Here is a 56,588-nt window from a genome sequence, read left to right as displayed (position 1 = left end):
CCCAGATATGGTCGGTCATGACGTTGAAGTTTTTCTGTATAAAGTCCTGGACCTTGGGATCCAGCTTGTTCCAGTAGGCCAGATTGGCGGCGTGAATCTGCTCGTTCCAGTTGATGGGAAGCGCATACAGATGTGTGCTGACTTCGTACCATTTGGCCGAGTAGCCCGACATGGAGCCTGTGATGGCGCAGTCGACGACACCGTTCTGCAGAGCGGGCACAACGTCGCCAAAGGCCATGGTTACACTGGTTCCGCCCAGGGCCTGCACGAACTCGGCGGTAGTGCGGCTGCTGGTGCGCACCTTTTTACCTTTCAGATCGGCCAGGCTCGAGATGTTTGCATTGCAAAACAAAACCTGTGCGGGATAGGTGGAAAATCCCAGTACCTTGATATTGTTTTTCTCGTAGTACTTCTTGTAAACGGGGGCGAATGCGTCGGTCACTTCGCGCGCCACTTTGGCGCTGGGCGCGAGGCCCGCCAGGTCTATGGCTTCATTGATCGGGTTGTCGCTGGCAAAGTAAGCCAGGGTGGCCGTGCCTATGGGTATGACGCCCTGGCCAATCAAACGCAGTATTTCCGGGCCCTTCAGGCCCATTTCGTTGAAGCCCTTGATGGTTGCCGTGACCTTGCCTTCGGACAGGTCCGGTACCGTTTTGGTCCAGAAAGGCTGTTCGAAATTCTGATAGGCAGTCAGGTTGCTCAAGCCGCCGACGACTTGCAGATGTGTTTTGGGCAGGTTGGGGACTTTTTCCTGTGCGAGCGCGGCGGTGCCGAAAAGCAGGCTGCCGATGGCAAGGGTCGAAAGAAATAGACGTTTCATGGGGGCATCTCCTGGATGATAATCCGACGATATGATTTCTGTGCTTTGCGCGTCGGACCGCGTGTGGGTGCATTGCAACCGAACCTGGCGCTACCGTCCAATTATTAATTCGTATCCGCTGTGATAAGAATTTGTTATGAGCGCTTGGCAGCTATGTCTTGCGCCAATTGTGCGACCCGGTGCGCGGTATGACTGTCCGGAGACTCTACCCAGCAGGCATAGAAACGGATGTCGGGCAATACCCCATCGACATCCAGCAGACACAATTCACCCTGCGAAATTTCATTGACTATGACTGCCGGGGCAATGACGCTGGGGCCCATGCCGCTGCGCGTCATGTGAACGATGGTGCTTAAAGAGGCGCTGCCGTATATTCGCGGCGTCTTGACGCCGGATTCCGCGATCAGCGCCTTGACCGCCTGATAGGGCAGGCTGAGTGAAGGGTAGGTGATGATTGGGTAGGTTGCGGCCAGTTCGGCTACCGACACACGCCGTCCGTGCAGCTTGAGGCTGGGGCTGGCCACCCAGGCGAGGGAATAGTCGCACAGATGCAGATGATGCTCTTTCGGATTCTGGGATGTTCCCACCAGCAGGGCCAGGTCGATCTGGTGCGAGTTGAGCTGGGTGCGCAAGACATGGCTGGTGTCTACATGAATTTCAACGACCAGCGCCGGGTATCGATCGTGCAACTGTTCGATCAGGCGATGCAGCCAGGTTTGAACCAGCGTTTCCGCGACACCCAGCCGCAGCGTGCCGCGCATGGCATTTTGTTCTTTGGCCACGCTTAGCATTTCATTACGCATGTCGAGCATGCGCTGTGCATGCGAGAGCAGCTCCTGGCCTTTTTCCGTAAGCTTGATGCCGCGCGCGCCGCGCTCGAACAGGCGCACGGCCATGATCGATTCCATGGCGGCAATGCGCTGGGAAATAGCGGGCTGCGTGGTGTGCAGCTTTTCGGCGGCGGCGCGAAACCCTCCAAGTTCGGCCACCCAGACAAAGGTTTCGATTTGCTTGAAATCGATCATGAGGCTTACTTTTTGACGCCGAAGCAGTTTTCCAGGCCGGGGAAGGAGCCATCGCGCACGCCATTGGCGTACTGTTCGACCGCGCCGCGTATTACCGCGCCGACGTCGGCGAATTGCCGGGCGAATTTGGGTATGCGCGGGCCGCTCAGTCCCAGGATGTCTTCGGTGACCAGTATCTGGCCGTCGCAGTCGGGCGAGGCGCCTATGCCTATGGTTGGAATTTTCAGCGCTTCGGTGATGCGCCGCCCCAGGGCTTCGGCTACGCCTTCCAGGACGACGCCGAAGGCGCCGGCCTGTTCGTGCGCCCGCGCATCCTGCAAAATGCGCTCGGCCGACTCATCGTTCATGCCCTGCGCTTTGAAACCGCCCATGGTGTGCACATACTGCGGCATAAGGCCCACGTGCGCCAGCACCGGCACGCCGCGATCAACCAGGAAACGCGTCGTCTCGGCCATGACCGCGCCGCCCTCCATTTTGATGCCGTCGGCTCCGCTGATCGAAAGAATCCTGGCGGCGTTGGCGAAGGCCTGTGCCGGGGATTCCTGGTAGCTGCCGAAAGGCATGTCGACGATGACGCAAACCCGCTCTGTCGAGCGGACTACCGCTGCCGCATGCGCGGCCATTTGATCCACAGTGATCGACAGCGTATTGGGCAGGTTGTAGCCGACCATGGCGGTCGAGTCGCCAATGAGAATCATGTCGAGGTAATCGTCGAGCATACGCGCAAAGGGCGCCGTATAGGCGGTAAGCGCGGCGATTTTCTGCCGGCCTTTGCAGGCCATCAGCTGCGGCACGCTGATGCGTTTTATGTCGGTATGTACACTCACCATAGTCTCCTGAAATATCACTGGCCGAAAAGTCGCGGACCGGCCCCAATCCTGTTTGTAACATACGTATAATCAATGTATTGTTTTACGGAGATTCATCATGTCCAACACACAGAATATCGTCAAGTTTCACGACGGCAACAGCGCTCCGCAACTGGGCTTGGGAGTCTGGCAGATCAATACCGAGATTACCGCTTCCGTCGTGGACACCGCTATCAAGGAAGGCTATCGCCTGATCGATACCGCCGCCATCTACGGCAACGAGGCTGGAGTTGGCCAGGGTATTGCAAATTCGGGTGTAGCCCGTGATGAATTGTTCATTACCACCAAATTGTGGAACGAGCATCACGATTACGATAGCGCAATGTCGGCCTTCGACGAAAGCATGAAGCGGCTTGGCCTCGATTACGTCGATTTGTATCTGATTCACTGGCCTGTTCCTGAAACCAATTTGTATGTGAAAGCCTGGGAAGCCATGATTCAGCTGCACGACGAGGGCCGGATCAAATCGATCGGCGTATCGAATTTCAATATTGAACATCTGCAGCGCCTGCTTGATAAAACCGGTGTCTTGCCCGTCGTCAACCAGATTGAACTGCATCCGCGTTTTCAGCAAGCGGAATTGCGCGATTTCCATGCCGATCACGATATCGTTACCGAAGCCTGGAGCCCCCTGGGGCGCGGCGCATTGTGGGAAGACCCCACCCTGACCGGGATAGCCCTGAGGCACGGGCGTTCTGTGGCGCAAGTGATGATTCGCTGGCATATCCAACTGGGCAATATGGTCATCCCCAAATCCATTACCCCCAGCCGCATCCGGGAAAACTTCCACGTCTACGACTTCATGCTCGACGATGCGGACATGGCGGCCATTGCCGGGCTGGATAGCCCCGATGGGCGCAGCGGCCCCAATCCTGCGACGTTTCGTTCGATTAAATAGGCTGCGCCATGAACACCCCTCAGCGCCAAATCAGGATTCCCGCTCTTTATATGCGTGGAGGCACCAGCAAGGGCGTATTCTTTCTGCCTGAAGACTTGCCCGCCGATCCGGCCAGGCGCGATGCGGTGTTGCTGCGCATCATGGGTAGCCCCGACCCCTATGAAAAGCAGCTCGACGGCATGGGGGGCGCCACCTCCAGTACCAGCAAAATCGTCATTGTCAGCAAAAGCCGGCAGCCGGGTTGCGATGTGGATTACTTGTTTGGGCAGGTCAGCATCGACCGGGCGCTGGTGGACTGGAGCGGCAATTGCGGCAATCTGACTTCGGCCGTGGGCCCGTTCGCCATACATCGGGGCCTGATCGATGCGCCGCGCGATGGTGTGGCCGCTATCACCATCTGGCAGGCGAACATCCAGAAGAAAATTGTCGCGCATGTGCCGATGCGCGATGGCGAGGTGCAGGAACTGGGCGATTTCGAACTGGATGGCGTGACCTTTCCCGCAGCCGAGATTCGCCTGGAATTTCTCGATCCCGGCGCCGATGGCGGTGAAGACGATGCCGGAGGCGCCATGTTTCCAACCGGGAACCCAGTCGATGTGCTTTCGGTGCCCGGCGTGGGAGACGTGGAGGTCACTCTTATCAATGCCGGAAATCCGGCCGTGTTCATCGAAGCGGTAACGCTGGGCCTGAGCGGCGCCGAGCTGCCGGACGACATCAATAAAGATGCGGCGCTATTGGCCCGTTTCGAGGCCATTCGGGCTCACGGCGCCGTTGCGATGGGTCTGGCGGAAAGTGTGGAATACGCCAGCAGCAAACGGCAGCATACGCCCAAGATTGCGTTTTTCGGCAAGCCCGCCGCGTATGTGGCCAGTAGCGGCAAGCATGTCCAGGCGGAAGATATCGATGTGCTGGCTCGTATAGTGTCCATGGGCAAGGCACATCACGCCATGACAGGCACAGGCGCCGTGGCCATTGCCGCGGCCGCCGCCATCCCGGGCACGGTTGTCAGCAGGGTGCTGGGCGGCGTGAAAACCGGCGTGCGCTTTGGCCATCCGTCCGGCACGCTGGGCGTGGGGGCCGAGGCGCAGCAGAGCGCGGGCGGCTGGGTGGTTACCAAGGCCACCATGAGCCGCAGCGCCCGGCGTTTGATGGAAGGCAGTGTGTTGATTCCTGAGTTGTAGTGGTTTTATCCAAGGGGACTGGTGGGAGAGCAACTCATTAGCGGCGGCAACGGCTCAGGCGGGACGGGCTCACCTCGCCCAGTCCTGGCTGCGCCAGGACTGCCCGCGCCCAGAGTCCGGTTCGGGGCGGTCGCGAAACTTGCGGGGCGATCAGTCCCCCGGACTGATCGCAAGCGTCCCGCTTCAAACAGTCGCTCCCTTTTTCCCCCGCCCCGGGCTCTGATCGTGGTGGGCTCAATGTTCGCCCGTCCCGCCTGAGCCGTTGCCGCCGCGCCTAGAGAATTCGTACTCGGTCCTGGGTAGGTCACAAATCGCAGCCGCTCCATGCATCCCGGTTGTTGTCAAAAAGGCTTGCCAAAATCATTCATTAATTGCATAATTAAATCGATTAAATGTTAATAAAGCATATTTCAGCATGGAAATCCGCCAGCTCGAGGCCTTTGCCGCGGTATTGTCTACTGGCAGCGTCACGGCCGCGGGGCGTCTGCTGGATCGCTCGCAACCTGTCATCAGCCGGCAAGTGCAAGACCTGGAACAAGAACTGGGTTTTACCCTGTTCGAACGCACTCGCCCCTCTGTAACGCTCACGGAGCAAGGCCGGCAGTTCTACGAAGAAATGCAGCATGTGCTGGCCGGTTTGCAGCAGTTGGACGTGCGCTCCAGGGAAATCGCGCAAGGCCAGGCGCGCCCGCTCAAGATCGTGGCCACCTATGCCTTGTCGACAGGCTTGCTGCCGGGTGTCTTGGGTGAACTGAATGCGATGCATTCCAAGGGGCACCCCGGCTCCATTCTTAAAGACCAGAAAATCTACATTGACAGCCTTGCGCCCGAACGGGTCGCCAAGACCGTCGCCACAGGGCAGGCCACGCTGGGCTTGACCAGCCTGCCCATCGATCTGAAGCAATGCCGTTTGCACTGGTCGGGCGAAGCGCCGTGCGTGCTGGCCATGTCCAGTACACACGCCCTGGCGCAGGAAACCACCATTGCCCTTGCGCAACTGCGCGACACCCCCATCATTACCATGTCCAGCCGCAATCGCCTGCGCCATCGCTTGTCCACGGCGTTATTGCATGATCGCGGCACGCGTGCGCCGCGCCATATCGAAACCAATTCGACGCTCAATGCACTGGCGCTGGTGCGGGCAAACCTTGGCGTGGCGATCGTCGAACCGTTTACAGGTGTTGGAATGCCGCCGGATGGCGTTGTGTTCCGTCCCATCGATACCGCCATTCCATTTCAGATGGGCGCCATCACGCATCGCGAGCAGGCTCTGGCCGACGATGTACTGTGTCTGATCGATATGCTCAAGCGCTACGCGCAACAGCATATTCCAGGCTTCAAATTGAATAGCGAAAGCCGCAATCGCGCCTTGCTTAATTCGCTTTACGAATCTCCCGCCGTCGAGGATATCGCCATACTATGACCCTAGCAACAATACCCCGTTCGGGCCTGGGCCATCTTGAACAACGCCTGGCGCAAGACATGGCCTGGCTTGATTTGCCGGCCACCCCATGGGTGCCGCAGGCCGAGTTCAACGGCAGTGAAGCGCTGGATGTGGCGATTATCGGGGGCGGCATGGCGGGCCTGGCAGCGGCTGTATCGCTTAAAAACCTGGGTGTGCGGGTTCGGATTTTCGACGAGGCCAAAGAAGGTTTCGAAGGCCCCTGGGCGACCACGGCGCGCATGGAAACTTTGCGCTCGCCCAAGCAATTGACGGGTCCGGCGCTCGGCTTGCCGGCGCTGACCTTCCGGGCCTGGTTCGAGGCGCAGTTCGGCGCCGCGGCCTGGGAGGCGCTCGACAAGATACCCCGCCTGCAATGGATGGACTATCTGCGCTGGTACCGGCGCGTCATGGATGTGGACATACGCAATGAACATCAGGTCCGCAATATCGTGCCTCGCGCCGATCATGTCGAACTGCAAGTAATTGGGCCTGGCGGGCCGGAGCTTGTGTATGCCAGGCGTGTGGTGCTGGCCACGGGGCGGGCGGGCCTGGGGGGCGCCTATGTGCCGGATTTCATGCAGCCCATCGCCCGCGAGCGCTGGGCGCATTCCTCGGACGACATGGATTATGCGCAACTGCGCGGCCTGCGGGTAGGGGTGGTCGGTGCGGGGGCTTCGGCCATGGACAGTGCGGCGACTGCGCTGGAAAATGGCGCGGCACGCGTTGATCTGCTGATCCGCCGCACCGATATTCCGCGCGTCAATAAGGGCAAGGGCGCCGGCAATCCGGGATTTACCCACGGCTACCTGCAACTGCCCGATGAATGGAAATGGCGCATACGCCATTACATCAACCAGCAGCAGGTTCCGCCGCCGCGCGGCAGCACCTTGCGCGTATCGCGCCATGCCAATGCCTATTTCAACCTGGGATGCCCGGTTGAAGCGGTGCATGAACGCCCGGGGCATCTGGAAGTACAGACGCCCAGGAAAACGTTCGAGCTGGATTTCCTGATTCTTTCAACCGGCTTTCTGGTCGACTGGAGTGCTCGTTCCGAGTACGCCACGATCGCGCCGCATATTCGTGTCTGGAGCGATCGCTACCAGCCCGGCGAAGGTGCCGATGACCAGGAACTCGCGAATTCGCCCGATGTGGGACCCAGCTTTGAATTCCAGGCCAAGGAAGGAAGCAACCTGCCGGGTTTGTCGCGCGTGCATTGCTTTTGCTATCCGGCAACCTTGACTCATGGCCAGGTCTCGGGCGATATCCCCGCCATCAGCGACGGGGCGCAACGCCTGGCCAAAGGCATCGTCAGCTTGCTGTACCGTGAAAACATCGAACAGCATTACGCGGCCATGCAGGCGTTCAGCGAACCTGAAGTGTATGGCGACGAATGGGTCGATGCGGGCGCGAAATAAACTCGTGCGCCGGCTTGTTCGGTTTACGGTGCGCGAGCTTCTATTGAATACTTTCGATCTCACTTGAAGAAAGGATGGTTATGGTGACTACAGATGAATCCCCGGCAAGCGCCGATCTGATCGACCAGGCCGTCGGCCTGGCCGAAGGCGATGCCCTGCATGCCACGCGCCACGCGCGCGCCAAGGTGGCCGTGGCCACGCAAAAAAGTTATGAACTTTTTTTTAGTCCCGATCTGGGCGGCCTGTCGCTGCGGGATCGCCTGCTGGTGGCCTACTACGCTTGCGTGCTTTCCAGGGCCGATGCTCTGGCCGCGCATTACCGCCAGGCCCTGACAGAGCAGGGAGTCGCGGCTCCGCTGCTTGAGGCCGTGGGCGCAGGCCGCATCGATGATCTCGAATCGGCCAATCTATCGGCCATGCTGAAGTTCACGCAGAAGCTCATCGAAAAGCCGGTAGAGGGTGACGAAGCCGCCCTCAAGGCCTTGCGGGCCGCGGGGATCGCCACGCCCGATATCGTCACGCTGGCGCAACTGGTGGCCTTCCTGTCATACCAGCTTCGATTGACCGCTGGCCTGCGGGCCATGAAAGCTCTGGAGAAAAGCGCATGAGCAGCACTATAAAAAGCCACGGCTTCACCAACGAAACGCTGGGCTGGAAAGCCTGGCTGGACGTGGTCGATCTGGATCGCGCCACGCCTGCACAGATTGACGTGCTGGAAATGAGCCATCCCAAGGCCAAGGAGTCGGACTACTACCTGTTCCTGGCTCACCAGCCCGAGATCCTCAAACAGCGCTCCGAAGCCTACAACGCCATCATGTATGCGCCGGGCGGCCTGGCGCGCGCCGATCGCGAACTGGGCGCGCTGACCGTATCGCGCATCAATGGCTGCGTGTATTGCGCCTCGGTGCATGCTCAGCGTTTCGAACAATTGGCCAAGCGTAATGATTCCGTGCAGCAGGTCTTCGACGAGCCGCGCACGGCCGGGGCCAACGAGCGCGAGAAGGCGATTGCGCAATTTGCCATTTTGTTGACCGAAGCGCCGGAATCCGTAGGGGCAGACGCTATCCAGGCGCTGAAGAATGTCGGCCTGAACGAAGGCGAAATACTCGACCTGATCCATGCCGCGTCGATTTTCGGCTGGGCCAATCGGCTGATGTTGAATCTGGGCGAACCGGTATTCCCGGGGGATTGAATGGAAGGAGTCTCGGCGTCAATGCAAGGCGCCGGGATCGGATTTACTGGAGTTCGGGCTCGAAAACCTTATAACAACATATAGTGCAGTCTAAAATAAATAGGGTTCAATCTCTTTATAGTTTTCAATCACGATTTGTTGCGCTTCGGGCTTGACCTCTTGTTTGCGAGGATCAATATTGAAAGCCTGGAGGGTATAGGCCACCAGCGCAGCGCGGGTGTGCAGTTCTAGCAGCCCGTCTGTCATGGCGTAATCCTGAGCGATGATGTCTCGCTGCGCAGATGACAATCGTGAGTCAGGGCGTAGCCTGATGTCAATCTCGGTGTTCCATATCACATCATCTTCTTCCGGGTTGTCCGAGTCGCCGATGATTTCTGGTTCGCCACGGAATCTGCTTAGAACAAAGTCCCGATAGGTACGGTTCTTCTCGCAGTAGGCCCTTACATGCCAGCGCAATGGAGTGCAAACCAATGTGTGTGGCGCAATCACGCGCGATTCTGCAACAGGTGTGCTCAACGATATGTAGCCTATCTCGACACGTTTCTGTTCACGTGCGGCTTGAACCAAGGGGCGCAGAATGGCGGGTTTTATACTACGCATAGGTGCTTGCAGAATGTCGGTGTTAGTGAAACCGAGATCCAGTCTCTCAAAGGTGTGGCCGATGTCTTTGTTACGGCTCAATACATGCAAATACTCATCGGCAATGCCTGTAGTGACTCGTGGCGAAAAATGTGCGGCTGGCTTGTAGCCTTTGAGGTGCCGATCGTATTCAAGGTTGCCTGGTGCAATCTCCTTCAGATAACTGTTTATGTCCTTGGATGCTTGTTGTCGGCCTATGCCCAGGCTGTTGCACAAGTGATTGGTTGTCAGGCGTCCCTCCCATTGCGCGATGATTTCGATCAGACGGTAGCGCAGCAACAAATCCCAGCGCAAAGGCCAGGGGGCGTTTTGTTTTTTCATGGAAAACCTGTGTGAAAATTCGACATATATATGTATACAGTATAGATATGTCGCTCGTGAATACATATGATATATCCAATGCACCGATGATGTGCCGAGGAGGGTGGGGCCGTGTCTCGTCTCGGCAGGCCATAATATGCTTTAAAACAGGATGCCCATGACACAAACAATTTCCGTCCTTACCGCAGCCTTGCTGGCCTTGTTGGGCCTGCTGCTGGGGTTTGCCATCGCGGCGCTGCAATGGCGGCGCCGACTGGCGGCCGAGCACGAGCAATTGCTGTTAAGCCAGGCCAGCTCCGCGCAGCGCGACGAACTTCTGGCCGCGCAACGTGCCGAACTGGATCAGGCCAGGAATTTGTATGCGGAGCTCAGCGCCGAGAAAAACCAGATCGAGCAGCAGCTTGCACGCTTGGGGTCCGATGCGGAAAGCCTGCGCGAACGCCTGACGGAAGCCAGGGAAAGCCTGACGGCAAAAGAACAGCTGGCGCACACCGCCAGCGAACGTCTGGCCGCCGTCGACAAGGAACTGACCGAACTGCGCGTTACACACACCGAGAAACTCGCCAGCTTCGAGGAAATAAAGCAGTCGTTCGAGCAGTCCAGGCAACAGCTTAAAACCGAATTCCAGAACCTGGCCAACCAGATCCTGGAAGAAAAAGGCAAAACCTTCGCTGAAAACAGCCAGCACTCGCTCGATGTGTTGCTCAAGCCCTTTCGTGAACAGATCAGCGGCTTTCAGCAGCGGGTCAACCAGGTGCACGATGAAGCGGTCAAAGGTAATGCATCGCTGGGCGCCCAGATCAGGCATGTGCTGGATATCGGCGTCAAGATGAGTGCGGAAGCCAGCACCCTGGCCAAGGCATTGAAAGGCGACAAGAAAACCACCGGCAACTGGGGCGAGATCCAGCTCGAAAACGCCTTGCAGCAGGCCGGCCTGATCGAGGGCGAACATTACGAAGCCCAGCCGCGTTTCAAAGACGAACAGGGCCAGGCGCGCCAGCCCGACTTCGTCGTCAAGCTGCCCGATCAAAAACACATGGTGCTGGACAGCAAGGTATCGCTGGTCGACTACGACCGCGCCATCTCGGCCGAAACGGAAGTCGAAATGCAGGCGGCCCTGGATGCGCACGTCAAGGCCGTCAGGAACCATATCGACGACCTAAGCGGCAAAGACTACAGCAACTTGATCGGCATGCGCAGCCCCAGCTTTGTGCTGATGTTCATGCCCATCGAGCCCGCCTACATCGAAGCCATGAAGCACAACAAGGACTTATTCAATTACGGCTACCAGAGAAACGTGATCATGGTTTCGCACACCACGCTCATGCCCATACTTAAAACGGTGGCCAACCTGTGGATGGTGGCGCGCAGCAATGAACAGGCCCAGGAACTCAGCGGCCGCGCCGGCGACATCTACAACCAGGTCGTGATCGTTGCCGAGCGCTTGAAAAGGCTGGGGGATACTTTGGGTACCGCGAGCAGGCACTACAACGATACTGTCACCGCCGTGGCCGGCCAGCAGGGCTTGTATGGCAAAACGTCAAGATTCAATGAGTTATCGACCAAGGCAAATAAGACCATGCCAAGCCTGGAGCCCATGCATAGGGATTTTGAGGTGGAGAAACTAGGGCTGGTGGTGGGGGATGGGAGCGTTGAGAAGGATGGTGAACAGCCGGAAGGACTTAGTACTAAATCGATGTAATCGTCAGTGATTAAATAAAACTGTATAAGAATCTACTGAGGGAAAATCCGTGCTTGAGCAAGGTCTGCATTACAACTATTGGGGTAAGGCCAAACCATCCGGCGAAGGTCTGGCACCGTTTCATTTATTGCCGTTTCATTGTTTGGATGTAGCGGCGGTGGGAGCAGTATGGTGGAAACAAAGTGCTTCGTTGCGGCGTCAGCTTGCAAGCCAAGTGCAGCTTGCGCCAGAGTCTCCGGTATTAAGGGCATGGGTGCTCTTTTTTATTGCTCTGCATGATCTAGGTAAATTGGATATACGGTTTCAGATGAAGGCGCCCGGCGCACTGCATTGTCTCCAGAAAATGAATGATCCAGATGATTTGCCTCGTGCAACTGATTCGAAAAAATATTTTCATGGAGAGGCTGGTTATAACTGGTTTTTAAAAGAGGGGTATCTTTATCTAGGTTTAGAAAAAACCTCAGAGTATGACGATTTGCGTGATGCGTGGCGACCGTGGCTTGGTGCAGTCGCTGGTCATCATGGCAATATCGTTAGGCAAGACAGTGGCATGCATCTGCCGGATGCTGAGAATTGGCTAGTTGAGCAAGATCGCTTTGCACGAAAGGCCTGGGTGGAAGCATTGGGGACATTGTTTCTACTGCCCGCAGGCTTGTCTCTGCACGAACTGCCTCCCGCGTTAAGCAGCGAGGATATGCCTTATTTGGCGGGTTTTTGTGCAGTGTGTGATTGGTTGGGTTCCAACGAAACATGGTTTCCATACACAAGCGACAAGAGTGTAGAGCTTAAAGATTATTTTGATGAACGTTGCCGCCATACAGAAGAGAAAAACCTGATCGAACAGTGTGGTTTGGTGCATCAAGTTGCGCCTTATGGCGGCATTGCCCCGCTCCTAAACACGAATGAATCACCTCGTCAGCTTCAAACCGTAGTTAACATGCTGCCGCTGCAAACAGGCCTCACATTAATAGAGGCCCCTACCGGCTCGGGGAAAACGGAAACTGCTCTTGCTTACGCCTGGAAGTTACTCGATGCGGGCCTCGCGGACAGCATTGTTTTTGCCCTCCCTACACAAGCTACAGCCAATGCCATGTGGGACAGGCTCAAGCAATTTTCTAATGTCCTGTTTGGTGTAAATACCAATCTGGTGCTCGCGCACGGTCGAGCAAATTGGCATGCTGGCCATACACAACTCAAACAAGCGGCATCCCAGCTTAGTGTCCAGGGCGAAAATGATATTCGAGTGCAATGTGGAGAGTGGATAGCTGAAAGCCGCAAGCGGGTTTTCCTCGGGCAGATCGGTGTTTGTACTGTTGATCAGGTGTTGCTGTCAGTATTGCCGGTACGCCATAAATTTGTGCGTGGATTTGGCGTGATGAAGTCAGTATTGATTGTCGATGAAGTCCACGCCTATGACCATTATATGTATGGTTTACTGCATAGCGTGTTGAGCCAGCAACGTCGGGCAGGTGGGAGTGTGCTTTTGCTATCAGCAACGCTTCCCGCTGGTCACCGCAATCAATTGGCTGTGGCTTGGGGTAGTGCAAGCACTTTCCCCGCCGATGTGCCTTACCCGTTGTTGACGCATATCGCCACTAATGGAGCAATTACTTCAGTACAAATAATCGAGCCCACGCAATTTCCCCCTGACCGAGTGGTTGCGATCGAATGTATCCAGCAGCCCAATCTTTGGCCAAACGATGATTTGCTTGAGCGCGTTATCCGCGCCGCAGAAGCAGGTGCCCGCGTTGTTGTCATTTGTAATTTGGTGGACAATGCCCAGCAATTGGCCCGGCACCTTAATCAGAAAGCCACTGTGCCAGTTGATTTGTTCCATGCACGATATCGTTTCGCAGACCGACAAGCGAAGGAGGAAATGGTACTTGCACAATATGGGCGATACGCTGACCGTAGATGTGGACGCATTCTGGTCGCCACGCAAGTAGTGGAACAAAGTCTGGATTTGGATTTTGATTGGCTTATTACGCAGCTATGCCCGGTAGATTTGTTGTTCCAGCGTTTAGGGCGGCTGCATCGTCATCAACGTGATAACCGCCCTGTGGGATTTGAACAGCCAACTTGCACTGTGTTGATTGCGCCGGATGAAAATTACGGGTTGCACAAACTTATCTACGGTAATACCCGGGTACTTTGGCGTACACAGAAATTGCTCGAAGCACACTCGTTAATTCATTTTCCAACAGCATATCGGGATTGGATAGAACGGGTGTATGAACGTTATGACTGGCACGATGAGCCTGAGTCCATTTCCTTGGAGTATGAAACGTTCCACGTTGTACAGAAGGCCAAACAAGATCAAGCGAAAATGCTCTCCAACGACACCATGAACCCGTTTTCCGATAGTAACGACAATGTGCGTGCATTAACACGTGACGGCGAAATGTCTCTCTCCGTTGTCTTGCTTGATACCGATGGCAAGCTGCTCTACGATCACCGTCCTTTGCCCAGGCCGGATGACTGGGATCGAGCCGAAAATCTTTCTCTAGGTTCAATTAGCGTGCCGAATAGCTGGCAAGGAAAGCTAAAGAGTGTGCCGATGGATGAGCAAGGGAATTTTCTATTGACAATGACTCGACACGATAATCAAAGCTGGACGAGCCAAGTGAATGGTGTGACATTACGTTATAGCCAAATAGTTGGATTAGAGAAAATAGAAAGTGAGGGAACATGAATTTATATCGTGATGCATGGATTCCAGTGTGTGACATCGATGCAAAGTTTCAGTTAATCAGCCTAAAGCAGCTGCTTTGTCAGAATGGTGCTTGGCAAATTTCCATATCCCGCGATGACATGGAGTTGGCTTGTTTGCAATTACTGGTTTCGTTGGTTCAAGTAGCCTTTACACCAGATGATGAAAAAGAATGGCGACACAAAATACACGCATTGCTGGATGAATCTACTTTTAATGCGGGTGTTACGCCTTTGCTGGGTTGGTTCGATTTGGATCATCCGGTACATCCTTTTATGCAAATGCGTGGCGTCAAGTCGGCCGAGGCTACACCGATCCAAAAGCTGCTGGTTGGCCTGCCCGAAGGGAATAACCACACTTTCTTTAATGCGCCCGGCGAAGTTAGCCACTTGGGTGAGCCAATGGCAGCGATTGCCCTTTTTAATCAGGCATCCAATACTCCCAGCTTCGGTGGGGGGTTTAAAGGCGGATTGCGTGGTACGCCAGTGACTACGTTGATAGCCGGTGATGACTTGCGGCAGATCATATGGCGCAATGTGTTACATGCAGATATGCTGCTACGAGCCATACCTTGGTATGCAGCCACTAAAAACCAGCCACCTAGTTGGGTCGAGCGGATTAAATCAGGTGACAAGATACAAATCAATCAAATTGGACTGTTACGCGGTCTGTTTTGGCAGCCTAACTTAGTTGAGCTAATTCCGGCGAACACGGAGCGAAGCTGCGATGTATTGCAGGGTGAAGTACATCGTGGGTATAGCGGATTCAACAAAGAGAAATTTGTTTTTGAAGTCAGCCAATTATGGCCACATCCGCATAGTCCACGTGAATTTGAAGTCAAAAAAGAAGGGCGAATAGAGCGATTCTTAGGCTTTACTACAACCGCACCAGCATGGACGCGGTGCAACCATTTTTTATTTGACCAATTGGGAACTAGCCAAGCGAAGGAAGGGAGCAACGCGGCGGCTGTCGTAACGCAGTGGCGAGAATCTGGAACAGGTAATCTGTATTTGATTGTCGGTGGTTATCGTAATAAGCAAGCCTCTATTTTGCAACGCCGCCATGAGTCACTGAGCATTGGTGAGGGTTGGCAGAATGAAAAAGGTCAGCAGGCCATTGAGTGGGCGATCAGGCAAGCGCTAGCTGTCAAAAAGCTCTTGCGCGGGAGATTATACGGTGTCGTGAAGGGCAATCGGGACAAAGGCCTAAAAGCGCTGGGCGCTGATATTCATGAATTGGGCGAAATATTTTTCTACCAACGAACGGAAAACTTGATTCTAACTTGGTTAAAGGAAATGACGCGTACGGAAAGAAGAGAGGAAAAAGCGCAGTTCATAGTGGACCTTAGCCAAATCTGCCGGAAGATATTTGAAGAAGTCACCGATCCCTATTGCCAAAACCTCGCTTTGATTCGTACCGTGGCATTAGCCAAGCGAGGCCTGAATTTTGATTTGGAAAAATTGAAGGAATCCACAGCACGATGAATATCGCTCAATCTTCTTCAAAGAAATTACTGCCCGATTTTGTGGCTCTTTATCAACGCTATAAAACACTGAGTGTGCATGGCGATTTTCGCTCGCAACTCGGTAAACGGATTGGGGCGCCGGACGAACTGCGTGATCGACCCGCCTTTTATCGCCTATTTCCAGGTGAGTCGCCACCTGCGTGGGGCGAAAAAATAGCGTTTTTCATGCCTTTTTGCAGCCATCAGGCAGGTGCCTCTTCGTTAGGGCAGAAACTCGCGGAGGCCAAGATCTCAGAAGCGCGCCTTTTACAAGTGATCCGTGCCGATTATCCGAATGATCTGATTCAGTTACGTCGCCTGGTGCAGCTCGTTGAGCCATCTGTCGACTGGTTCGCGCTGGGCAAAACTCTATATTTCTGGAACGCGAAAGCCAAACGCGATTTACTGGAAGACTTTTTCATCCACCAACCAATGAAGACAAACAAATAACGGAGTACATCTGTATGAACAAAAATTTTGTCAATTTTCACGTTCTCATTTCGCATAGCCCGTCTTGCTTGAATCGCGATGATATGAATATGCAAAAAACGGCAACTTTCGGGGGTGCACGGCGTGTTCGAATTTCCAGCCAAAGCCTGAAGAGGTCATTCCGTACTAGCGATTATTACTGGCAGCATTTGGGTGGACGTTCTATTCGGACGCGGGAATTGGGACGTTTGTCAGCAGCGCTCATTGATGCACTGGTTGGAAAATATCCGGACAACATTGTTCAAAAAACCTTAGGATTGATATCTGGCAAAGAAGGGTTTTCTGTAGATACCAAGGCGGATGCTGTTGCGCCTTGGTCGGCGGCCGAATTTGCCAAGCTGTGCGATCTGGTGCAACAGGCTGAAATCGATGGTTTAGATACTAAAAAATTAGAGAAAAAAATTGCTGATGAATCAATTTCCCTCAAACAGGCAATGGCGGAGAACGTTGATATCGCTCTTTCTGGCCGTATGGCCACTAGTGGTTTGATGAGCAGTATCGACGGTGCATTAGCCGTCGCGCATTCCATTACCACCCATGCTTCAGAAACCGATATTGACTGGTTTACTGCCGTCGATGATTTGATAAGCGACGCTGGCGAGGTGGGTGCAGGGCATTTGGACACGCAAGAATTTTCCTCTGGCGTGTTTTATCGCTACGCTAGCCTGAATTTGAAACAATTACAGGTGAATTTGGGCTTGTTGGCCAATATGAAAGTAGCCGAAACAGAAGATTCACGCAGCCGTGCGCTAGACATCGCAGCACATGGGTTGCATTTATTGGCAACAGTAGTGCCGGATGCAAAGCAACAGTCCTTCGCCGCGCACAATATGGCTGACTTTGCACTTGTGAGCCTTGCTGATCAACCGATTTCTTTGGCCAACGCTTTTGAAAAACCAGTGACTGGCAAAGGGGGGCTATTGCAACCATCCATTGATGCTATGGTCGATTACTGGCATCGTATTCATAGTGGATATGGATTGAATGAGCAGCCAGGCGCATTCTCCTTGTCTGTGCAGGAAAGTGTAGGAGGTTTGCATATTCATCCTACCTTACCGGATTTGGAAAAGTGGTTGCGTGCTGGTGGCCAAAGCTAAAGGGCCGCCATGCATTCATTTCTCATCTTAAAGCTGGACGGCGTGATGCAGGCGTGGGGTGACCACACTTACGAGGATTATCGCCCAACGGTAAATTTTCCCACACGCTCTGGTTTACTTGGATTGCTTGCTGCCTGCATGGGAATTGAGCGGTCGGATGTCGGAGGAATGGCCGAGCTGGATAGGAGCCTTTACTTCAGTGTTCGTGCTGATTCAGAGAAAGTGGATAAGTTGACGGACTTTCATACAGTGATGAAAGCACGCAAAGTCGACATTCGAAAATCAGGCGAATACCCAATCGTATCGCGTCGTGAATATCTATGTGACGCTAAGTTCACCGTGGCGATTGAATTGAGCGAACATGCTTGCGTCACCTTTGACGTTATTGAGATTGCCTTGCAGCAGCCGATTTATACGCCCGTGCTTGGTCGTCGATCTTGCCCGATTTCGCGTCCGTTACTAGCTCATAAAGTGGAAGCAACAGACGCACTGGCTGCGCTGGCGCAGATTGAGCCTAATCTTAGAATGGTCTATACCGACTCACCCGCGTTGCGTAATGATAGACAGATTCGGCTGCGTGACGTACCGCGCCATGTACGTGTGCGTCAATTTTCAACCCGCTTGGTGTCTGTCTATCCTAAAGGGATCTCTCATGTATCTGAGTAAAGTGCAGCTTGGCTGGGGTGCGGCGCGTAACCCTTATGAATGGCACCGAGCATTATGGCAACTGTTTCCTGATCGTCCTGACGATGCGCGAGATTTTTTATTTCGCATTGAAAATCTGCAGCTAGGAAAGGGGGCGATGTTACTGATGCAGTCGGCAGCACGCCCATTGGAGTCCGTTGCGTATACCTCTTTAATTTTGCCTGCCAAAACACTTGATTTAAGCCAGTTGTTTGTAGGCCAGGCATTGCGATTCCGACTGACGGCCAATGTCATAAAAACTATTCGCGACCATAAAAATCCTGAAAAAAAGGTGCGTGTGCCCTTGGTGCGGGAAGATGAGCAGCAAGCATGGCTAGCGCGCAAATTGGGAGATGCGGCAATGCTTGATGAAGTTGTGCTGAGAAAGAATGCTCCATTGTTTTTTCACCGTCAAGGTAACGCCGGAAAATTGGTGACGGTGACGTTTGATGGTGTATTGCTAGTTACTAACCTAGAGGCCTTCCGCAACTTGGTTTTCAACGGCATCGGCGCAGCAAAAAGCTTTGGTTGTGGCTTGCTTACTTTGGCCAGGGCATAACTTATGCTGCCGCCCCTGAAACCTATCCCTATCAAAGAACGTCTATCTGTTCTTTTCGTTGAAAAGTGTCAGCTCGATGTTTTGGATGGCGCGTTTGTAGCGGTTGATATGCATGGTGTGCGTATGCATATTCCGATTGGTGGAGTTGCCTGTTTGATGTTGGAGCCCGGAGTACGGGTATCGCATGCGGCTTGCGCCCTTGCTGCTCGAGTAGGAACTTTGCTTGTGTGGGTTGGAGAGGGTGGTGTTCGAGTGTACTCATCCGGGCAACCTGGTGGAGCGAGAGCAGATCGTTTGTTGTATCAGGCAAAATTGGCGCTGGATGATGATGCTCGTTTGAAAGTAGTGCGTGCGATGTACAAACTTCGTTTTGGTGAAGAATCGCCGCAGCGACGCAGCGTAGAACAACTACGCGGCATTGAAGGCGCAAGAGTGCGAGCGTTATATCAACAGCTCGCTCAGCAATATGGAGTCAACTGGAGGGCCCGGAATTATGACCGGCAGGATTGGGATGCGGCAGATATTCCGAATCGTTGTTTGTCCGCCGCGACTTCGTGTTTGTATGGAGTAACTGAAGCTGCGATTCTTGCTGCGGGCTATGCGCCTGCAGTTGGCTTCATACATAGCGGAAAGCCTCTGTCATTTGTGTATGACATTGCCGATTTATATAAATTTGACACGGTTGTGCCGATCGCCTTTAGTACGGCGGCCAAACCCTGCCACAATATCGAGCGGGAAGTTCGGATTCGTTGCCGTGATGCTTTTAGGCAAAGCAAATTGCTGGAACGGATTATCCCGGATATTGAAGCGTTGCTTTCAGAAGGTGGGTTGAAGCCTCCGGAACCGTCGGAAGAATCGATCCCACCTGCCATTCCTAACGCTGAAGGTATTGGTGATGCTGGTCATCGTTCTTGAAAATGCGCCGCCACGCTTGCGTGGGCGCCTTGCCATCTGGTTGCTGGAGGTGCGTGCTGGTGTGTATGTTGGCAATTATTCGCGCCGCTTGCGCGAGCATATATGGGCTCAGGTTGAGCAAGGCATCGAAGACGGCAACGCCGTCTTGGCTTGGCGCGCCAATAATGAGGCTGGATTCGATTTTCTGACATTGGGAGAAAATCGGAGAATACCTATAGAAATGGATGGTGCAAAGCTGGTTTCGTTCTTGCCTGTGATTGACTGTAACGGTGAATAGCTGGGCGCCTGGAATCCTTTGTTCTTTAAAAATATAAATTGATATAAAAATTCGGTAGAAAATTTGGGGTTAATATAAACATTAATAATCAATGATTTACATTTGGTGTGTTCCCCACGCGAGTGGGGATGAACCGATGCATGACAAAAAAGGGGCCCTCGATAGTATGTGTTCCCCACGCGAGTGGGGATGAACCGCCGTCCGCGCCGAGCCTATGAGTGCCCTCTACGTGTTCCCCACGCGAGTGGGGATGAACCGGGTTTGTCCTTGTGGAAATTGGAGGGTGATATGTGTTCCCCACGCGAGTGGGGATGAACCGCATGGGGTCTGGACATATGGGGTCGAATTGTCGTGTTCCCCACGCGAGTGGGGATGAACCGGTACGCAGCGTCGCGTCGTCCATGCCGCCGAAGTGTTCCCCACGCGAGTGGGGATGAACCGGAACGGCATGCCACACGACGATATCTCGGCACGTGTTCCCCACGCGAGTGGGGATGAACCGGCGTAACCACCATTCTGCGCAGCGAGCAGGTTGTGTTCCCCACGCGAGTGGGGATGAACCGCCGGCTGCATGACCATGCGTCGGCGCGTAACAGTGTTCCCCACGCGAGTGGGGATGAACCGTCGATCAGCTTGTTCAGTTGCGCACGGCACTCGTGTTCCCCACGCGAGTGGGGATGAACCGTCATTCGATGGCCTGGGCGCTTTGCCAGCGTGGGTGTTCCCCACGCGAGTGGGGATGAACCCTGAAACCAAATTTTTAGAAAAATGGCAGCCGCGTGTTCCCCACGCGAGTGGGGATGAACCGGTACCGACAATAACAAGCAGGCCACAAATGATGTGTTCCCCACGCGAGTGGGGATGAACCGGCGGCCACAGAGCGCGCAATTGCCGATGCCGCGTGTTCCCCACGCGAGTGGGGATGAACCGGTATTCGGATGCTTGCTATAGTCGGTAAATAAGTGTTCCCCACGCGAGTGGGGATGAACCGATGCGTGAGGTTTGGGCGAGAGAGTTTGCGGAGTGTTCCCCACGCGAGTGGGGATGAACCGATGCCCCGGATCGGCAAAATCGCGGTTGATGTGTGTTCCCCACGCGAGTGGGGATGAACCGCGCTCGCGGCTGCGCCTGCCGGCGATTGCTCGGTGTTCCCCACGCGAGTGGGGATGAACCGACGATAGTTTCTTCGCCTTCATCTGCGGGTTGGTGTTCCCCACGCGAGTGGGGATGAACCGTGCTTGTTTTGAATGCGGCCCAAGCGCATGGCGTGTTCCCCACGCGAGTGGGGATGAACCGCGCCGTGCCCCAAAGAAACGACCGGGCCATAAGTGTTCCCCACGCGAGTGGGGATGAACCGTTACCTCACCCCAAACACGAGCTGGAGAACACGTGTTCCCCACGCGAGTGGGGATGAACCGCATGTGCCAGTAATTGGCGACTCGCTCAAACGCGTGTTCCCCACGCGAGTGGGGATGAACCGCCTATATGGGTGTATCGCCGCCGAGCTCTGTGGTGTTCCCCACGCGAGTGGGGATGAACCTCTACAGTGAAAATTCCCCAATGGCAATAACGCGTGTTCCCCACGCGAGTGGGGATGAACCGCAATGCAAGTTTGGTGGCCGAGCCTATTTGAGGTGTTCCCCACGCGAGTGGGGATGAACCGTTGAACGGGCGTTGTGTAGGGCGACACGCCGTGTGTTCCCCACGCGAGTGGGGATGAACCGACAACCAACCGCCTACGCCCACGAGATCGGGAGTGTTCCCCACGCGAGTGGGGATGAACCGGTTGAGGTGATATGGAACTGGGAGTTGGCGGCGTGTTCCCCACGCGAGTGGGGATGAACCGTGCGAATGCAGGGCTCGTTGATCATCCACCTGGTGTTCCCCACGCGAGTGGGGATGAACCGGAATGCCGACACTAAATGAGTATGATTCTCGGGTGTTCCCCACGCGAGTGGGGATGAACCGGCTGGCAGCCTGATGTGTATTGAACGAGAAATGTGTTCCCCACGCGAGTGGGGATGAACCGATTGGCACGTTCCCGAGGCCCTCTTCCATGGGGTGTTCCCCACGCGAGTGGGGATGAACCGAGATGACTGCTGGGTGGTTACGACAATGAATGGTGTTCCCCACGCGAGTGGGGATGAACCGCCAATAGCTGCTCAGTCGGGCGCTATCACCAGGTGTTCCCCACGCGAGTGGGGATGAACCGTAGTTACCCTATAGGATCACTTGAGTCCGCGCCCGTGTTCCCCACGCGAGTGGGGATGAACCGCCGACATGGCGGACTACATGGAAACCATGCGGGTGTTCCCCACGCGAGTGGGGATGAACCGTGATCCTCGCCTTTCTTGGACTTCTTCCAAACGTGTTCCCCACGCGAGTGGGGATGAACCGTCCAGTAACGGGCCTTTTTGAATCGATGAGGGGTGTTCCCCACGCGAGTGGGGATGAACCGTCCAACTGGATAAAACCCGTTGGCCGCCGGGGGTGTTCCCCACGCGAGTGGGGATGAACCGGGATCGATAGCGATAGATACAGCGTTGATCCCGTGTTCCCCACGCGAGTGGGGATGAACCGTCGGTTCCGATCCGGTGCGGCCGCTTTGGCTGGTGTTCCCCACGCGAGTGGGGATGAACCGATGGGGTGGCTGTTTGTTATTGGCTTGGGAATGTGTTCCCCACGCGAGTGGGGATGAACCGCATTGGGAATTAGCCGAGCCACGATCTTTAATGTGTTCCCCACGCGAGTGGGGATGAACCGCGGACGGAGCCATCCTGACGATAGGCGATGGTGTGTTCCCCACGCGAGTGGGGATGAACCGCTGAATCTCGCCAGTATCGAAATCCAGTAATCGTGTTCCCCACGCGAGTGGGGATGAACCGACGCGCTCGGCTGCGCCATGGCTCTCCTGAACGTGTTCCCCACGCGAGTGGGGATGAACCAGTACCGTTTTCCACCAAAACGAGACGCTTGATGTGTTCCCCACGCGAGTGGGGATGAACCGCTTATTGGGGACGTGGATGCGACCGACATTGCGTGTTCCCCACGCGAGTGGGGATGAACCGTAGCCGTACTGTGTGGCCCCAGCATAGGTTTGGTGTTCCCCACGCGAGTGGGGATGAACCGAGTCGGGTAGGCACATTACCCCTGTGTCAGTGGTGTTCCCCACGCGAGTGGGGATGAACCGGGGTATTAGGTGCGAAATTCCGGATCGCTTGGGTGTTCCCCACGCGAGTGGGGATGAACCGCGATCAAGCAAGAGGCCCGTACAGGCCAGCACGTGTTCCCCACGCGAGTGGGGATGAACCGAAAAACTGCCGAGGCGGGTGGCTCGACGGGCGTGTTCCCCACGCGAGTGGGGATGAACCGCCGATTAAGCGTTCGGGCGTATCGACCAGGGCGTGTTCCCCACGCGAGTGGGGATGAACCGGCACCGATGGCTCGCAGCCGCGATAAGAAAGGGTGTTCCCCACGCGAGTGGGGATGAACCGACTATAACCGGATCGCATTCAAGTCGCTGATGGTGTTCCCCACGCGAGTGGGGATGAACCGCCCGCTACGGCAGCCAAATGGATTTGCTGCGCGTGTTCCCCACGCGAGTGGGGATGAACCGTCCGATACGCTCATCAATCATCCTATGCGCGGGTGTTCCCCACGCGAGTGGGGATGAACCGCGGGGCCCGCTACGAATGGGCAGGCGGCCTGCGTGTTCCCCACGCGAGTGGGGATGAACCGTTTTCCATAAATGTCGATAGCGCCTGAAGCATTGTGTTCCCCACGCGAGTGGGGATGAACCGAATGGGCGCGCGCGAACCTCGATAACCTTCCGGTGTTCCCCACGCGAGTGGGGATGAACCGTATTTTATTGTCCGGATTTAATTTTAAATAACGTGTTCCCCACGCGAGTGGGGATGAACCGCATTCGCATTGGTTCTGGCTGGCACATCGAGCGTGTTCCCCTCGCGAGTGGGGATGAATCGATCATGGGGTCGATCTTCATCCGTTTATCGTTGGCGTTGGGAGTACCCCATGGCTATTTCCAGATCATCCGAGGCAGGGCCACATAAGCTATAGTCTAACCACTCCCCCCTCACCAACCTCACAAGGCTCTCCACAGCATGGCCGTACTCTCCATTGATAACCCTTTCCTTGAATGGATGGGCGTAACCTTATCCGCCTGGTCGCCGGGCTATGCCGAGATGCGGCTATCTACTTCGCCTTCGCTGGGCAATCGCACGGGCCGGGTTCAAGGGGGCGTGATTTGTACGCTTCTGGATGCCGCGGCGGGGTACAGCGGTTTATATTCAGATCCGGGCGAGCCTCCGCTGCACAGTGTTTCCCTGTCCCTGACGACGAACTTTATCGATAGCGGGGATGGCTCGGTGCTGGTGGCCAAGGGCTACGTCGAGCGCAAGGGGCGCAGTATTTATTTTGCGCGCGGCGAGGTGTGGCTGGATGGGTCCCGCTTGCTGGCTACGGCCGTGGGCACGTTCAAGTACAGGTCGGCGGCCTAGGTTTTTCCACCGCTTAGATGAGCTTGGGGCAGAACCGTGTGCCGCGCATGATTTTCACGTTCTGCTCGACAAAGGTTCCGCGATTGGTCTGCTTGAATGCGTGCCAGGCTGGGTCGGCGTCCAGTGCCGCGCGGCGCCGTTCGCGGTCCGCCAGGTCGTCGTAGACCCAGATGTGCAGTACTTGGTTCAGCGGGCCGATTTCGCTGACGAAAAAGCCCAGCAGGCGGCCCAGGTGTTTGAGCTGCAGGGGCAGGGCGAATTCTTCGTAGCGGGCCAGGTAGCTGTCCATTTGGCCGTGGGCCACGGTGTAGGTGCGGTGTTCGAAAATCATGTCGGTGGGTTGTGATGCCAGGTGATTGGATAAGGTGTTGGAGCGCCGGTGGGCGATGCATCAGCCGGGCGGCGTGAGGATGCGGCCCGTGGTGAAAAAAGAATGGAGATTGTCGGCCACCAGTTGTTCCATGGCGGCGCGGGTTTCACGCGTTGATGCGGCAATGTGCGGCAGGGCGACGACGCGGTCGTTATTCAGCAGCCCGGGCGGCACCTGGGGTTCCTGGGCATACACATCCAGGCCGGCGCCCGCAATGCGGTTTTTCGCTATGGCTTCTACCAGTGCGTCTTCGTCGATCACGCTGCCTCGGGCAATATTGACAAGAAAACCTTGTGGGCCAAGGGCCTCCAGGACGGAGCCCGAAATCAGATGGCGTGTGTCGGCTCCGCCGCGGCAGGCGACGACCAGGAAGTCGGCCCAGCGGGCCAGCGCATGCAGGTCGGGTTCGTAACCGTAGGCGACGTCTGCTTGTTCATGCCTGCCGTAGTAGCGCACCTCCATGTCGAATCCGCTGGAGCGGCGGGCAATGGCGGCGCCGATGCGCCCCAGTCCGACTATGCCCAGGCGTTTTCCGCTGACGCGCGAGGCAAGGGGAAAGGCCTGGCTGGCCCAGCGCCCCGCCTGGACATGGCGGTCCGCGGCGACGAGTTGGCGCGCTGTGGCAAGGATCAGGCCGAATGCGCAGTCGGCGACGCAATCGTTGAGCACGTTGGGCGTGGTGCTGACCTGTACGTCGTATTGTGCGGCGGCGTTCAGGTCGATACCGTCGTAGCCGACGCCAAAGCAGGCCACCACACCGCCTTTCAGGCTGGCGAATATGTCGGTGGTGCAGCCGTGGCGCGACATGGTGACCCCGCCGGCGAACTGGCCGGCGTGTTCGGCAAGAAAGCCTGCGCGGTCGGCCTCTTTCCATAGAGGGTGCAAGCGGTATTGCGTTTGCAGCAGTTGTTCCAGCCCCGGAGGCAGCGGGCCGATTTGCAGGAGAGGTGTTTGCGTGTCCATCGGGCTCAAGGCTTGAAGTGCGTTCAATCGGTGTGGATATTGGCTTCTTTCAGCCAGGGAATCCAGTGGTCGAAATCGCGGTCCAGGCGGGCCTGGAAGCCGGCGGCGCCCTGTGGGTTGCTGAAGCCGGCGGCGGCGAGCTTGGCCGCGACATCGGGCTGGTGCACGACTTTGGCCAGGGCTTCCTCAAGATGCTTGCGGGTGGCGGCGGGTGTGCCGGCCGGCACCAGGATGCCGTACCAGTTGGTCATCTGCAGTTGCGGCATGCCGGCTTCGGCGGCCGTGGGGACATCGGGCAACAGGGGCGAGCGTTTCGTATCGTAGATGACGAGGCCTTTGATGCGGCCCTGCTTTATGTAGGGCAGCAGCACGGGGACATCGGCATTCACCAGGTCGACCGAGCCGCCCATCAGGCCGACCAGCGCGGGAGCCGCGCCGCGGTAGGGAATATGCACCAGGGGCACATTGGCCGCTTTTCTGAACAGCTCGGCGCCGATGTGCATGGTTCCGCCCACGCCGGTCGAGCCGTAATTGAGTCCTTTGGGCGTGGCCTTGGCTTTGGCGATCAGTTCGGCCAGTGTGTTGACGCCCAGCGATGGCCGAACCGCCAGCATGGTTTGCACTTCGCCCAGCAGATAGACCGGGTCGAGATCCTTGCGGGGGTTGTAGGGCAGGTGGCGTGTCGTACCTGCTGTAATGACCAGGCTCGAGGTGGTGAGGAGCAGCGTCTGCCCGTCGGCCGGTGATTTGGCCGCCAGATTGTCGCCGATGATGCCGCCGGCGCCGCCGCGATTATCGACGATGACGGTTTTGCCCAAGGCATCGCCCAGGCTGGGGGAAATGATGCGGGCTATCTGGTCTGTGGGACCGCCGGCCGAGAAGGGCACGATGATCTTGATGGTATCCGTGGCCTGGGCCGGGAGGTTGAAAAAGGCAGTGCAGGCTGCCAGCGCCGCACAGAAAGCGAGTTTACGCATGATGGTGGGTCTCCGGTTTTTCAAGTTTGTGATTTTTTTCAGCCCGCGAAACGCGGTTCGGGCAAGCCGCGTACGCCGACGTTCAGTGCCAGCAAGGCGCCGGCCAGGGGTTCCCGGGTTTGCTGTTCGGGAGTGAAGCGTTGCGAGTGGCTGGTGATGTAGAGCGTGTCGAGTCCGTCGCCCCCGAATGCCGGGCAGGTGGGGTTGGTGACGGGCAATTGGATCGTGCGGTCCACCCGGCCGTCCGGGGCAAGCCGTACCAGATGGCCGGTGGCGACCATGCAGTTCCAGACAAAGCCTTCGGCATCCACGGTTGCTCCGTCGGGACGGCCCAGTTGATGAGTCCAGTCCTTGAAGACGCGTCGATTGGAGATGGCGCCGTCATCGATGTCGTAGTCGAAGGCCCAGATGATCTGCCTGTGCGTGTCGGCGAAATACATGCTGCGGTCGTCCGGGCTCCATGACAGCGCATTGGGCAGCACGAAATCGTCGAGCATGGCGTGGCAACTGTGGTCGGGGTCGAGCCGGTAAAGCGTGCCCAGCGGTTCGCGTTGAACGTCGTGCATGCTGCCGACCCAGAAGCGGCCGCGCCGGTCGCACTTGCCGTCGTTCAGGCGCATGCCGGGCTTGCCTTCTTCGGGGTGGCCGATGCGTTCGGCCGCCTTGCCGCTGGCCGGGTCGTACAGGTACAGGCCCGTGCCGGTTGCCAGCACGAAGCCGCCCGCCTCGCGCAATGCAATCGACCCGGTCACCAGGTCGGGATGAAGGCGCTGCGCGGTGTGCTTGCCGGTGGCTGGGTCGTAGGATTGCAGCGCCGGGCGGCGCACGTCTATCCACCACAGGCGGCGCGTGCGGCCGCACCAGAGAGGAACTTCGCCGAGGATATCGGCGCTCTGCACCACGCAGTCGATGTCAATATTGGTTTCGATCGGCATTTTCGGTTTCCAGGAATTACTTGTATTTTGTGGCGGCCAGCGTCGCCAGGTCGATCCCGGCGGCGATGTCGGCTTTTTGACGGCTGTCGCCCGCGTCGATTTTTTCGGCTTCGGCAAGTACGGCATGCGCGTGGGCGTAGGGCACGAAGACGATGCCCGCCTCATCCGCGGCGACGAGATCGCCGGCGTCGACGCTGATGCCGGCGATGCGCACCCGGCCATTGATTTCCACGGTTTCCAGGCGCCATTTGCCGGTAATGGGGGTGACGCCGCGCGACCAGATCGGGAAGTCGCGCTCGCGCGAGGCGCCGGGGTCGCGAAACGACCCGTCGATGATGGCGCCCGCGCAGCCCGCCCGGTGCGCGACCGTGGCCGACTGGCCTCCCATGTTCGAGACGCCGGCAAGGCCTTCGATGACCACCACGTCGCCAGGCTCGGCCAGGTTATAGGCTTCGTGCTCGCCCATTTTCCCGATGCCGCTTGCGGCGGCATGTGCGGGGCTTTCGCTGCGCTCGACGTTTCGCACGGTCACGGCCTGGCCCACCAGGTGTTTTCGACTTAGCGTGGGCGCCAGCACGGATGCGGGAATCGCGCCGGCCATGCCCAATTTGTCCATGGCGTCGGAAAGGGTGCCGGTCAGGTCGTCGATGCGCGCATAGCGCTGCAGCAGCTCCGCCGGCAGGCGCGTCAGCGTCATGCGCCGGATTGCTTCCACCGGTACGCGGCCGGTCAGTTTTTTGGTGCTCATGTGCTTGGTCTGGTAATCTGTCTTTTTTATACTATCCTGTTATTTTGATTTTATCAATAATCCTGTTTAATGGGATTTTTAATAAAAACCCAATTTCAAGGATGGTTCCAAATCAATCCCGGAATGACGGCTTATGCCTTTACAATCCACAGCTGATTGGCTAACTACGCTCGTGACCTTGAACCCGAAAGACACTTCTTCCAGCCTCACCCGCGCGCTCGACATTCTGGGCATGTTTTCGGTTGCGACGCCGCTCGTGGCCGTCGAGGACATTACGGCGGCCCTGGGATACACGCGATCCACGGCCTACCGCTACATCAAGGAGCTGTCCGATGCCGGCCTGGTGACGCCGGCCTCCGCCGGGGCATACAGCCTTGGGCCGCGCATTATCGAACTGGAACGATTGGCGGCGCTGACCGATCCGCTCTATCGCGCCGGCCGGACCGTATTGAGCGAGCAGCATTGCGACAACAGCGCCTTGTTGTTGCACAGCCTGTATAACGACAAGGTGCTGTGCATCTACAAGGTAGGGCCCGATATGCTGGAGCATAACGGCCAGCGCCTTACCATGCGCCGGGCGCGGGGCATACCTTTTTCGCTGTTCCAGGGCGCGGCGTCGCTTGCCATGCTGCCTTATCTTTCGCAGCACCGCATCCGGCAAACCTATTTGCGCGACGAAGGCGAAATCAAGGCGGCCGGCCTGGGAACCAACTGGAACGAATTCCGCCGTAATATGGCCGCTATCCGCCGCGCCGGATTCGCGACCAGCCATGGGCAGATCACGCCGTTTGTCATGGGCGTGGCGGTGCCTATTCTTTTGCCCGACGACCAGCGCCTGATCGGAAGCCTTGCGCGCGCCTGTCCCGCCGCCGCCATGCCCAAAGCCCAGGAACCTGTCTGCGCCGAGGAACTGCACGAACTGAGCCGACGGATCGCGCTGGAGTATGCCAAGGTGGCGCATCGCTGATGCATGGTTCTGCAAGAGGCAAGGCCATCTATTGCTTTGCGTAGCGCCATTTCGGATATTTTCCGCCAGATGCCTATAATCAACTCACTTATCACCTAGGAAATACCATGACTATTTCTCTCTACGCAACCACGGTTCCCGTTTTCAAACAGATGCTAAGCGCGCTCGACGCTGTGCTGGGCAAGGCGGAAGCGCATATTGCCGCCAAGGGCATCGACCCGAACGCCTTGCTGCAGGCTCGGCTTTTCCCCGATATGTTCCCCTTGGTCAAACAAGTGCAGATTGCCGGCGATTTCGCCCGCGGGGCTTGTGCGCGCCTGGCCGGGGTGGATATACCCAAGTTCGAAGATACTGAAAAAACATTTTCCGAGCTTCATGCGCTGATCGGCAAGACCCTTGCCTTTGTCGAAGGGCTTACCGCCGCGCAGATCGATGGCAATGAAGAGCGCGAGATCGTTCTACGCCCTGGCACACCCAAGGAAAAGAGGTTTACCGGCCAGTCGTACCTGTTGACGTACAGCCTGCCGCAGTTTTTCTTTCACGTCACCGCGGCCTACGCGATTTTGCGGCACAACGGTGTCGAGATAGGCAAGCGCGACTACATGGGCCAGGCCTGACGCGGGGCGGCCAGCCCCGGCAAGCAAGCAGGAGTACGCAAAAATGACGCACGCGTTCAGCGATGTTGAATGGAAGGCCAGGGTCGATCTGGCGGCGTGTTACAGGCTCATGCCTTTATTCGGCATGAGCGATCTCATTTATAACCACATCACGGCGCGCATACCCGGGGCGGGCGATGAGATTCTCATCAATCCGTATGGCTTCATGTACGAAGAGATCACAGCCTCCAGCCTTATCAAGATCAATGTGCAGGGCGAGATACTGCATAATCCCCATGCCGATTATGAAATGAATCAGGCGGGCTACGTCATCCACAGCGCGGTGCATGGAGCAAGGCGCGATGTGGCCTGTGTCATTCATACCCACAGCCGGGCGGGGATGGCCGTGTCGGCGATGGAGGTCGGCCTGCTGCCTCTGACCCAGACGGCCATGCGCTTCAAGGATATCGCCTACCACGACTATGAAAGTGTGGCGATCGCTCTGGACGAGCAGTCCCGGCTGGTGGCCGATTTGGGCACGCAGGATGCGATGATATTAAGAAACCATGGCCTGCTGGTCGCGTCGCCCACAGTGGCCGAGGCATTCAACACCATGTACTGGCTGGAAATGGCCTGCCGGGCCCAGGTCGATGCGATGGCCTCGGGTACCGAGTTGATCATTCCATCCGAACAGGTGGTCAACAAGACGCATCATTTGTATTTGCCCACTACGCGCCGTCCGTTCGGAATCATGGAGTGGCCGGCCATGCTCCGTTATCTGGATCGCCGCGATCCGGGCTATAAAAATTGAACACTGATACGATGCCGGGCAGTACTTTTTCGGGCGCGGGCATGTATGTCGTCGATTCGAACGCTTAGAACCTTTCTGGCGGTGGTGCGCTACGGCACGTTCGCGGCGGCGGGGGCGGAAATAGGCCTGACCGCGGCGGCGGTCGGCTTGCAGATAAAGACGCTGGAACAGGCGCTCAATTGCGAATTATTCGTCCGGACCGGGCGCTCGGCCGTGCTCAGCCCCCAGGGCCAGGCAAAAGTCGCGGAAGTCCAGGCCATCGTCAGGGCTTACGATGCCTTGGCAAGCAGCCATGACGATGGCGAGCTGTCCGGGCCGGTTGCGGTGGGAGCCCTGGTGTCCGCGCTCATGGGGGCGTTTTCGGATGCCTTGAGGGCCATCAAGAAAAAGCATCCGGGCTTGAATGTAAAACTGTACGCCGGTTTGTCCAGCGAATTTGCCGACAAGGTGCAAAGGGGAGAGCTGGACGCCGCCGTTGTGACGCAATCTCCGGTGTTGTTAAGCTCGGAATTGATCTGGACGCCTCTTTACACGGAGCCCATGGTGTTGATCGTGCCCAGTCAATCACCGGAGGCGGTCGATTCTTCGCTCACACCCGATGAGGTGCTGGCGACGCTGCCGTTTCTGCGTTTCGACCGGCGTACCTGGACCGGCCAATTGGTGCAGAAGGTTCTGGAATCCTTTGCGGCCAAACCCAACGAAGAGATGGAACTCAATTCGATCGAGACGATTATTGAATTGGTCAGGCAAGGCTTTGGCGGCTCGATTGTTCCAAAGCTGGCCAATGTGGACTGGGCCAACGACCGGCGCTTGCGGGTCATTGAATTGCCCGATGTGCAAATATGCCGGCGCGTGGGATTGCTGGAACGGCAGAGTCACTTCAGGCTGAGCTTTACCAGCGAAATAAAGTCCTATTTCTCGGCCGCGGCGCAGATTCGGCCAGGCAAGTAAAAGCTTTATTGGGCAAAAGCCTTATTGCGCCACTCTGGGGCAATACTCGTAGTGCTGCGTGTCAAGATAAGACACGCGGCATTCGATGGGCTGGTTGTTATAGGAAAAGGCAATCCGGTGTATTTGCAGCAGTGCGGTGCCGGGCGCTATGCCAAGCAGCCTGGCCTGTTCTTCATCGGCCGGCGTTGCGCGCACGCGCTCGTCGATGCGGATGACGTTCAGGCCGAAGGCCTCTTGGTACAGGCTGTACAAGGTGCTGGGGCGGTTTCGCAACTGCGATTCGCTGAGCCCGGCGAACAGGGCTTCCGGCACAGTTATTTCATCCACCTGTACCGGCGCGTTGTTCAGCCTGAGCACGTTGGTCAGCTTGAAAACCTTGGCGCTGCTGGCGATACCCAGTTTCTCGCAAGTTTTTTTATCGGCCCTGGTTTTGGCAAACTGAACCAGCGCCACGTCGGGCGGGGCCTTTAGGCCGTCGTGGCGCACGACATTGAAAAAATGGAACAGATGCTGTTCGCGGCTGTGCATGGCCACAAAAGTGCCGCGGCCCTGGTGTCGGATCAGGATGTTTTCAGCGACCAGTTCGTCGATGGCTTTGCGCAAGGTGCCGATCGACACATCGAAGCGCTGGCTAAGCTGTTTTTCGGCAGGGATGACTTCGCCGGGTTTCCATTCCCCGGCCGACAGTCCGGCCAGCATCTGGCGCTTGACCAATTTGTATAAAGTCAGGCCGACGCTCGAAGACGGAGCATATTCACGCATGGTTTAGCACTATTTGTTTAATATGGGAAAGCGTCATTTTAATGACGAGGCCGGTTTTCCAGGATTATAGTAAAAAGCGTTCCACTGATACAAGTCATATAGTTGACATTGATGAATTCAGAACCTATCATGCAATCGACTATAACAATGCGCCGCGGCGTGTGCGGGGCGGGCGGATGGATCCCGTTATGAAGGGCACTGCCAGTGGGTAGCGTGGATCCGCGCTCGAGCAACAATAAACAAGAATCCAGAATTGGATGCGGAATCAGGAAGGTAGCATATCGGTTCCGGTAGACTTCAAAAGGCGTGTCGTGTGCGCCACCTAACGAAGCAAAAAAGGAGACAAAATGAAACTCGGAAAACTCGGATTGCCGCTTTTGCTGGGGGCCAGCTTGCTGGCTGGATCAAGCCCCAGCGCCATGGCTGAAATCAAGGTCGTCAGCATTGCGCAGCAGTATGGAATCAGCTATTTGCCATTGATGGTGATGCAGGAGAAACAGCTTCTGCGGAAAGAAGCCAAGGCGGCCGGCCTGGGCGACATCGAGGTGAAATGGGCCAAATTCGCCGGCGGCAATGTCATGAACGATGCCATATTGTCGGGCGATTTGCAGTTCGCATCGGGGGGCGTGGGGCCGTTCGTCACCTTGTGGTCCAAGACCGTCAAGAACGTTGGCGTCAAGGGCGTGTCGGCCATGAATTCCATGCCTTTGCTGCTGAACACCCGCAACCCTGACGTCAAGACAATCAAAGATTTCACCAGCAAAGACCGGATTGCGCTGCCGGCGGTCAAGGTTTCGATTCAGGCTATAACGCTGCAAATGGCGGCGGAAAAGGCCTTCGGTCCGGGCCAGCAAAACAAGCTGGATGCATTGACCGTGACCCAATCGCATCCGGATGGCATGGCGGCGCTGCTGTCGGGCAGCAGTGAAATCGACAGCCATTTCACGTCTCCGCCGTTCCAGTACATCGAACTGAGCAAGCCCGGGATTCATACCGTCTTGAATTCATACGATGTAACCGGGGGCCCGCATACGTTCAATATCGTCTGGGCAACCCAGAAATTCGCGGACGCCAATCCCAAGACCTATGCGGCCTTCGTCAAAGCGTTCGACGAGGCAATCGCTTTTATCAACCACGATAAAAAGGCCGCCGCCGAGCTGTACATCAAGGTCACCAAATCGAAAGAGCCGGTGGAATTTTTCGAAAAAATCCTGAACGATCCGAACGTCGAATTCACGACTACACCGAAAAACGTCATGAAATACGTCGATTTCATGTACCGAATCGGTTTCATCAAGGTCAAGCCTGCATCCTGGAAAGACATGTTCTTCCCCAATGTGCAGAATGCGCACGGCAGTTGAGGTTCTGCAGGGTTGTGCACCGCAAGCCGGGCCGTTTAACGGCGGTTTGGCTTGCGGGTGGAAGGCTATCAATAATAAAGAAAAAATTTATTTTTAACGAATAAATACTAGCTTTTCTTTTTGAATGGCGGCGCTAATAATAAAAGCTATTGGATTCGGCCTGGTCGATCATGCTTCGGCAATGCGATGGGGCCGGTTGCGGCGCCGCTGTATGCCAAAGGGAAATAGAGAGCTTTATGACTGACAATCTCAATGTGAAGGTCTGGCGCGGAAAGGAGCGAGGCAGTTTTGTGGCCTACGAGGTGCCGCGCCGCGAAAGCCAGACCGTCCTCGACGTCGTGACGTATATCCAGCGCCATCTGGATCACACTCTGAGTTATCGTTTCTCATGCCGCGTCGGCATGTGCGGTTCCTGCGCCATGACGGTCAACGGGGTTGCGCGCTGGACGTGCCGCACTCACGTCGCCAAGGTCGCAAGCAGCGGCGAACTGGAAATCGCGCCTCTGGCAAACCTGCCGGTCGTCAAGGATCTTGCCGCCGACATGAACGAGTTTTTCGACAAATGGGCGCGCGCCAAGGGGCAGTTCAAGGGTTCGAAGACGCGCCACGACGATTTCGCGCGGGTCGATCCGGCCTCCAAAGAGCGTGTTGCGGCCGATGCCGGCATGGAATGCATCGGTTGCGGCGTATGCTATTCGTCGTGCGATGTCGTCACCTGGCGGCCCGATTTCCTGGGCCCCGCGGCACTCAATCGCGCCTGGACGCTGGTCAACGATGCGCGCGACATGCAGCAGCATGAGCGTTTGCAGGCGGTGGCGGGCGATGCCGGCTGCCATTCCTGCCATACCCAGGGTTCCTGCACCGAGCGTTGTCCCAAGGGGCTTTCGCCAACCTTCAGCATTGCCGGCCTGAAAAAGCTTGCCGCCAAGGCGGCCATCCGGGGCGATCTATGACGACGGCCGCGCATCAAGCCAGGCGCTGGTATTGGCAGCGCATCAGCGCAATGGTGCTGGCTATTTGCGTGCTGGTCCACATTGGCGTGATTATCTATGCGGTGCGCGGCGGGCTTACCGCAGCCGAAATCCTCGGCCGCACACAGGGTAATTGGTGGGTAGGCGTGTTCTACGGCATTTTTGTGCTGGCCTGTACGGTGCATGTGCCGATCGGCCTGGCGAAAATTGCGGAAGAATGGCTGGCCTGGCCTCAAAAAACGGCCAATATGGTTTCCAATATTTTTGGCGTTGCAATCCTGTTCATGGGGTTTCTCGCCGTCTATGCGGTGCTTGCATCATGAAGCGCGGCAATGATTTCCGTTCGCGCAATCACCCGGCCTACTGGGCGTTCCTGGTTCATCGCATTTCGGGGCTGGTCCTGGGTTTGTTCCTGCCGGTGCATTTTTGGGCGCTAAGCCGGGCGATACACGGCCAAGCCGCGCTCGACGGATTCCTGAAGCTTACCGACAACGCCTTGTTCAAGTTCAGCGAATGGGGCGTGGTCGTTCTGTTGTCATTGCACATGATGGGTGGAATACGGCTCTTGCTGATCGAGTTCGGCGGGCAGCCGGGGCTGCGCAAAAACTGGATCGTCGGTGCCGGCGGTTTTGGCATTGCGGTCGGGCTCGCTTTTGCCCTGGCATTGATTGGATAAGTGCCGGCGCGCCGGATACTGAAGGAGATATCGTGAAAATTGATCTGTCGGCCGTTGAAGAAGCGGCGAAGGAACTGTACATTCGCGCCCTGAAGGTGCTGCCGCCCGATATCAAAGAGGGCTTCACCAGCTTGGCCGCAACTGAAACCGCGCCGGTTGCCCAGCGCATTCTCGGCACCATGATCACTAATATCAGCGTGGCCGAAGGCGCCAACAATTTGCTGTGCCAGGACACCGGCGTACCCATCTACAAGATAGCCATAGGCAGCAATGCGGAGGTGAACGGCTACGCGCTCAAACAGGCGATCCGCAAGGGGTGCGAGCGCGCCACGACCGAGCATCCGTTCCGCTCGTCCATTGTGCATCCGCTTACCCGCATCAACGACAATACGTCCTGTGGAATAGAGGTGCCGGTAATCAGCATCGATTTCGTCGATATCCCGGACTATCTGAAAATAACCATGATTCCCAAAGGCAGTGGTTCGGAAAACAATTCTTTCCTCAAGATGGCCATACCCGCCGAGGGAATCGACGCCATCAAGGCCTTTACGATCGATTGCGTTTTGGCGGCGGGCGGGAAAACCTGTCCGCCCACGATTGTCGGCGTCGGCGTGGGTGGCAGCTCCGACTTGTGCGTGGCGCTGGCCAAACGGGCCGCGACCCGGGCTCTGGGGAGCCATTGTTCAGATCCCGAAGGGGCCAAGCTCGAGCAGCAGCTGTCGGCCGCGGTGAATCAACTGGGCATCGGGCCGCAGGGCCTGGGGGGCGACTCCACGGCATTTGCCGTCCATATCGAACTGGCCTCCACGCACATTACGATGAACCCGGTGGCGGTCAATATGCAGTGCCATTCCGCCCGCAGGGCGACCGCCACTTTTTCGCCATCGGGCGTTTCTTACGGATTCTGATCATGGCCCACTACGAACTCAGCACTCCAGTGACCGAAGAGCAGGTCCGGCGGCTGCGCATCAACGACACCGTTACCCTGCAAACCACATTGTTCGGCATCCGCGATGCCACGCAGATCCATATGTTCGATCATCATCGCAGCACGCGTTTCGACCTGCGTGGCCATGCGGTTATTCATACCGCGCCGAACGTAAAGAAAGTACCGAAAGACGCACAAAATCCTTGCGGTTATGCGTCTATTTGCATAGGCACAACCACTTCGGATCGCATGGAGCGTTTCACCCGCCCCTTGATGAGCGAAACCGGCGTGCGCATCATTATTGGCAAAGGCGGCCTGCGGGAAGATTCCCTGTCGGCGTTCCAGGAACTGGGCGGCGTATACCTTGCCATTGTGGGCGGTACGGCGGCGCTGGAAACGACCTGGATAGAACAGATCGAAGACGTCGATCTGGACGACCTGAATCCCGAATCCCTGTGGAAGTTTCGTGTCAAGGATTTCGGCCCCTTGCTGGTGGCCATGGATAGCCAGGGCGGCAGTCTGTACAACGTTGTGCGCAACGATGCTGCGGCGCGGCGCGCCCAGGTGCTGGCGTCTCTTGGAGTTAAATCCGCATGAGCGTCAAACGCATACAAACCGATATCCTGATCCTGGGTTCCGGAGGCGCGGGCCTGTTCGCCGCATTGCATGCGCATAGCACCAATCCGGAACTGTCGGTGACCGTTGCCGTAAAAGGCCTGCTTGGGAAGTCGGGCTGTACCAGGATGGTGCAAGGCGGCTATAACGTCGCCCTGGCGGAGGGCGACTCGGTAGAGCGCCATTTCATGGATACGATCGAGGGCGGCAAATGGCTGTCCAACCAGGATCTTGCCTGGACGCTGGTCACCAAAGGGGTCGAGCGCGTACACGAGCTCGAAAATGAGCTGGGTTGTTTTTTTGATCGCAATCCCGACGGAACCGTGCATCAGAAGGCCTTTGCCGGGCAGACTTTCGACCGGACCGTGCACAAGGGCGATCTCACCGGCATCGAGATCATCAATCGGCTTTCCGAGCAGGTGTGGGCCCGCGGCATACATCGGCTGGAAGAGCACCGGGCCGTTGAGCTCATAAAAACGGCCGACGGTACCGCGCTTGCCGGCGTGCTGATGATATCCATGCATAGCGGCGAGTTTGTGTTTGTGCAGGCCAAGGCGGTGTTGCTGGCAACGGGCGGCGGCCCCACCATGTACAAGTATCACACTCCTTCCGGAGAAAAGAGCTGTGACGGCCTGGCGATGGCCTTGCGGGCCGGCCTGTTCCTGCGCGATATGGAAATGGTGCAGTTCCATCCGACCGGCCTGCTGGCGGGAACCGGCACGCGCATGACCGGCACGGTGCTCGAAGAGGGCTTGCGCGGTGCGGGCGGCTATCTGCTGAATGGCAAGCGTGAGCGCTTCATGCACAATTACGATCCTCGCGGCGAGCGGGCAACCCGCGATATTGTCTCGCGCTCGATCTATACGGAAATGCGCTCGGGCGATGCTTCGCCCAATGGCGGCGTCTACATCCAGATGAGCCACCTCGGGGCCGATAATGTCCGCCGGCAATTCAAGGGCATGGTCGAGCGTTGCGCCGATTGCGGCTTCGATCTGGCGGGCGGCCTGGTCGAGGTCGTGCCGACGGCGCATTACATGATGGGCGGCGTTGTTTTTGAACCCGATTGCACAACGTCGCTAAAAGGCCTCTTTGCCGCCGGGGAAGATACGGGCGGAGTGCATGGGGCAAACCGGCTGGGTGGAAATGGCGTGGCCAATTCCACGGTCTTTGGCGGCATAGCGGGGGAAAGCATGGCGGCATGGGTCGGGCAAAATAATGAACTGCGCGCGCCGGACGACGCCGCCATCCAGCGCAGCGTCGCAATGCATCGGGCGCCATTCGGACAGGCGCCGGGAGACCTGGAGGAAATTCGCGAGCAGTTGTATGCGTGCATGTGGGACGACGTGGGCATTTCGCGCACAGGAGAAAGCATCGAGCGCGGCCTGCAGACGCTGGGTGCGCTCGATGCCGCCCTGGACCTGACAGGCGTATCGGGCGAAGACCGGGCGTTCAATCTTACCTGGCACGATTGGCTGAATCTGAAAAGCCTCATTGCGGTCAGCAAGGCGATTGCCAGCGCGGCGCTGGCGCGCGAGAATTCCCGCGGAGCCCATTTTCGGGAAGATTTCCCCGAGCCGGGCGATTTGCCGAACTCGACCTATACCGTGGTGCGGGATGTCGACGGATTGCTCGAGCTCTCGCGCAGGCCTGTACACTTCACCCGAGTCGCTCCCGGAGCTACTATTCTGTCGGAATAGCGGCGGCCCCGGAGCCGCCGGTTCAAGCCGGTTCAAAATAGTACGACTATCCGATTCTTGAGTAAGGAATATCGCCATGCAAGCACAGGGCATTCGCGGCGCCGATATTATTGCGCAGACACTTGCCCGCATGGGCGTCGACAAGGTGTTTTCCCTTTCGGGAAACCATATCATGCCGCTTTACGATGCACTGATCGATACCCCCATCGACATCATTCACGTGCGCCACGAGGCCGCTTGCGTGCATATGGCCGATGCGTATGCGCGCACCACGGGCCAGGTTGGCATTGCGATGGTAACGGGAGGGCAGGGCCATGCGAACGGTATCGCGGCGCTCTTTACTTCGCTGGCTTCCGAAGCGCCCATGGTGCTGTTGTCTGGGCATGCCGGCCTGGGCGAGCTGGGCAAAGGCAGTTTTCAGGAATTGCGCCAGGCCGAAATGGCGGCGCCTGTCGCGAAGGCCTCCTGGACGGCGCAATCCGCGGCCGGCCTTGGGCATGACCTGGCGAAGGCCATGCAGATTGCCCGAAGCGGACGGCCCGGTCCGGTACATATCAGCTTGCCGTTCGATCTTCTGGAGCAAAGAGTCGATTCCACAGATAGCCTTTGGCCCGAGGCTTCTGCTTCCCGTGCCATCCACATGCCGCTTTCCACACACATGTCCGAGCGGATCATGAAGGAAATTGCCGGAGCGCAGCGGCCCCTGATTCTTTGCGGCCCTGCATTGTGCGGCGGCCCGGGCCGCGCACTGATGGCGCGCCTGGAGGGCGCGGTGCAGGTTCCGGTCATAGGCATGGAAAGTCCCCGCGGCATCAATGATCCAAGCCTGGGCGCGTTCTCCGAAATATTGGCCCTGGCCGACCTGATCGTCCTGCTCGGCAAGCCGCTGGATTTCACCTTGCGCTTCGGCAGCAGCCCTTTCATTGACCAGAATTGCCGGTTTATTGTTATCGATCCCGATCAGGACCTGATTGCGCGGGTCATGAAGTATAGGCAAGACCAGCTCAGCCTGTCGACGCTGGCCGATTCGGCCAGTGCGGCCGATGCATTGCTGGCCAGCGCCGGCAGTCACTCTTCGCGTCCCGTGGAGTGGCTGAACCAGGTAAGGGCTGCGCTGGACTATCGCCCGCCGGAATGGAAAAGCGTGCAATCGGCAATTGGCGGCCCGGTTCATCCTCTGGAGCTGTGCGCCGTATTGCAAGATTTTTTTGCCCGGCATCCGGATGCGACGCTTGTATGCGATGGCGGGGAAATAGGCCAATGGCCCCAGGCGGTCGTCACACAGGCAAAGAATAGGCTGATCAATGGTGTCGCCGGCTCCATAGGCCCGTCGTTGCCGTTTGCCCTGGCCGCCAAGATCGCAAACCCGGCCCATCCGGTCGTGGCCGTCATGGGCGATGGCACATTCGGTTTTCATATGGCTGAATTCGATACGGCGGTGCGATACGGCCTGCCTATCATTGTCATCGTGGGCAACGATGCGAAATGGAATGCCGAATACCAGATCCAGGTGCGCACTTATGGCAAGCCGCGCGCCCAGGGATGCGAGTTGCTTCCCGCCCGCTACGACAAGGTGGTTGAAGCGCTGGGAGGGCACGGCGAATATGTGACCAAAGAAATGGATTTGCCGGCCGCGCTCGAAAGGGCTTTCAACAGCGGCAAGCCGGCATGCATCAATGTGCTGATCGAGTCTGTGCCGGCCCCCGCCACCAAAAGGCCGGCGTAGCTTTGACGACGCGGGCGGCTGCAAGGGCCACCCTACGAATTACCCCTATGAATCCGACCATCCCTACGAATTCGCAGGGGCGCCCCTTGTGGGCTCCCGGAATGCGCGCGTTTTGTGTCAAAGCCCTTTTACAATGGCGCTGACGCCGCCCAGCAATAAAATCGCCCATACCAGCTTTTTCGCTGTGGCCGACGAGATTTTCTCGTGCATGCGGCTACCGAAGAAAAAGCCCACCAGGGCGCTTGGGAAAAGAACGGCCGCAATAATATAAATGGCTGGATCCAGCAGCAGTCCGGTGGCCAGGAACATCAAGAGCCGGATTATTGCGGTGGTGCCAATCAGGGTGCCCAGGGTGGAGCGCAACACCTTCTTGTCGTCGATGCGGCTGGCCAGGTAAATCGTATATAGCGGGCCGCCCGTTCCGAACAATGTTGTAAAGATGCCTCCGCAGAACCCCAGCGGTGCCGCCAGCCCGGGGCTGATCTTGTATTTTTTTCTGTTGAAGAAATTGTTCCAGGCGAATATCAGCAATATGAATACGCCCAGCACGAGGAAAAGTGGCTTTTTGGGCGCGTACAGAAGCAGCGAAAGCCCGACCAGTGCGCCCGCCAGCAAAAAAGGCAAGAGGCGCTTCAATTCGATTTTGTCGATATTGCGCCATTCGCGGGAATTCATTACCGTGCAGACGACTAGGTCGAACAGCAGCATGACCGATACGGCAATATGCAAGGGCAGTACCAGTATCAGAAATGGGATTGCCGTGATGGACGAGCCGAATCCGGTCAGGCCGAATATCGAATAGGCAAGCAATAGCGTGATTGACGCAAAGACGATGTGGGTGGCTGGAATTATGGAAGTCAGATAGGTCAGGAATTCGCCTGTCATATTGCCGGTACTTAGGTGTTTCCGGCGAGTTTGAGCAATTGCTGATATAGCGCGTCGGGAACCGCAATGCCTTTTTGGGCGGACTGTTCAAGCAGTGCGTGGCGCCGGTCGCCGGGTAGCCGCACCCCATCGTCGTGCAGCATCAACTCGATGAGCTTTTCGGTGCGCGAGAAATAGATGTCGGTGCCCGCCATGGCGCCGGGATCGATGGCCAGGAATAATTGACCGATGCGTGGCTGATTGCCTTCGGCCGAAAAGAATGAATCGGCTTCGAAGCCGAAGGCCGCGCCGGTGAGCGCGCAAGCCAGTAATTCCACCATGAGCGCCAGCATGGCTCCTTTTACGCCGCCCGTCGGCAGCATGCTGCCGGCCAGGGCCGCCTGGGCGTCGGTGGTGGGCTTGCCGTCTTTGTCGACGGCCCAGCCCAGGGGGATAGCCTTGCCTTCCTTAGCAGCCACCATGATCTTGCCGCGCGCCGCTTCGCTGAGGGCAAGATCGATGAGCAGGGCGTGGGTATCCCGGCGGGGAAAGATGGCGGCGATCGGGTTGGTGCCGAACAAGGGCGTTTTCCCGCCCCAGGCAGGCATTGCCGCCGGCGAATTTCCGAAGGCCATGCCGACCATTCCGGCTTTGCCGATTTGATCGAGATGCACGGCCGCGGCGCCAAAATGGTTGCTGTTCGTGACGCCCACGCAAGACACGCCGAACTCGCGCGCGCGCTCCACGGCCAGCTCAACGGCCAGCGCGCAGGCTTCATAGGCCATGCCGCACTGGGCATCGACCAGGCAGGCGCCGCCTTTGGAGCGCAGGATTTCGGGCTTTGCCTTGGTGGAGCTGCGGCCATTGCGCAAGAACGTCGTGTATTGGGGGACACGCGACACGCCGTGCGAGGCCAGGCCTTGCGCGTCGGCGGCGACAAGCGCCTTTGCCGCCGCCAGGGCCGCTTCATGGCTGGCGCCGGCCGCTTCGAGCCCTTGAAGGGCCAAGGTTGTCAGTTCGTCTATGGAGAGTAGCGGCATGGAATCAAATCGCTTTTAGAAAATGAGGGTAATGAGCAAGCTTATGCGGCGTTTCCGGTCAGGATGGGCCGGCCTGGTTCAGGTGGCCGGCGACGCGCTCCGCAATCAGAGCACTGACGCGGGTATTGGATTCTGTCGTGACCCCGGCAATATGGGGTGTCAGGATGAGGTTCGGCGCATCTGCCAGCACGTTGCCGACGGGCAGGGGTTCCTGGTGGAAGACGTCGATTGCGGCGCCGCCCAGGTGGCCGGAACGCAGCGCATTGCTAAGCGCCGCCTCGTCGATGATGCCGCCGCGCGCCGTGTTGATAAGGATGGCGCCGGCTTTCATTTTCGACAAGGCATTCTTGTCGATGAGATTGCGTGTTTGGTCCGTCAAGGGAACATGCAGCGAAACGATATCGGCCTGGGCCAGCAATTCGTCCAGTGTCTTGGGCTTTGTTCCTGATTTTTTCCATATGGGGGCATCGGGGGCGATCATGGGATCGTGCGCAATGACGGCCACCCCCAAGGCGTGTGCCAGGCTGGCTGTCAGCTGGCCGATTCCCCCAAAGCCGATCAGGCCCAGGGTTTTTCCGAAAAGCTCGCGTCCGTTCGACAGTGCGGCGCGCGGCCACGAGCCGGAAGCGGTTTCCGTGCTGCGGGTGTAGGCCTCTCGCAGCAAAACCATGGCGGTGCCTATGACATATTCGGCCACCGCCCTTGCATTGGCGCCGGTAGCCGGAATAACCGCAATCTGGCGGCCTTCGCAGGCGGGCAAATCGATATTGTCCAGGCCCACGCCCAGGCGGCCCACCACACGCAAGCGCAAAGCGGCTTCCAGCAAGGCGCGGTCGACCTGGGTTCGGTTGCGCACGATCAGGCCGTCGGCATTGGCCAGCGCCGCCAGCAATTCCGGGCGACGATCAACCAGGGTAGGGTCGTAGAGCGTATCGAAATCGGCTGCAAGCTTTGCAACCGAAGCATCGTCCATAAATTCGCAAATCACCAACTTCATTGCAAGCCCTTTCATGATGGCGCCCACAAAGGGCGTTACCGCGGCGTATCCCTGGCTTCTGTAGGGGCGCCCAGTGCGGGCGCCCGTTTCCAATCAATACGATATCAATGCCATAAGCAAAAAACTTATTCCTGCATGCCCCATTTGCGGATGGTGCGTTGCTCGATAATGCGGAAGACAAAGTTTTCCACAAAGAGACCAATCAGAATCACAGTGAGCAAGCCGGCAAACACGCTGGGAATTTCCAGCTGATTCTTGTTCTCGTAGATGAACCAGCCCAATCCGCCGCTGCCCGAGCTGACGCCGAATACCAGCTCCGCCGCGATCAGCGTGCGCCAGGCGAATGCCCAGCCGATTTTCAATCCTGACAAAATAGCGGGAAACGCGGCCGGGATCAGTATGCCGAATACATATCGAAGCCCCCCAAGTCCATAGTTTCGCCCTACCATGCGCAAGGTCATGCTGACAGACTGGAACCCCGAGTGGGTATTGAGTGCAACGGCCCAGAGCACGGAATGTATCAATACAAAAACCAGGCTGCCCGGCCCCAGGCCGAACCACAGCAGGGCCAGTGGCAGCAAGGCGATTGCAGGCAAGGGGTTGAACATGGATGTGACCGTTTCCAGGAAGTCACGTCCGATGCGCGAGGTGATTGCAAAGATGGTGAGAAGGGCGGCCAGCACCAGGCCGGCGCTATAGCCCATTAGCAATATCCGGACCGAATACCATGATTTCCCGATAAGGCCTCCGCTGACTATGCCCGCAATAAGCGCCTTTACCGTGGCCGTGAATGTGGGGAACAGCAGCTCGTTGTTAAGAAGGCGCGCGTAGATTTCCCATGCCAGGGCAAGAATGATCAGGATGAAGATTTTGCGCGCGACGTTGTTGTCGTAAAGCTTTTCCCAATTGGTCAGGGGTTTTTCCACGACGCCAAAGTCGTCGCTTACCGATCGGGTGCGGAAGAACTCCGGGCGCTCGACATTTTCGCGTACGGTCGGCGGCCGGCCTTGCATGTCTTCGGAATTAGGCATGGGTTATCTCCTCGTTCTCGACAGGCTCGGAGAACAGCATTGCGTTGATGCGCTCGGACAGGCTCTTGCCGCTGGCGTCGACCGTATCTTCGCCCGTGCTGTTGAGTTCGGCTGTTACCTGGCCCGGATGAGGCGAAAGCAGCAGGATCCGGTTGCCGATCTTGACGGCCTCTTCGATTGAATGGGTGACGAACAGCACTGTGAACCGGGTGTCGTCCCACAATTGCAGCAGCTCGTCCTGCATTTTTCGGCGTGTCAGCGCGTCCAGGGCGGCATAGGGTTCGTCCATGAGCAGGATATCCGGCTCCATGGCCATCCCGCGCGCAATCGCGACGCGTTGTTTCATGCCGCCGGACAACTGATGGGGATAATGGTTGGCGAACTGGGAAAGCTTGACTTTCTCGATGTACTGCATCGCCTTTTCTTCCGCGGCCTTGCCTTTGAGCTTGCCGCTGGCAATCAATGGGAACATGACGTTTTGCTTGATGGTTTTCCAGGGAGGAAGCTGGTCGAATTCCTGGAACACCATCATGCGGTCGGGCCCGGGCATGGTGATGATATTGTTTTTCAAGCGTATCTCACCCTCGGTCGGGGTCAGGTAGCCGCCAACGGCCTTGAGCAGCGTCGATTTCCCGCATCCCGAAGGGCCCAGCAGTACAAAGCGGTCGGATTGATATACCTTGAAATCGACCCGGTAGGTCGCCGTTATTAAATACTCTTTTGTCTTGTACTGGATTGTTACGCCTTTCACTTCAAGCAAGGGCGGTGGTGTGTTGCTCATTTTTGTGTCCTCCATAACGAACTGCGTCGTTTACTTTCCGGCCGGTTGCGTTGTTCAGGGCATCGACACCTCGGCCTCTGCAGGGGGCTTCTGGAGCGTGTCGGGCCGATCCGGCTTCTACGGGCGCAGCCGGCCGGCCCTTTTTCGTTCAGGCGCTTTCGTACAGGCGTGTCAGAACGAACTCGCGATGACCCAGTGCTTCGGCGTCGGTCAAGCGGCCATTGGCGGTGGCCAGCATGATGTCGAGCAACTGATCCCCCGCTTCATCCAGGTTCATTTCGCGTTGCAATAGAGGGGAGCAATCGAAGTCGATGTGCTCGCTCATGGTGCGCACGGTGCGTGGGTTGGCGCTTAGCTTGATGACCGGCAGGATCGGGTTGCCGATGATGTTGCCTTGCCCGGTTGGGAAGAAGTGCACGACATAGCCCGAGGCGGCGCACAGCGTGACCATTTCGGCGGCCGCCGAGGACGAGTCCATGAACCACAGGCCCGGGTGCGTGGGGGTTTCGGCCTTGTCGAGGACTCCGTCAACCGAGCATTTCTTGCCGATTTTCTGGATATTGCCCATGGCTTTTTCTTCGATCGTGGTCAGGCCGCCTTCGATATTGCCCTTGGTCGGTTGCGAATCGGACAAGTCGGAAGTCTTGTGGCGATTGATGACGTCTTGATAGCGGTTGAACATGGCCATGAATTGGCTGCGCACATCGTCGTTGATGCACCGGTCGGCGACAAAGTTTTCGCCGCCTGTCAGTTCGGTGGTTTCACCGAAAACCAGCGTGGCGCCTAATGGATGCAGCTTGTCGAACGCATTGCCGACCGTCGGGTTGGAGCCGCAACCGGATGTGGTGTCGCTTTCCCCGCATTTGGTGGATACCCACAATTCCTTGATGTTGCATACTTCGCGCTGCTTTTCCGAGGCCCATTGCACATATTCGCGCGCCACCCGGGAGGCCTTCATGATGGTTTCGTGGTCGCCGTGGCGCTCGATGCCGAAGCCGGTAACGGGTTTTCCGGTGGCGGCGATGCCTTCGACGACTTTTTGGGTCCAGCCGTCTTCAATGCCTATGACCACGACCGCGGCGACGTTGGGGTTGGAGCCGGCACCGATCAGGGTACGGAAATGCAGGTCGAGATCGGCGCCGAATTGCAGGCGACCGTAGGGGTGGGGAATGGCCATGACGCCCTTGATATTGTTGGCGACCGCTTCGCAGGCGGCGTTCGACAAGTCGTCAAGAGGCAGGATAATGACGTGATTGCGCACGCCCACGCGGCCGTTTTCACGGCGATAGCCCAGGAAAGTGGTGTCTTTAGTAATCATGATTGGTTCTATGGCTGTTAGGGACGTTGAGAATATTCGGCGTATCGGATGGACAGCTCGGCTTGCGCATGCCGTTCAAGCGGCGGCGCATCGAGGCCCGGTCACCAGCGCTTGGTCTTGATGTTGTGAACGTGAGCGTGTTCCCCCATCTTGATGGGAGCGACGACTTTTCCGATATCGACGCCGTACTTGAGCACGGTGTCGCCCACCGCCATGTTTTTCAACGCGATTTTGTGGCCGATGGGAATATCCTGCGCTGCCTTGACCTTGATGGTGCGGTCGTCGTCCATTATCCAGGCGGTTAATTCCGCGCCCGCCTTAACGCCTTCAACGACCGCGACGGCGACCATATCGTTGGCATCGTGTAATACAAGATGAATCATTCGAAGCTCCTTAATTTTGGCTTATGACATTTGGCAATCGACTCGAAGCGTGTTTATCTTAGATTCGAAATTCATCAAAGTCAACCATATGACCTATATCTATTATTGAAGCGGAAACGACCTTGTTGGCGACAACCGGAGTCGGTATTACAGGGCAGGGAGAAAAGGCCTGCCGTCGCCAGGGCGGCGCCGGCAGGGGTGGTTTGTGAGGAAGAGATCGTCGCTCGCGGCCGCAGGGGCGGGACGAGCGGCGCGTGCGTCAGCCCAAGAACACGCGTGGGGGCTGAGGACTGGACCTGAGCCTTATTGAGGCACCCATTTGTCGGCCAATTTGGCATATTCGCCGCTGGCTTTGCTCAAGTGCAGCCATTGGTCCACGAACAGCTTGAAGCCCATATCGCCGTTGGGCAGCAAATAGCCCATTTCGGCGTATTGCAGGGGCTTGTTCGGATTGACGGGGCACAGCTTGGGGTTGAGCTTGCTTTGCACCTTGGCTTCGGCCGCTTCGGTCACGAAAACGTCGGCCCGGCCTTCGGCGACTTCCTTGAATATGCCGATATTGTTTTCATGCGTGATGATATGGGCTTTGGTCAGGTAGGTTTTGGCGAATTTCTCGTTGCTGCCGCCCGGGTTGACGATCACGCGCACATTGGGCTTGTTGATGTCGGCAATGGTCTGGAATTTCTTGGCGTTGGTGCACAGGGTAATGGGAGTCTTGCCGTTGATCATGTAAGGGGAGCTGAAATAAGCCCTTTTCTGGCGCTCGAGCGACACCGAAATGCCGCCGGCGCCGATATCGCATTTGCCCGAGGTGAAATCGTCCATGAGCTTGGCCCAGGTGGTTTTGACGAATTCGGTCTTGGCGCCCAGGGCGCCGGCCAGGGAGTTCATGAGGTCCACGTCCAGGCCTTCGAATTTGCCGTCTTCTTTCATAAAACTGAAGGGCTTGTAGTCGCCGGGGCTGCAGACACGAAGGGTATGGCTTTCCATGACGTGCTTCAGTGTGTCCGGTGCGGCGCTGGTTTGGGCTGCCACCAGGGTGGGCGCGGCGAGCAGGGCTAAGGCTAAAAGGTGTTTCATAGTGTGGGGCCTTTATCTGAAAGTGTGGCGGCTGCTATGACTATGGCCCGGAAATTGCCGGGCAGGCGTATGCCTGGCCTATTTTTATGGCTTTGATGCGGTCATGCAATGCGTGATTACTCGCAATAAGCCGTGTTCGGTTGCAGGAGAAATGAAGCTATATAGCTCTTGACCTCTATACTTTGTCTTTGGTATAGTGCGGACACATTACGAAAAAGAAGCTGGAAATGCGCGCCGACGATTCTGTCCTTTCTCCCGCCAATGCCATATCCCGGTATTTTTTCCGCCTGGGCCCGCTGGGCTTGAGCAAACACGCCCAGCTGCGTGAATCGATTATCCAGGCGGTCAACGATGGCCAGTTGCGTTACCAGGACAAACTTCCTCCGGAAAAAGCGCTGGGCGATTTGTTAAGCATCAGCCTGGGAACCACCCAGAAGGCCTTGGGAACTCTGGCGGCCGAAGGGTATCTGGTCCGCAAGCACGGTATCGGCACATTTATCGGCCAGCCGCGGCGCGCCATACAAAAATCATGGCACTACCGTTTTACCGATCCGGCCACCGGCGAACACCTACCTGTGTTTGCGCACCTGATAGGGCGTACCGTGGTGGGCGATGGGCCTTGGACGAAAACCCTGGGGCCCGATGCCCAGGGCTACATACGCATCGACCGGCGCATTTCAATCGATGAGCGCTTCGCGTGTGTCAGCGAGCTGTATCTGCCGAAGTCGCTGTTTGAGGGAATGCTCGATATACCTGCCGCCAGATTGGAAGACGTCAATCTCAAGGAAATCCTGGAAATGGAGTTCGGGTATCCCACCGTCGAGGCCAAAGGCGGCGCCCGTCTTGTGCGGCTGGAGCCGCGCATTGCAATGCTCATGGATCTGGCGCCGGGAAGCTGGGCGCTGAAAATCAATATTCATGGCAAGACCCGGGGCCAGCAGCCTATTTCTTACCAGAAAATGTTCGTTCCTCCTTCCGATTGTGAACTCGATATGGATTTCACAGGAGCTTCCTGACGGATCCCGTCCCCTGCCTTGCGGGTACTCGGAAGCCCGGTACAGGTTTGCATGTCCTTGCTTGTGTTCTGTCCTTATAAGGAGAGATGTATGGTGGCGCTGCATGAAAAACTACGTGTCGTATTCCTGGCCTGTACCGTGTTGTTCGGTGTTGCAACGGCCTCCCAGGCTGCCGGTTTTCCAGACCGGGCCCTGACTCTCGTTGTGCCGTTTTCCCCGGGAGGAGGGCATGATTTCACGGCACGGCTGCTGGCGTCCAAGCTGGACAGTTACCTTGGGCAGCAGGTCATTGTCATCAATAAGCCAGGCGCCGACGGCATGATCGGGGCACAGTATGTGGCGCGGTCCAAGCCCGACGGCTACACCCTGGTCATGTCGTCCCCGGCCGAAACCGTGATTGCTCCTTTCCTCTATAAAAACATGAGCTACGATCCAGGCAAAGACCTGAGCCCGGTCACCCTGGTGGGTATCACGCCCATAGCGCTCATCGCCAATCCTTCATTTCCACCGAATACGGTCACCGAGCTGGTCGCCTACGTAAAAGCGCATCCCGGTACGGTGAATTACGGTACGCCGGGGGTAGGCAGCGCCCAGCAACTGGCGGTGGACTGGATCGATCGCTCGACCGGAATCAAGATGCTCGATGTGCCTTATAAAGGCGCCGGGCCGGCAACGCTTGATGTCCTGGCCGGGCAAGTGCCGCTGGCAAGCGTAGGCATGGCCCCGGTCATGCCGCACTGGAAAGAGGGCAAGCTCAAGGTCCTGGCTATCATGGACAATAAACGCCTGAAATGGCTGCCCGATGTGCCTACGGCCAGCGAGACGGCGGGCGCGGGGGCGGTGGATGTCGTTCAGTGGATGGGCCTGTTTGCGCCGGCCGGCACGCCGAAGCCCATTATCGATAAGCTGAACACGGCCTTCGCCAAAGTGCTGCACGACCCCGCCGTCAGGAAAACCATGATAGGCCAGGGCGTCGATCCCGTGGGCAACAGCGTGTCGGATTTTTCCAAGTATTTGAAGCAGGAAAGCCGGAAATACGCCGCACTGGTCAAAGAGTCCGGTATTTCAGCCAAATAAGGAGCCACCTCATATGGATACCCGCGCACCGTTCGATTTCGTAACCTTGCCCGCCGCGCGCAGCAGCAAACCGCGGCGCAACGGCCGCACCATGATGATCGACGACGGCCTGCCGCTGGGCTATACGGCCGACTTGATGGCCATGGCGGGCGACTATGTCGACCTGGCCAAGATAAAAACAGGCACGGCCCGCTTGTATACGCGTGAAAACCTTCAGGCCAAGCTTGCCCTGTACCGGCAATACCAGGTTCGCTCTTTTCTCGGTGGGCAGTTCCACGAATATATATTGGCAACACAAGGTGAAGCCGCCCTGCCGCGCTTTTACGACGAGGCGCTGAGCCTGGGTTTCGAAACGATCGAAATTTCCGACAATGTCGTGCCCCTGACCGCGCAGCAGCGCGTAGCCCAGATCCGGGCCGCCGTGGCGACCGGGCTGACCGTGTTCGGCGAGGTGGGTTCAAAGGAGACGCTGAACGATCCAAGCCTGTTGGTGGATCAGGCGCGCGACTGCTTCGATGCGGGTGCCGAGCTGGTGCTGGTCGAAGCGGCGGAACTGGTTGAAAATGGAAAGTTGCGCGCCGGCACGATAGAGTTGCTGATGCGGCAGCTGGACATGACGCGCGTCATGATCGAGCTGCCCGGCCCGTGGATAGCCGAAGTACGCAGCTGCGACATCGAGTCGATGAAGAAAACCTTGATCTCGGTATTGGGGCCCGATGTGAATCTGGCCAATGTGGCGGCCTCGACGCTGATCGATACCGAGGCGGCTCGCGTGGGGCTGGGCACCGCCGGCCCGGGAATTTCCTCTCACTGACAACGGACAGACATACTTATGGGACACTCAAGCTACGCGGCACATCTGATGGGTTCGGCAACGGTCGACCCAACCGGTGAATTCGAGGCGGGAAGCTTCAATTCGTTCACTCTGGTTTACACGGCCGGTTATTTCGGTATTGATGATACCGGGTCGATCAAGGTGGTGCATCGCTTTGCCAGCGATATGGGCCGCCCTCAATTTACCGATCCGCAAGGCTGGAACTACACTACCGTCGAAGCGACGAACGGCGCCGTGCTGGATGTGACGTACGATGGCAAGCTCAATATACGCCCCTGGGACAAGACCCTGTTCATACGGGTCGTGCGGGGTTTCCTGCGGGAAGGCGACCAGATCATTGTCCGGTTCGGCGACAGGCGCCAGGGCTCGCCGGGCATAAGAGTGCAGACGTTTGTCGAGCCTACTTTCGAATTCAAGGTTCTTGTCGACGCCTTTGCCACGTACCAGTACGTGGAGCTCGAGCAGTCCCCCGTCATTTCCGTCGTGGCCGGGCCACCGCTTGGATTCAAGGCCATTCTTCCCACCCTGGTTCGCGCCGGGGAGCCTTTCAGGTTTGGATTCAAGGGCGAGGACAAGTGGGGAAACCCCAGTCATTGCGTGACAGGCACGTTTGAGGTGCGCAGCAATTTTCCTATAGAAAACCTGCCTGCGTCGTTCGATATGTCACTAGGGGACTATGCACGGATCCTGCCGGATCTAAGGGCAAGCCAGGAGGGCGACCTGGAAATCGAAGTGTGCCAGCAAGGGCGGGTCCTGGCGCGCTCCAACCCGTGCCGCATCGTGCGGCAAGCGCAGCATCGCCATTTCTGGGCCGATTTGCATGGGCAGTCAGAGGAAACCATCGGTACCAATTCGGCGCGCGACTTGATTGTCTTCGCCAGGGATCGCGCCTTTCTCGATGCAATGAGCCATCAGGGCAACGATTTCCAGATTACGACGGAATTCTGGCATGAACTCAATCGTCTGACAGGCGAATTCAATCGGGACCATGAATTCGTCATCTTTCCCGGATATGAATGGTCCGGCAACACCGGACTGGGGGGCGACCGCAATGTGCTGTACCTGAACGAAGGGCGGCCCATACACCGATCGTCGCACGCCCTGGTCGACGATATGTCCGACGCGGATACCGATGCCAACAGCGCCGACCAACTGTTCGACGCATTGAAAGACGAAGATGTGATCGTTTTTGCGCATATCGGCGGACGCTATGCCGACATCACCATGTCGCACAACGCGCAGATCGAACGATCCATCGAGATCCATTCCGATTGGGGCACCTTCGAGTGGCTGTTGGCCGATGCGTTCGCGCAGGGATATCGCGTCGGCATCGTCGCCAATAGCGATGGGCACAAAGGCCGCCATGGCGCCAGCCATCCGGGCGCTTCGCTATTCGGCGCGTACGGCGGATTGACCTGCCTGGTCGCCGGCGAACTGACGCGAGATTCCCTCGCCGACAGCCTGCGTCATCGGCGCCACTACGCGACCACGGGTTGCCGTGCCTTTCTGGCGGCCAATATTGTTTTCGACAACCCGGCTACTTTGTTCTCCGATGATCCGAACCTGGGGCTGCCCGTTACGACCACAAGCACCCTCAAAGCGGATATGGGCGCTGTCACCGAATACGATGGCGAGAGCGCAACGTTTGAATTCGAGCTGCTCACCGAAGGGCCCATTGAAAGCATCGAGATCCGCAATCGCATGGAGGTGGTGGAAACATTGCGCCCGTACGGGCAGGCGGATTTGGGGCGGAGGATTCGCCTGATCTGGGAAGGCTCCGGTTATCGCGGGCGCGGCCGGCAAACTGTTTGGGATGGCTGTGCGGCCTTGACCGGCAATGCATTCGAACAGCCGCAGCCGGTCAATTTCTGGAATCTCGACAAGCAACTGGTTCAGACCGCGGACAATCGTCTGGAATGGAAATCGCTGACAACCGGCGGATTCAGCGGCATTGACGTACGGCTGGCCCATCCGGACGAAGGCACGCTTCATATAGAGACGCCGCTTATCAAAGAAACGATTTCGGTTGCTTCGATAGGCATGGAGCCCCTGTCGTTCGAAAATGGGGGCATACGGCGTCGACTGCAAGTCTTTCGCCTGCCCGACCAGAACCCAAGCCGGCGCTTCAAGCAAAGCATACGCGTCCCATTGCACAAAGACGGCGATAACGCCATTTATTTGCGCGCAACGACCGAAGATGGTTTTTTCATTTTTTCGAGCCCTATTTATATTGTCAGGAAGTAAGCCCAGGCGCAGTAATCCCATTTTCATGTCAACCGTGCACTTTGCCGGCTTCGCTTGCCTTGCACCGGTAGTGCCTGCGCTTCGCGTTCACGCTTGATCTGGAAATGGAATAACATCATTCTGTATTGTCGCTCAAGGCTTTTTCCATGAACCGCTCATTTCTCGATCATGTGAACACGCAAGTACAGCAGTTGCGCCGCGACGGCTTCTACAAGGCCGAACGTGTCATGGCCAGTGCCCAGTCGGCGCAGGTGGCGCTGGCCGATGGCTCCCGGGTGCTGAATTTTTGCGCCAATAATTATCTGGGCCTGGCCAACGACGCCCGCCTGATACAAGCCTCCAAAGAAGGGCTCGATGAGGCCGGATTCGGCCTCGCATCGGTTCGATTCATTTGTGGAACGCAACTGGGCCATAAGGAACTGGAACGGATGCTGGCCGGCTTTCTGAAGATGGGCGATGCCATCTTGTATTCCAGCTGTTTCGACGCCAATGGCGGCCTGTTCGAGGTGTTGCTCGACGAAGGCGACGCGATCATCAGCGATGCGCTCAATCACGCCAGCATTATCGACGGGGTGCGTTTGTGCAAGGCCCAGCGCTATCGCTATGCCAACAACAATATGGCCGATCTCGAAGCGCAACTGCAAGAGGCCGACAAGGCAGGCGCGCGCTACAAGTTGATTGCCACGGACGGGGTGTTTTCCATGGATGGGGTCATTGCCGACCTGAAGTCCATTTGCGACCTGGCTGATCAATACGGCGCCATGGTCATGGTCGACGATTCGCACGCGGTGGGTTTTATCGGCGAGCATGGCCGGGGTACGCCCGAGTATTGCGGTGTCGAGGGCCGGGTGGATATTTTGACCGGCACCTTGGGCAAGGCACTGGGCGGGGCTTCGGGTGGTTATGCGGCGGCGCATCCGGCGGTGGTGGAATTGCTGCGCCAGCGTTCCCGACCCTACCTGTTCTCCAATACGCTTGCGCCAGGAATCGTCGCCGCCTCCCTGAAAGTGCTGGAGCTGCTGCAAAGTACCGAGGGCGATGCCCTGCGCCAGCGTGTTCACGCGAACGGCCGGCAATTCCGCAACGCCATGGCGGCGCTGGGCTTCGAGCTGGTGGCGGGCGGGCATCCGATTATTCCTGTCATGTTTGGCGATGCGCAATTGGCGGGGAAAGTGGCTGATGAGCTTTTGCACGAAGGGGTGTATGTCGTCGGTTTCTCCTATCCGGTGGTACCCAAGGGCCGCGCGAGGATCCGCGCTCAAATGAGCGCGGCGCATACGTCCGAACAAATTGACCAGGCGGTGGCCGCGTTCGGGCGCGTCGGGCGGCGGCTGGGTGTAATCCATGAGTAGGGGCGCTCCTTGTGGGCGCCCAAGGGATGAGCAGTTTATTTTTGGAGCGCATGATGCGAGCCCTGGCAAAACTGGAGCCTACGACAGGCTTGACGCTGACTGAGGTCGAAAGGCCTGTGATCGGCCATAACGATGTCTTGATACGCATACGCAAGACGGCGATTTGCGGCACGGATATCCACATCTGGAAATGGGACGAATGGGCCAGCCGAACCATACCGGTGCCTATGCAGGTAGGCCATGAATATGTGGGCGAGATCGTCGAAATCGGCCAGGAGGTCAGCGGTTTTAATATTGGCGACCGGGTTTCGGGCGAAGGGCATATTACTTGCGGATTCTGTCGCAACTGCCGGGCCGGGCGCCGTCATTTGTGCCGCAACACCCAGGGGGTCGGGGTCAATCGGCCAGGGGCTTTTGCCGAGTATCTGGCGATACCTGCCTTTAACGCCTTCAAGATTCCCGACGATGTGTCCGACGATATGGCGGCGATCTTCGATCCGTTTGGCAATGCCACGCATACGGCGCTGGCGTTCAATCTGGTGGGCGAAGACGTGTTGATTACCGGAGCGGGGCCGATAGGCGCCATGGCGGTGGCGATAGCCCGCCATGTGGGGGCGCGCAATGTGGTGATTACCGATGTCAATGAGTATAGGCTTGAGCTGGCGCGCAAGATGGGTGCTACGCGGGCCGTCAATGTGACCCGCGAATCCCTGCCCGATGTGATGCGCGACCTGCATATGACCGAGGGTTTCGACGTCGGCCTGGAAATGTCGGGCGTGCTCAGCGCGTTCACTTCCATGCTCGAGCAGATGAACCATGGCGGCAAGATTGCCATGCTGGGCATACCGCCGGCGGGGTTCGGCATAGACTGGACCAAGGTGATTTTCAAGGGACTCGAGATCAAGGGTATTTACGGCCGGGAAATGTTCGAGACCTGGTACAAAATGGTAGCCATGCTGCAAAGCGGGCTGGATTTGTCGCCGATCATTACGCATCGCTATACGGTCGACGAATATCAAACGGGCTTCGAAGCCATGCTGTCGGGCCAGAGCGGCAAGGTGATTCTCGACTGGACGCCGGCTACGATGCGGCAAGCGGCATAAGCATCCTATGCAGAAGTCGGGTCGGGCTGAATTCATGACACGGGCGCCTTTGCCGGTGCGTGACGGTGTGGCGCCCAGTCGTGTGTATTTGCCCGCAGGGCCCTGGCCGACTTTGCTGGATTTCCTGCTGGAACGCTTTCCTTATGTGGAGCCCGCGGTGCTGCGCCGCCGCCTGGATTGCGGCGAGATCGTCGATGCGGCCGGGCAGGCGCAGATTGGGGCAAGTTCGTACCGGCCCCAGCGCTGGTTATGGTATTACCGCGAGGTGGCCGATGAAATTCCGGTCCCATTCGATTTGCCGATACTGCATCGTGATGAACATTTGGTCGTTGTCGACAAGCCGCATTTTCTGGCGAGTACGCCGGCGGGGCGCTATCTGCGTGAAACGGCCTTATTTCGCTTGCGCAATGCGCTGGATCTGCCTTTGCTCAGCCCCATTCATCGTCTGGATCGCGACACGGCCGGGGTGATGCTTTTCAGTATCGACCCCGATAGCCGCGGCCCGTACCAGGTTATGTTTCAGTCGCGCGAAATTCTCAAGGAATATGAGGCGATTGCGCCGTTCAGGCCGGATCTGAGCTTGCCCTGTGTGCATCGCAGCCGCATCCAGCCTCAATCTTCCTACTTTACGATGGAGGAAGTGGCCGGCGAGCCCAATAGCGAAACCCGTATCGAGCTGCTGGACCAGAGTGCGGGCCTGGGGCGCTACAGGCTTTTGCCGCGAACGGGGCGCAAGCATCAGTTGCGGGTGCACATGAGTGCCTTGGGAATTCCGATTTGCGGCGATGGTTTTTACCCGACGCTGCATGCGCATCGGAGTGAAGACGATTTCGAGCGTCCTTTGCAATTGTTGGCGCGTTCGATTGAGTTTATCGATCCTCTGAGCGGTCGGCCCAGGCGTTTCGAGAGCCAGCGGCAATTGGCCGGTTGGATGAAGGGAAGTGGTGAACGTATCTAGAGTATTTTTGGTGCGGGTGTTTACGGCATTGGATGTGTTCCAGTGACTTTTGTTTTGAGCCGTTTTTAGGTTTGAGGTGTGAATTTGAGCTGCCTATACCGGCTTGAGCGATGACTTTGGATTGTACGTTGCTGTGTAGGTGGCGGTTAATTCTATAAAGACGCCGCAGGGTGGGCGGTGCTGTGCAGTCCGGCACG

General features: G+C 57.4%; 52 protein-coding genes, 1 pseudogene and 1 CRISPR repeat array (1 of these 54 running past the window's edge). Of the genes and pseudogenes, 35 read left to right on the top strand and 18 right to left on the bottom strand.

Annotation, left to right across the window (positions count from 1 at the left end):
• The 3 genes from ACYVIS_RS03540 to panB all read right to left on the bottom strand — a co-directional run.
• On the bottom strand, positions 1–820 hold the 5' portion of the coding sequence (locus ACYVIS_RS03540; protein ID WP_460873289.1) for a TRAP transporter substrate-binding protein. The gene continues 239 nt to the left of window position 1, outside the view; 820 of the gene's 1,059 nt are visible here — the first part of the coding sequence; it begins with the start codon at positions 818–820; its stop codon lies off the left edge, out of view.
• A 134-nt stretch (positions 821–954) separates the two neighbouring features.
• Positions 955–1,845, bottom strand: a complete 891-nt coding sequence (locus ACYVIS_RS03535) for a LysR family transcriptional regulator (protein WP_460873288.1) — start codon at positions 1,843–1,845, stop codon at positions 955–957.
• Between the two features lie 5 nt (positions 1,846–1,850).
• Positions 1,851–2,672, bottom strand: a complete 822-nt coding sequence (panB, locus tag ACYVIS_RS03530; RefSeq protein ID WP_232744682.1) for a 3-methyl-2-oxobutanoate hydroxymethyltransferase — start codon at positions 2,670–2,672, stop codon at positions 1,851–1,853.
• 100 nt (positions 2,673–2,772) lie between these two features.
• Here panB and ACYVIS_RS03525 point away from each other — a divergent pair, with 100 nt between their 5' ends.
• The 6 genes from ACYVIS_RS03525 (at position 2,773) to ACYVIS_RS03500 (ending at position 8,844) form a co-directional block, all read left to right on the top strand.
• Positions 2,773–3,612, top strand: a complete 840-nt coding sequence (locus ACYVIS_RS03525; RefSeq protein ID WP_232741331.1) for an aldo/keto reductase — start codon at positions 2,773–2,775, stop codon at positions 3,610–3,612.
• Between the two features lie 8 nt (positions 3,613–3,620).
• Positions 3,621–4,793, top strand: a complete 1,173-nt coding sequence (gene prpF / locus ACYVIS_RS03520; protein WP_460873287.1) for a 2-methylaconitate cis-trans isomerase PrpF — start codon at positions 3,621–3,623, stop codon at positions 4,791–4,793.
• Positions 4,794–5,208: 415 nt separating this feature from the next.
• Positions 5,209–6,216 carry a LysR family transcriptional regulator gene (locus ACYVIS_RS03515; protein ID WP_460873286.1) on the top strand — a complete coding sequence of 336 codons (1,008 nt, stop codon included), beginning with the start codon at positions 5,209–5,211 and terminating at the stop codon, positions 6,214–6,216.
• Complete coding sequence (locus tag ACYVIS_RS03510) at positions 6,213–7,652, top strand: NAD(P)-binding domain-containing protein (protein ID WP_460873285.1); 1,440 nt, start codon at positions 6,213–6,215, stop codon at positions 7,650–7,652. The genes ACYVIS_RS03515 and ACYVIS_RS03510 overlap by 4 nt, the downstream gene beginning before the upstream one ends.
• 80 nt (positions 7,653–7,732) lie before the next feature.
• Positions 7,733–8,260, top strand: a complete 528-nt coding sequence (locus ACYVIS_RS03505) for a CMD domain-containing protein (RefSeq protein ID WP_460873284.1) — start codon at positions 7,733–7,735, stop codon at positions 8,258–8,260.
• Positions 8,257–8,844 carry a peroxidase-related enzyme gene (locus ACYVIS_RS03500; RefSeq protein WP_232741326.1) on the top strand — a complete coding sequence of 196 codons (588 nt, stop codon included), beginning with the start codon at positions 8,257–8,259 and terminating at the stop codon, positions 8,842–8,844. Before ACYVIS_RS03505 ends, ACYVIS_RS03500 begins: the two co-directional genes overlap by 4 nt.
• A 90-nt stretch (positions 8,845–8,934) precedes the next feature.
• Here the strand turns inward: ACYVIS_RS03500 and ACYVIS_RS03495 are convergent, their stop codons facing one another.
• A complete protein-coding gene (locus ACYVIS_RS03495; protein ID WP_460873283.1) occupies positions 8,935–9,804 on the bottom strand; it encodes a WYL domain-containing protein in 870 nt (289 codons plus the stop codon).
• 157 nt (positions 9,805–9,961) lie between these two features.
• On the opposite strand from ACYVIS_RS03495, the gene ACYVIS_RS03490 reads away from it, so the two are divergent.
• From ACYVIS_RS03490 to ACYVIS_RS03445, 10 genes are all read left to right on the top strand, one after another.
• On the top strand, positions 9,962–11,506 hold the full coding sequence (locus ACYVIS_RS03490) for a DNA recombination protein RmuC (protein ID WP_460873282.1): 1,545 nt from the start codon (positions 9,962–9,964) through the stop codon (positions 11,504–11,506).
• Positions 11,507–11,555: 49 nt separating this feature from the next.
• On the top strand, positions 11,556–14,198 hold the full coding sequence (gene cas3, locus ACYVIS_RS03485; RefSeq protein WP_460873281.1) for a CRISPR-associated helicase/endonuclease Cas3: 2,643 nt from the start codon (positions 11,556–11,558) through the stop codon (positions 14,196–14,198).
• Positions 14,195–15,700: a type I-E CRISPR-associated protein Cse1/CasA gene (gene casA, locus ACYVIS_RS03480; RefSeq protein ID WP_460873280.1), complete on the top strand. Its 1,506-nt coding sequence runs from the start codon at positions 14,195–14,197 to the stop codon at positions 15,698–15,700. Before cas3 ends, casA begins: the two co-directional genes overlap by 4 nt.
• On the top strand, positions 15,697–16,170 hold the full coding sequence (casB, locus tag ACYVIS_RS03475; protein ID WP_460873279.1) for a type I-E CRISPR-associated protein Cse2/CasB: 474 nt from the start codon (positions 15,697–15,699) through the stop codon (positions 16,168–16,170). Before casA ends, casB begins: the two co-directional genes overlap by 4 nt.
• 14 nt (positions 16,171–16,184) lie before the next feature.
• On the top strand, positions 16,185–17,306 hold the full coding sequence (cas7e, locus tag ACYVIS_RS03470; protein WP_460873278.1) for a type I-E CRISPR-associated protein Cas7/Cse4/CasC: 1,122 nt from the start codon (positions 16,185–16,187) through the stop codon (positions 17,304–17,306).
• A gap of 9 nt (positions 17,307–17,315) precedes the next feature.
• Positions 17,316–17,972, top strand: a complete 657-nt coding sequence (gene cas5e, locus ACYVIS_RS03465) for a type I-E CRISPR-associated protein Cas5/CasD (protein ID WP_460873277.1) — start codon at positions 17,316–17,318, stop codon at positions 17,970–17,972.
• Positions 17,959–18,549, top strand: a complete 591-nt coding sequence (gene cas6e / locus ACYVIS_RS03460; RefSeq protein ID WP_460873276.1) for a type I-E CRISPR-associated protein Cas6/Cse3/CasE — start codon at positions 17,959–17,961, stop codon at positions 18,547–18,549. Before cas5e ends, cas6e begins: the two co-directional genes overlap by 14 nt.
• 3 nt (positions 18,550–18,552) lie before the next feature.
• The gene (cas1e, locus tag ACYVIS_RS03455; protein WP_460873275.1) at positions 18,553–19,464 is read left to right on the top strand and encodes a type I-E CRISPR-associated endonuclease Cas1e; all 912 of its coding nucleotides are present in this window, start codon (positions 18,553–18,555) and stop codon (positions 19,462–19,464) included.
• Positions 19,445–19,741: a type I-E CRISPR-associated endoribonuclease Cas2e gene (gene cas2e / locus ACYVIS_RS03450; protein ID WP_460873274.1), complete on the top strand. Its 297-nt coding sequence runs from the start codon at positions 19,445–19,447 to the stop codon at positions 19,739–19,741. The genes cas1e and cas2e overlap by 20 nt, the downstream gene beginning before the upstream one ends.
• Positions 19,742–19,848: 107 nt before the next feature.
• Positions 19,849–23,724: a CRISPR direct-repeat array (repeat unit 29 nt; unit sequence GTGTTCCCCACGCGAGTGGGGATGAACCG).
• Between the two features lie 138 nt (positions 23,725–23,862).
• A complete protein-coding gene (locus ACYVIS_RS03445) occupies positions 23,863–24,258 on the top strand; it encodes a PaaI family thioesterase (RefSeq protein WP_460873273.1) in 396 nt (131 codons plus the stop codon).
• 13 nt (positions 24,259–24,271) lie between these two features.
• On the opposite strand, the gene ACYVIS_RS03440 is transcribed toward ACYVIS_RS03445, so the two are convergent.
• The 5 genes from ACYVIS_RS03440 to ACYVIS_RS03420 are packed head-to-tail and all read right to left on the bottom strand — an operon-like array spanning position 24,272 to position 28,251.
• Positions 24,272–24,589 (bottom strand): NIPSNAP family protein, encoded by a 318-nt coding sequence (locus ACYVIS_RS03440; RefSeq protein WP_232741312.1) that lies wholly within the window; start codon positions 24,587–24,589, stop codon positions 24,272–24,274.
• A 60-nt stretch (positions 24,590–24,649) separates the two neighbouring features.
• Positions 24,650–25,591, bottom strand: a complete 942-nt coding sequence (locus tag ACYVIS_RS03435; protein ID WP_460873272.1) for a 2-hydroxyacid dehydrogenase — start codon at positions 25,589–25,591, stop codon at positions 24,650–24,652.
• Positions 25,592–25,614: 23 nt separating this feature from the next.
• Positions 25,615–26,568, bottom strand: coding sequence for a Bug family tripartite tricarboxylate transporter substrate binding protein (locus ACYVIS_RS03430; protein ID WP_232741310.1), 954 nt, complete (start codon positions 26,566–26,568; stop codon positions 25,615–25,617).
• Positions 26,569–26,606: 38 nt separating this feature from the next.
• The gene (locus ACYVIS_RS03425) at positions 26,607–27,503 is read right to left on the bottom strand and encodes an SMP-30/gluconolactonase/LRE family protein (RefSeq protein ID WP_460873271.1); all 897 of its coding nucleotides are present in this window, start codon (positions 27,501–27,503) and stop codon (positions 26,607–26,609) included.
• A gap of 16 nt (positions 27,504–27,519) precedes the next feature.
• Positions 27,520–28,251 carry an RraA family protein gene (locus tag ACYVIS_RS03420; protein ID WP_460873270.1) on the bottom strand — a complete coding sequence of 244 codons (732 nt, stop codon included), beginning with the start codon at positions 28,249–28,251 and terminating at the stop codon, positions 27,520–27,522.
• A gap of 133 nt (positions 28,252–28,384) precedes the next feature.
• On the opposite strand from ACYVIS_RS03420, the gene ACYVIS_RS03415 reads away from it, so the two are divergent.
• The 4 genes and pseudogenes from ACYVIS_RS03415 (at position 28,385) to ACYVIS_RS03400 (ending at position 31,576) form a co-directional block, all read left to right on the top strand.
• A complete protein-coding gene (locus ACYVIS_RS03415) occupies positions 28,385–29,218 on the top strand; it encodes an IclR family transcriptional regulator (protein ID WP_232741307.1) in 834 nt (277 codons plus the stop codon).
• A gap of 107 nt (positions 29,219–29,325) precedes the next feature.
• Positions 29,326–29,835 carry a DUF1993 domain-containing protein gene (locus ACYVIS_RS03410; RefSeq protein ID WP_232741306.1) on the top strand — a complete coding sequence of 170 codons (510 nt, stop codon included), beginning with the start codon at positions 29,326–29,328 and terminating at the stop codon, positions 29,833–29,835.
• A 37-nt stretch (positions 29,836–29,872) separates the two neighbouring features.
• Positions 29,873–30,625: pseudogene (locus ACYVIS_RS03405) on the top strand (class II aldolase/adducin family protein); the annotation flags it as partial.
• A gap of 45 nt (positions 30,626–30,670) precedes the next feature.
• The gene (locus ACYVIS_RS03400; RefSeq protein ID WP_232741304.1) at positions 30,671–31,576 is read left to right on the top strand and encodes a LysR family transcriptional regulator; all 906 of its coding nucleotides are present in this window, start codon (positions 30,671–30,673) and stop codon (positions 31,574–31,576) included.
• Positions 31,577–31,597: 21 nt separating this feature from the next.
• On the opposite strand, the gene ACYVIS_RS03395 is transcribed toward ACYVIS_RS03400, so the two are convergent.
• A complete protein-coding gene (locus ACYVIS_RS03395; protein WP_460873269.1) occupies positions 31,598–32,338 on the bottom strand; it encodes a GntR family transcriptional regulator in 741 nt (246 codons plus the stop codon).
• A gap of 347 nt (positions 32,339–32,685) precedes the next feature.
• Between ACYVIS_RS03395 and ACYVIS_RS03390 the strand changes: the two genes are divergently transcribed.
• The 8 genes from ACYVIS_RS03390 (at position 32,686) to ACYVIS_RS03355 (ending at position 40,312) form a co-directional block, all read left to right on the top strand.
• Positions 32,686–33,699, top strand: a complete 1,014-nt coding sequence (locus ACYVIS_RS03390) for an ABC transporter substrate-binding protein (protein WP_232741302.1) — start codon at positions 32,686–32,688, stop codon at positions 33,697–33,699.
• Positions 33,700–33,935: 236 nt separating this feature from the next.
• Entirely contained in the window at positions 33,936–34,652 is a 717-nt protein-coding gene (locus ACYVIS_RS03385; RefSeq protein WP_232741301.1) for a succinate dehydrogenase/fumarate reductase iron-sulfur subunit, read from the top strand.
• Positions 34,649–34,993 carry a succinate dehydrogenase/fumarate reductase transmembrane subunit gene (locus tag ACYVIS_RS03380; RefSeq protein ID WP_232741300.1) on the top strand — a complete coding sequence of 115 codons (345 nt, stop codon included), beginning with the start codon at positions 34,649–34,651 and terminating at the stop codon, positions 34,991–34,993. Before ACYVIS_RS03385 ends, ACYVIS_RS03380 begins: the two co-directional genes overlap by 4 nt.
• Positions 34,990–35,346 carry a succinate dehydrogenase, cytochrome b556 subunit gene (sdhC, locus tag ACYVIS_RS03375; protein ID WP_460873268.1) on the top strand — a complete coding sequence of 119 codons (357 nt, stop codon included), beginning with the start codon at positions 34,990–34,992 and terminating at the stop codon, positions 35,344–35,346. The genes ACYVIS_RS03380 and sdhC overlap by 4 nt, the downstream gene beginning before the upstream one ends.
• Before the next feature lie 32 nt (positions 35,347–35,378).
• Entirely contained in the window at positions 35,379–36,254 is an 876-nt protein-coding gene (locus tag ACYVIS_RS03370; protein WP_460873267.1) for a fumarate hydratase, read from the top strand.
• A 2-nt stretch (positions 36,255–36,256) separates the two neighbouring features.
• Positions 36,257–36,871 (top strand): fumarate hydratase C-terminal domain-containing protein, encoded by a 615-nt coding sequence (locus ACYVIS_RS03365; RefSeq protein WP_232741297.1) that lies wholly within the window; start codon positions 36,257–36,259, stop codon positions 36,869–36,871.
• Entirely contained in the window at positions 36,868–38,586 is a 1,719-nt protein-coding gene (locus ACYVIS_RS03360) for an L-aspartate oxidase (protein WP_460873266.1), read from the top strand. The genes ACYVIS_RS03365 and ACYVIS_RS03360 overlap by 4 nt, the downstream gene beginning before the upstream one ends.
• Before the next feature lie 76 nt (positions 38,587–38,662).
• A complete protein-coding gene (locus ACYVIS_RS03355; RefSeq protein ID WP_460873265.1) occupies positions 38,663–40,312 on the top strand; it encodes a thiamine pyrophosphate-binding protein in 1,650 nt (549 codons plus the stop codon).
• A gap of 117 nt (positions 40,313–40,429) precedes the next feature.
• Here the strand turns inward: ACYVIS_RS03355 and ACYVIS_RS03350 are convergent, their stop codons facing one another.
• The 8 genes from ACYVIS_RS03350 to ACYVIS_RS03315 form a co-directional block, all read right to left on the bottom strand.
• On the bottom strand, positions 40,430–41,197 hold the full coding sequence (locus ACYVIS_RS03350) for a sulfite exporter TauE/SafE family protein (protein WP_460873264.1): 768 nt from the start codon (positions 41,195–41,197) through the stop codon (positions 40,430–40,432).
• An 11-nt stretch (positions 41,198–41,208) separates the two neighbouring features.
• A complete protein-coding gene (locus tag ACYVIS_RS03345) occupies positions 41,209–42,216 on the bottom strand; it encodes an Ldh family oxidoreductase (protein ID WP_232741293.1) in 1,008 nt (335 codons plus the stop codon).
• A 58-nt stretch (positions 42,217–42,274) separates the two neighbouring features.
• Entirely contained in the window at positions 42,275–43,213 is a 939-nt protein-coding gene (locus tag ACYVIS_RS03340; protein ID WP_460873263.1) for a hydroxyacid dehydrogenase, read from the bottom strand.
• Between the two features lie 125 nt (positions 43,214–43,338).
• The gene (locus tag ACYVIS_RS03335) at positions 43,339–44,244 is read right to left on the bottom strand and encodes an ABC transporter permease (protein ID WP_232741292.1); all 906 of its coding nucleotides are present in this window, start codon (positions 44,242–44,244) and stop codon (positions 43,339–43,341) included.
• A complete protein-coding gene (locus tag ACYVIS_RS03330; RefSeq protein WP_232741291.1) occupies positions 44,237–45,025 on the bottom strand; it encodes an ABC transporter ATP-binding protein in 789 nt (262 codons plus the stop codon). Before ACYVIS_RS03330 ends, ACYVIS_RS03335 begins: the two co-directional genes overlap by 8 nt.
• Positions 45,026–45,173: 148 nt before the next feature.
• The gene (locus ACYVIS_RS03325) at positions 45,174–46,343 is read right to left on the bottom strand and encodes a UxaA family hydrolase (RefSeq protein ID WP_232741290.1); all 1,170 of its coding nucleotides are present in this window, start codon (positions 46,341–46,343) and stop codon (positions 45,174–45,176) included.
• 101 nt (positions 46,344–46,444) lie between these two features.
• Complete coding sequence (locus tag ACYVIS_RS03320; protein ID WP_232741289.1) at positions 46,445–46,726, bottom strand: UxaA family hydrolase; 282 nt, start codon at positions 46,724–46,726, stop codon at positions 46,445–46,447.
• A gap of 303 nt (positions 46,727–47,029) precedes the next feature.
• Complete coding sequence (locus ACYVIS_RS03315; RefSeq protein ID WP_460873262.1) at positions 47,030–47,806, bottom strand: transporter substrate-binding domain-containing protein; 777 nt, start codon at positions 47,804–47,806, stop codon at positions 47,030–47,032.
• 227 nt (positions 47,807–48,033) lie between these two features.
• Here ACYVIS_RS03315 and ACYVIS_RS03310 point away from each other — a divergent pair, with 227 nt between their 5' ends.
• The 7 genes from ACYVIS_RS03310 (at position 48,034) to ACYVIS_RS03280 (ending at position 56,391) form a co-directional block, all read left to right on the top strand.
• Positions 48,034–48,822, top strand: a complete 789-nt coding sequence (locus ACYVIS_RS03310) for a GntR family transcriptional regulator (protein ID WP_460873261.1) — start codon at positions 48,034–48,036, stop codon at positions 48,820–48,822.
• A gap of 90 nt (positions 48,823–48,912) precedes the next feature.
• The gene (locus tag ACYVIS_RS03305; protein ID WP_460873260.1) at positions 48,913–49,899 is read left to right on the top strand and encodes a Bug family tripartite tricarboxylate transporter substrate binding protein; all 987 of its coding nucleotides are present in this window, start codon (positions 48,913–48,915) and stop codon (positions 49,897–49,899) included.
• A 13-nt stretch (positions 49,900–49,912) separates the two neighbouring features.
• Positions 49,913–50,713 (top strand): phosphosulfolactate synthase, encoded by an 801-nt coding sequence (locus ACYVIS_RS03300; protein ID WP_460873259.1) that lies wholly within the window; start codon positions 49,913–49,915, stop codon positions 50,711–50,713.
• An 18-nt stretch (positions 50,714–50,731) separates the two neighbouring features.
• On the top strand, positions 50,732–52,978 hold the full coding sequence (locus tag ACYVIS_RS03295; protein WP_460873258.1) for a CehA/McbA family metallohydrolase domain-containing protein: 2,247 nt from the start codon (positions 50,732–50,734) through the stop codon (positions 52,976–52,978).
• Positions 52,979–53,124: 146 nt separating this feature from the next.
• Positions 53,125–54,330 carry a glycine C-acetyltransferase gene (locus ACYVIS_RS03290; protein ID WP_460873257.1) on the top strand — a complete coding sequence of 402 codons (1,206 nt, stop codon included), beginning with the start codon at positions 53,125–53,127 and terminating at the stop codon, positions 54,328–54,330.
• Positions 54,331–54,383: 53 nt separating this feature from the next.
• Positions 54,384–55,433, top strand: a complete 1,050-nt coding sequence (gene tdh, locus ACYVIS_RS03285) for an L-threonine 3-dehydrogenase (RefSeq protein ID WP_460873316.1) — start codon at positions 54,384–54,386, stop codon at positions 55,431–55,433.
• 7 nt (positions 55,434–55,440) lie between these two features.
• Positions 55,441–56,391 carry a pseudouridine synthase gene (locus ACYVIS_RS03280; RefSeq protein ID WP_460873255.1) on the top strand — a complete coding sequence of 317 codons (951 nt, stop codon included), beginning with the start codon at positions 55,441–55,443 and terminating at the stop codon, positions 56,389–56,391.
• Positions 56,392–56,588 lie beyond the last annotated feature (197 nt).

The sequence above is a fragment of the Paralcaligenes ginsengisoli genome (assembly GCF_054781135.1).
The sequence above is the reverse complement of the archived record's forward strand: the minus strand, read 5'-3'. Positions and strand labels throughout refer to the sequence as shown.

What these genes read in the sequence shown, in the direction of transcription:
- ACYVIS_RS03290 (WP_460873257.1), top strand. Translation starts at nt 53,125, where the DNA reads ATGAACCGCTCATTTCTCGATCATGTGAACACGCAAGTACAGCAGTTG.
- cas7e (WP_460873278.1), top strand. Translation starts at nt 16,185, where the DNA reads ATGAACAAAAATTTTGTCAATTTTCACGTTCTCATTTCGCATAGCCCG.
- ACYVIS_RS03440 (WP_232741312.1), bottom strand. Translation starts at nt 24,589, where the DNA reads ATGATTTTCGAACACCGCACCTACACCGTGGCCCACGGCCAAATGGAC.
- casA (WP_460873280.1), top strand. Translation starts at nt 14,195, where the DNA reads ATGAATTTATATCGTGATGCATGGATTCCAGTGTGTGACATCGATGCA.
- ACYVIS_RS03535 (WP_460873288.1), bottom strand. Translation starts at nt 1,845, where the DNA reads ATGATCGATTTCAAGCAAATCGAAACCTTTGTCTGGGTGGCCGAACTT.
- ACYVIS_RS03420 (WP_460873270.1), bottom strand. Translation starts at nt 28,251, where the DNA reads ATGAGCACCAAAAAACTGACCGGCCGCGTACCGGTGGAAGCAATCCGG.
- ACYVIS_RS03435 (WP_460873272.1), bottom strand. Translation starts at nt 25,591, where the DNA reads ATGGACACGCAAACACCTCTCCTGCAAATCGGCCCGCTGCCTCCGGGG.
- ACYVIS_RS03350 (WP_460873264.1), bottom strand. Translation starts at nt 41,197, where the DNA reads ATGACAGGCGAATTCCTGACCTATCTGACTTCCATAATTCCAGCCACC.
- cas2e (WP_460873274.1), top strand. Translation starts at nt 19,445, where the DNA reads ATGCTGGTCATCGTTCTTGAAAATGCGCCGCCACGCTTGCGTGGGCGC.
- cas1e (WP_460873275.1), top strand. Translation starts at nt 18,553, where the DNA reads ATGCTGCCGCCCCTGAAACCTATCCCTATCAAAGAACGTCTATCTGTT.
- ACYVIS_RS03380 (WP_232741300.1), top strand. Translation starts at nt 34,649, where the DNA reads ATGACGACGGCCGCGCATCAAGCCAGGCGCTGGTATTGGCAGCGCATC.
- ACYVIS_RS03490 (WP_460873282.1), top strand. Translation starts at nt 9,962, where the DNA reads ATGACACAAACAATTTCCGTCCTTACCGCAGCCTTGCTGGCCTTGTTG.
- ACYVIS_RS03510 (WP_460873285.1), top strand. Translation starts at nt 6,213, where the DNA reads ATGACCCTAGCAACAATACCCCGTTCGGGCCTGGGCCATCTTGAACAA.
- ACYVIS_RS03300 (WP_460873259.1), top strand. Translation starts at nt 49,913, where the DNA reads ATGGATACCCGCGCACCGTTCGATTTCGTAACCTTGCCCGCCGCGCGC.
- ACYVIS_RS03390 (WP_232741302.1), top strand. Translation starts at nt 32,686, where the DNA reads ATGAAACTCGGAAAACTCGGATTGCCGCTTTTGCTGGGGGCCAGCTTG.
- ACYVIS_RS03445 (WP_460873273.1), top strand. Translation starts at nt 23,863, where the DNA reads ATGGCCGTACTCTCCATTGATAACCCTTTCCTTGAATGGATGGGCGTA.
- ACYVIS_RS03295 (WP_460873258.1), top strand. Translation starts at nt 50,732, where the DNA reads ATGGGACACTCAAGCTACGCGGCACATCTGATGGGTTCGGCAACGGTC.
- ACYVIS_RS03395 (WP_460873269.1), bottom strand. Translation starts at nt 32,338, where the DNA reads ATGCGTGAATATGCTCCGTCTTCGAGCGTCGGCCTGACTTTATACAAA.
- ACYVIS_RS03340 (WP_460873263.1), bottom strand. Translation starts at nt 43,213, where the DNA reads ATGAAGTTGGTGATTTGCGAATTTATGGACGATGCTTCGGTTGCAAAG.
- ACYVIS_RS03330 (WP_232741291.1), bottom strand. Translation starts at nt 45,025, where the DNA reads ATGAGCAACACACCACCGCCCTTGCTTGAAGTGAAAGGCGTAACAATC.
- ACYVIS_RS03500 (WP_232741326.1), top strand. Translation starts at nt 8,257, where the DNA reads ATGAGCAGCACTATAAAAAGCCACGGCTTCACCAACGAAACGCTGGGC.
- ACYVIS_RS03315 (WP_460873262.1), bottom strand. Translation starts at nt 47,806, where the DNA reads ATGAAACACCTTTTAGCCTTAGCCCTGCTCGCCGCGCCCACCCTGGTG.
- ACYVIS_RS03400 (WP_232741304.1), top strand. Translation starts at nt 30,671, where the DNA reads ATGTCGTCGATTCGAACGCTTAGAACCTTTCTGGCGGTGGTGCGCTAC.
- ACYVIS_RS03325 (WP_232741290.1), bottom strand. Translation starts at nt 46,343, where the DNA reads ATGATTACTAAAGACACCACTTTCCTGGGCTATCGCCGTGAAAACGGC.
- casB (WP_460873279.1), top strand. Translation starts at nt 15,697, where the DNA reads ATGAATATCGCTCAATCTTCTTCAAAGAAATTACTGCCCGATTTTGTG.
- ACYVIS_RS03410 (WP_232741306.1), top strand. Translation starts at nt 29,326, where the DNA reads ATGACTATTTCTCTCTACGCAACCACGGTTCCCGTTTTCAAACAGATG.
- ACYVIS_RS03360 (WP_460873266.1), top strand. Translation starts at nt 36,868, where the DNA reads ATGAGCGTCAAACGCATACAAACCGATATCCTGATCCTGGGTTCCGGA.
- sdhC (WP_460873268.1), top strand. Translation starts at nt 34,990, where the DNA reads ATGAAGCGCGGCAATGATTTCCGTTCGCGCAATCACCCGGCCTACTGG.
- ACYVIS_RS03280 (WP_460873255.1), top strand. Translation starts at nt 55,441, where the DNA reads ATGCAGAAGTCGGGTCGGGCTGAATTCATGACACGGGCGCCTTTGCCG.
- ACYVIS_RS03515 (WP_460873286.1), top strand. Translation starts at nt 5,209, where the DNA reads ATGGAAATCCGCCAGCTCGAGGCCTTTGCCGCGGTATTGTCTACTGGC.
- ACYVIS_RS03430 (WP_232741310.1), bottom strand. Translation starts at nt 26,568, where the DNA reads ATGCGTAAACTCGCTTTCTGTGCGGCGCTGGCAGCCTGCACTGCCTTT.
- ACYVIS_RS03505 (WP_460873284.1), top strand. Translation starts at nt 7,733, where the DNA reads ATGGTGACTACAGATGAATCCCCGGCAAGCGCCGATCTGATCGACCAG.
- ACYVIS_RS03425 (WP_460873271.1), bottom strand. Translation starts at nt 27,503, where the DNA reads ATGCCGATCGAAACCAATATTGACATCGACTGCGTGGTGCAGAGCGCC.
- ACYVIS_RS03335 (WP_232741292.1), bottom strand. Translation starts at nt 44,244, where the DNA reads ATGCCTAATTCCGAAGACATGCAAGGCCGGCCGCCGACCGTACGCGAA.
- cas6e (WP_460873276.1), top strand. Translation starts at nt 17,959, where the DNA reads ATGTATCTGAGTAAAGTGCAGCTTGGCTGGGGTGCGGCGCGTAACCCT.
- ACYVIS_RS03345 (WP_232741293.1), bottom strand. Translation starts at nt 42,216, where the DNA reads ATGCCGCTACTCTCCATAGACGAACTGACAACCTTGGCCCTTCAAGGG.
- ACYVIS_RS03365 (WP_232741297.1), top strand. Translation starts at nt 36,257, where the DNA reads ATGGCCCACTACGAACTCAGCACTCCAGTGACCGAAGAGCAGGTCCGG.
- ACYVIS_RS03415 (WP_232741307.1), top strand. Translation starts at nt 28,385, where the DNA reads ATGCCTTTACAATCCACAGCTGATTGGCTAACTACGCTCGTGACCTTG.
- ACYVIS_RS03385 (WP_232741301.1), top strand. Translation starts at nt 33,936, where the DNA reads ATGACTGACAATCTCAATGTGAAGGTCTGGCGCGGAAAGGAGCGAGGC.
- ACYVIS_RS03320 (WP_232741289.1), bottom strand. Translation starts at nt 46,726, where the DNA reads ATGATTCATCTTGTATTACACGATGCCAACGATATGGTCGCCGTCGCG.
- ACYVIS_RS03305 (WP_460873260.1), top strand. Translation starts at nt 48,913, where the DNA reads ATGGTGGCGCTGCATGAAAAACTACGTGTCGTATTCCTGGCCTGTACC.
- cas5e (WP_460873277.1), top strand. Translation starts at nt 17,316, where the DNA reads ATGCATTCATTTCTCATCTTAAAGCTGGACGGCGTGATGCAGGCGTGG.
- ACYVIS_RS03495 (WP_460873283.1), bottom strand. Translation starts at nt 9,804, where the DNA reads ATGAAAAAACAAAACGCCCCCTGGCCTTTGCGCTGGGATTTGTTGCTG.
- ACYVIS_RS03310 (WP_460873261.1), top strand. Translation starts at nt 48,034, where the DNA reads ATGCGCGCCGACGATTCTGTCCTTTCTCCCGCCAATGCCATATCCCGG.
- ACYVIS_RS03525 (WP_232741331.1), top strand. Translation starts at nt 2,773, where the DNA reads ATGTCCAACACACAGAATATCGTCAAGTTTCACGACGGCAACAGCGCT.
- prpF (WP_460873287.1), top strand. Translation starts at nt 3,621, where the DNA reads ATGAACACCCCTCAGCGCCAAATCAGGATTCCCGCTCTTTATATGCGT.
- ACYVIS_RS03355 (WP_460873265.1), top strand. Translation starts at nt 38,663, where the DNA reads ATGCAAGCACAGGGCATTCGCGGCGCCGATATTATTGCGCAGACACTT.
- tdh (WP_460873316.1), top strand. Translation starts at nt 54,384, where the DNA reads ATGCGAGCCCTGGCAAAACTGGAGCCTACGACAGGCTTGACGCTGACT.